The organism is Sinorhizobium fredii USDA 205 (assembly GCF_001461695.1).
GTDB lineage: Bacteria > Pseudomonadota > Alphaproteobacteria > Rhizobiales > Rhizobiaceae > Sinorhizobium > Sinorhizobium fredii.
Genome location: NZ_AUTC01000066.1, coordinates 1 through 57,671, shown reverse-complemented (window position 1 = coordinate 57,671; position 57,671 = coordinate 1). Strand labels below are relative to the sequence as shown.

The 57,671-nt window shown below is 60.4% G+C and carries 41 protein-coding genes and 4 pseudogenes (1 of these 45 running past the window's edge); 25 read left to right on the top strand and 20 right to left on the bottom strand.

The features are described 5' to 3' along the window. Positions 1-779, bottom strand: partial view of a cation-translocating P-type ATPase gene (locus N181_RS08250; protein ID WP_014857930.1) — the beginning only. It extends 1,912 nt beyond the left edge of the window; the window shows 779 of its 2,691 coding nt (coding positions 1-779); the start codon lies at positions 777-779; the stop codon falls past the left edge of the window. A gap of 14 nt (positions 780-793) precedes the next feature. Beyond that, positions 794-1,468, bottom strand: coding sequence for a BON domain-containing protein (locus N181_RS08245; RefSeq protein ID WP_015633538.1), 675 nt, complete (start codon positions 1,466-1,468; stop codon positions 794-796). A gap of 148 nt (positions 1,469-1,616) precedes the next feature. Here N181_RS08245 and N181_RS08240 point away from each other — a divergent pair, with 148 nt between their 5' ends. Then, positions 1,617-2,072 carry a pyridoxamine 5'-phosphate oxidase family protein gene (locus tag N181_RS08240; protein WP_014857928.1) on the top strand — a complete coding sequence of 152 codons (456 nt, stop codon included), beginning with the start codon at positions 1,617-1,619 and terminating at the stop codon, positions 2,070-2,072. Between the two features lie 60 nt (positions 2,073-2,132). Here the strand turns inward: N181_RS08240 and N181_RS08235 are convergent, their stop codons facing one another. The 3 genes and pseudogenes from N181_RS08235 to N181_RS08225 all read right to left on the bottom strand — a co-directional run bounded on the left by N181_RS08235 (position 2,133) and on the right by N181_RS08225 (position 6,845). After that, positions 2,133-2,966: a universal stress protein gene (locus N181_RS08235; protein WP_014857927.1), complete on the bottom strand. Its 834-nt coding sequence runs from the start codon at positions 2,964-2,966 to the stop codon at positions 2,133-2,135. Between the two features lie 283 nt (positions 2,967-3,249). Beyond that, positions 3,250-4,074, bottom strand: a complete 825-nt coding sequence (locus N181_RS08230; RefSeq protein ID WP_014857925.1) for a universal stress protein — start codon at positions 4,072-4,074, stop codon at positions 3,250-3,252. 76 nt (positions 4,075-4,150) lie between these two features. After that, positions 4,151-6,845: pseudogene (locus tag N181_RS08225) on the bottom strand (bifunctional acetate--CoA ligase family protein/GNAT family N-acetyltransferase). Positions 6,846-7,017: 172 nt separating this feature from the next. On the opposite strand from N181_RS08225, the gene mgtA reads away from it, so the two are divergent. Beyond that, entirely contained in the window at positions 7,018-9,642 is a 2,625-nt protein-coding gene (mgtA, locus tag N181_RS08220) for a magnesium-translocating P-type ATPase (protein WP_014857923.1), read from the top strand. 28 nt (positions 9,643-9,670) lie between these two features. On the opposite strand, the gene N181_RS08215 is transcribed toward mgtA, so the two are convergent. Both N181_RS08215 and N181_RS08210 read right to left on the bottom strand, forming a co-directional pair. After that, a complete protein-coding gene (locus tag N181_RS08215; protein WP_014857922.1) occupies positions 9,671-11,548 on the bottom strand; it encodes a PAS domain S-box protein in 1,878 nt (625 codons plus the stop codon). Between the two features lie 10 nt (positions 11,549-11,558). Continuing rightward, positions 11,559-12,308 carry a Crp/Fnr family transcriptional regulator gene (locus tag N181_RS08210; RefSeq protein ID WP_014857921.1) on the bottom strand — a complete coding sequence of 250 codons (750 nt, stop codon included), beginning with the start codon at positions 12,306-12,308 and terminating at the stop codon, positions 11,559-11,561. Between the two features lie 138 nt (positions 12,309-12,446). On the opposite strand from N181_RS08210, the gene N181_RS08205 reads away from it, so the two are divergent. Continuing rightward, on the top strand, positions 12,447-13,187 hold the full coding sequence (locus tag N181_RS08205) for a response regulator (protein WP_014857919.1): 741 nt from the start codon (positions 12,447-12,449) through the stop codon (positions 13,185-13,187). A 107-nt stretch (positions 13,188-13,294) separates the two neighbouring features. Here N181_RS08205 and N181_RS08200 read toward each other — a convergent pair whose 3' ends face one another. Beyond that, on the bottom strand, positions 13,295-13,738 hold the full coding sequence (locus tag N181_RS08200) for a hypothetical protein (RefSeq protein WP_014857918.1): 444 nt from the start codon (positions 13,736-13,738) through the stop codon (positions 13,295-13,297). A gap of 376 nt (positions 13,739-14,114) precedes the next feature. Here N181_RS08200 and argF point away from each other — a divergent pair, with 376 nt between their 5' ends. The 4 genes from argF (at position 14,115) to N181_RS08180 (ending at position 18,975) form a co-directional block, all read left to right on the top strand. Beyond that, a complete protein-coding gene (gene argF, locus N181_RS08195; RefSeq protein ID WP_014857917.1) occupies positions 14,115-15,140 on the top strand; it encodes an ornithine carbamoyltransferase in 1,026 nt (341 codons plus the stop codon). 207 nt (positions 15,141-15,347) lie between these two features. Then, positions 15,348-16,943 (top strand): MBL fold metallo-hydrolase, encoded by a 1,596-nt coding sequence (locus N181_RS08190; protein WP_037456734.1) that lies wholly within the window; start codon positions 15,348-15,350, stop codon positions 16,941-16,943. A gap of 49 nt (positions 16,944-16,992) precedes the next feature. Further along, the gene (locus N181_RS08185; protein WP_014857915.1) at positions 16,993-17,577 is read left to right on the top strand and encodes a hypothetical protein; all 585 of its coding nucleotides are present in this window, start codon (positions 16,993-16,995) and stop codon (positions 17,575-17,577) included. A gap of 66 nt (positions 17,578-17,643) precedes the next feature. Next, on the top strand, positions 17,644-18,975 hold the full coding sequence (locus N181_RS08180; RefSeq protein WP_014857914.1) for a trypsin-like peptidase domain-containing protein: 1,332 nt from the start codon (positions 17,644-17,646) through the stop codon (positions 18,973-18,975). 53 nt (positions 18,976-19,028) lie between these two features. Here N181_RS08180 and N181_RS08175 read toward each other — a convergent pair whose 3' ends face one another. The 7 genes and pseudogenes from N181_RS08175 to N181_RS08145 all read right to left on the bottom strand — a co-directional run bounded on the left by N181_RS08175 (position 19,029) and on the right by N181_RS08145 (position 26,462). Next, positions 19,029-20,228, bottom strand: a complete 1,200-nt coding sequence (locus N181_RS08175) for an efflux RND transporter periplasmic adaptor subunit (protein ID WP_014857913.1) — start codon at positions 20,226-20,228, stop codon at positions 19,029-19,031. A 3-nt stretch (positions 20,229-20,231) separates the two neighbouring features. Next, positions 20,232-22,595: an ABC transporter permease gene (locus N181_RS08170; protein WP_014857912.1), complete on the bottom strand. Its 2,364-nt coding sequence runs from the start codon at positions 22,593-22,595 to the stop codon at positions 20,232-20,234. Between the two features lie 5 nt (positions 22,596-22,600). Then, the gene (locus tag N181_RS08165) at positions 22,601-23,320 is read right to left on the bottom strand and encodes an ABC transporter ATP-binding protein (RefSeq protein WP_015633535.1); all 720 of its coding nucleotides are present in this window, start codon (positions 23,318-23,320) and stop codon (positions 22,601-22,603) included. 68 nt (positions 23,321-23,388) lie between these two features. Further along, entirely contained in the window at positions 23,389-23,835 is a 447-nt protein-coding gene (locus N181_RS08160; RefSeq protein ID WP_014857910.1) for a host attachment protein, read from the bottom strand. Between the two features lie 42 nt (positions 23,836-23,877). Then, on the bottom strand, positions 23,878-24,708 hold the full coding sequence (locus N181_RS08155; RefSeq protein WP_014857909.1) for a universal stress protein: 831 nt from the start codon (positions 24,706-24,708) through the stop codon (positions 23,878-23,880). Positions 24,709-24,796: 88 nt separating this feature from the next. Further along, a pseudogene (locus N181_RS08150) lies at positions 24,797-25,323 on the bottom strand (Hsp20/alpha crystallin family protein). A gap of 464 nt (positions 25,324-25,787) precedes the next feature. Further along, positions 25,788-26,462, bottom strand: coding sequence for a glucokinase (locus N181_RS08145; RefSeq protein WP_157783891.1), 675 nt, complete (start codon positions 26,460-26,462; stop codon positions 25,788-25,790). 187 nt (positions 26,463-26,649) lie between these two features. On the opposite strand from N181_RS08145, the gene ppsA reads away from it, so the two are divergent. Further along, positions 26,650-29,034: a phosphoenolpyruvate synthase gene (gene ppsA, locus N181_RS08140; RefSeq protein ID WP_015633532.1), complete on the top strand. Its 2,385-nt coding sequence runs from the start codon at positions 26,650-26,652 to the stop codon at positions 29,032-29,034. 13 nt (positions 29,035-29,047) lie between these two features. Here the strand turns inward: ppsA and N181_RS08135 are convergent, their stop codons facing one another. Next, positions 29,048-29,377: an ATPase inhibitor subunit zeta gene (locus N181_RS08135; RefSeq protein WP_014857906.1), complete on the bottom strand. Its 330-nt coding sequence runs from the start codon at positions 29,375-29,377 to the stop codon at positions 29,048-29,050. 47 nt (positions 29,378-29,424) lie between these two features. Further along, positions 29,425-31,047 (bottom strand): chaperonin GroEL, encoded by a 1,623-nt coding sequence (gene groL, locus N181_RS08130; protein WP_014857905.1) that lies wholly within the window; start codon positions 31,045-31,047, stop codon positions 29,425-29,427. Positions 31,048-31,225: 178 nt separating this feature from the next. On the opposite strand from groL, the gene N181_RS08125 reads away from it, so the two are divergent. Both N181_RS08125 and N181_RS08120 read left to right on the top strand, forming a co-directional pair. Further along, positions 31,226-32,053: a universal stress protein gene (locus N181_RS08125; protein ID WP_014857904.1), complete on the top strand. Its 828-nt coding sequence runs from the start codon at positions 31,226-31,228 to the stop codon at positions 32,051-32,053. Between the two features lie 161 nt (positions 32,054-32,214). Continuing rightward, positions 32,215-33,126, top strand: coding sequence for a hypothetical protein (locus N181_RS08120; RefSeq protein WP_100209357.1), 912 nt, complete (start codon positions 32,215-32,217; stop codon positions 33,124-33,126). Here N181_RS08120 and N181_RS08115 read toward each other — a convergent pair. Beyond that, positions 33,109-34,086: a ribose-phosphate diphosphokinase gene (locus N181_RS08115; RefSeq protein WP_014857902.1), complete on the bottom strand. Its 978-nt coding sequence runs from the start codon at positions 34,084-34,086 to the stop codon at positions 33,109-33,111. The genes N181_RS08120 and N181_RS08115 overlap by 18 nt on opposite strands. A 615-nt stretch (positions 34,087-34,701) precedes the next feature. Here N181_RS08115 and N181_RS08110 point away from each other — a divergent pair. The 8 genes and pseudogenes from N181_RS08110 (at position 34,702) to tnpC (ending at position 41,491) form a co-directional block, all read left to right on the top strand. Beyond that, positions 34,702-35,382, top strand: coding sequence for a CBS domain-containing protein (locus tag N181_RS08110; protein WP_014857900.1), 681 nt, complete (start codon positions 34,702-34,704; stop codon positions 35,380-35,382). Between the two features lie 21 nt (positions 35,383-35,403). Beyond that, on the top strand, positions 35,404-36,366 hold the full coding sequence (locus tag N181_RS08105) for a 1-phosphofructokinase family hexose kinase (protein WP_014857899.1): 963 nt from the start codon (positions 35,404-35,406) through the stop codon (positions 36,364-36,366). Beyond that, positions 36,363-37,352 carry an ABC transporter substrate-binding protein gene (locus N181_RS08100; RefSeq protein ID WP_015633530.1) on the top strand — a complete coding sequence of 330 codons (990 nt, stop codon included), beginning with the start codon at positions 36,363-36,365 and terminating at the stop codon, positions 37,350-37,352. Before N181_RS08105 ends, N181_RS08100 begins: the two co-directional genes overlap by 4 nt. After that, positions 37,352-38,173, top strand: a complete 822-nt coding sequence (locus N181_RS08095) for an ABC transporter ATP-binding protein (protein ID WP_014857897.1) — start codon at positions 37,352-37,354, stop codon at positions 38,171-38,173. The genes N181_RS08100 and N181_RS08095 overlap by 1 nt, the downstream gene beginning before the upstream one ends. Next, complete coding sequence (locus N181_RS08090; RefSeq protein WP_014857896.1) at positions 38,170-38,937, top strand: ABC transporter permease; 768 nt, start codon at positions 38,170-38,172, stop codon at positions 38,935-38,937. Before N181_RS08095 ends, N181_RS08090 begins: the two co-directional genes overlap by 4 nt. Positions 38,938-39,103: 166 nt before the next feature. Then, entirely contained in the window at positions 39,104-39,361 is a 258-nt protein-coding gene (locus N181_RS35505) for a transposase (protein WP_080579812.1), read from the top strand. Positions 39,362-39,528: 167 nt separating this feature from the next. Then, a complete protein-coding gene (tnpB, locus tag N181_RS08085) occupies positions 39,529-39,852 on the top strand; it encodes an IS66 family insertion sequence element accessory protein TnpB (protein ID WP_037456730.1) in 324 nt (107 codons plus the stop codon). Positions 39,853-39,920: 68 nt separating this feature from the next. After that, positions 39,921-41,491, top strand: a pseudogene (gene tnpC, locus N181_RS08080) (IS66 family transposase). 197 nt (positions 41,492-41,688) lie between these two features. On the opposite strand, the gene N181_RS08075 reads toward tnpC, so the two are convergent. Beyond that, the gene (locus tag N181_RS08075) at positions 41,689-42,483 is read right to left on the bottom strand and encodes a ZIP family metal transporter (protein WP_014857892.1); all 795 of its coding nucleotides are present in this window, start codon (positions 42,481-42,483) and stop codon (positions 41,689-41,691) included. Positions 42,484-42,968: 485 nt separating this feature from the next. After that, the gene (locus N181_RS08070; protein ID WP_014857891.1) at positions 42,969-43,184 is read right to left on the bottom strand and encodes a hypothetical protein; all 216 of its coding nucleotides are present in this window, start codon (positions 43,182-43,184) and stop codon (positions 42,969-42,971) included. A gap of 436 nt (positions 43,185-43,620) precedes the next feature. Between N181_RS08070 and N181_RS31370 the strand changes: the two are divergent. The 7 genes and pseudogenes from N181_RS31370 to N181_RS08030 form a co-directional block, all read left to right on the top strand. Beyond that, positions 43,621-45,944 (top strand): annotated as a pseudogene (locus tag N181_RS31370) (Orn/Lys/Arg family decarboxylase). A gap of 15 nt (positions 45,945-45,959) precedes the next feature. Next, positions 45,960-46,229 carry a hypothetical protein gene (locus tag N181_RS08055; protein ID WP_014857886.1) on the top strand — a complete coding sequence of 90 codons (270 nt, stop codon included), beginning with the start codon at positions 45,960-45,962 and terminating at the stop codon, positions 46,227-46,229. A gap of 25 nt (positions 46,230-46,254) precedes the next feature. Beyond that, entirely contained in the window at positions 46,255-46,458 is a 204-nt protein-coding gene (locus N181_RS08050; protein WP_014857885.1) for a hypothetical protein, read from the top strand. A 305-nt stretch (positions 46,459-46,763) separates the two neighbouring features. Further along, positions 46,764-47,792, top strand: a complete 1,029-nt coding sequence (locus N181_RS08045) for a universal stress protein (RefSeq protein WP_014857883.1) — start codon at positions 46,764-46,766, stop codon at positions 47,790-47,792. Positions 47,793-47,971: 179 nt separating this feature from the next. Beyond that, positions 47,972-56,245, top strand: a complete 8,274-nt coding sequence (locus N181_RS08040) for a GH36-type glycosyl hydrolase domain-containing protein (protein ID WP_234885902.1) — start codon at positions 47,972-47,974, stop codon at positions 56,243-56,245. A gap of 199 nt (positions 56,246-56,444) precedes the next feature. After that, complete coding sequence (locus N181_RS08035; protein ID WP_014857881.1) at positions 56,445-57,206, top strand: diacylglycerol kinase catalytic domain-containing protein; 762 nt, start codon at positions 56,445-56,447, stop codon at positions 57,204-57,206. Positions 57,207-57,286: 80 nt separating this feature from the next. Further along, positions 57,287-57,671, top strand: a 385-nt coding sequence (locus N181_RS08030; protein WP_060563326.1) for a pyridoxamine 5'-phosphate oxidase family protein, incomplete at its 3' end; no start/stop codon positions are given.

Here is a 57,671-nt window from a genome sequence, read left to right as displayed (position 1 = left end):
GCAATTCCAACAAGGACGAGAAGAGCGATGGCAGCCGCGACGATCCAGGCGATGAGCTGGGAGAAGCGTTCCAAACGGATCATCAAGGGAGGCTTGGCAAAGGATGCCTTGCCGATTTCGGCGGCAATCTTTCCCATCTCCGTGGTCGCACCGGTCGCGACGACGACGCCGCGTCCGCGACCACGCGTGACGAGCGTGCCCGCGAACGCCATGGGGCGCTCGCCCTCTCCGGGAGCAGCCTGGACCGGACCGGATTTGTGCACCGGTGCTGATTCGCCGGTGAGCAGGGACTCGTCACAAACGAGATCGGTCGCCCACAGGAGCCTGATGTCGGCCGGCACGCGTCCGCCCGCCTCAATGGCCACCCTGTCGCCCGGCACTAGGAGCCGAGCGTCGATTTCCCGCAAGCGTCCATCGCGGATGACGTTCGCATACGGCTGTTCAAGCCGGCGCAACGCCAAGGCGGCTTTGGTAGCGGTGTGCTCCTGCAGAGACCCGATGATGCCGTTCGCGATGAGTACGATGCCGATGAACAGCGCATCTTGCAGATCGCTTAATAGGAGAGATACCAGTGCCGCAGCCAGCAGAATGTAGATCAGAGGGCTGCGGAACTGGCGCACGAAAGTGATCGCGAGCGAGGAGGCTCGCGGTTCGGGAAGGCTGTTCGGGCCAAATTGCGCAAGCCGAAGGCGAGCCTCCTCTTCTGTAAGTCCGACACCCTCGCTACCGACAAGGGCTTCCCTGCGCGAAGTAAGATCGGGGAGGGTCGCGTAGGTCATCCGAAGCGCTCCATTCAGGAATTGAATCGGCCCTTGGGTTCTTCGATTGTCAAGTGATCCTCAACCGCCGTCACGCCTCGTGCCGACCAGGCCGCTCGCTCCGCCATGATCCTTTCGCGCCGGCTTTGAACCTTCCCCCGCAAGGTGACATGACTGCCGGATACTTCTACGTCGATGTTTTCGGCTTCGATCTCAGCATTGCGTTTGAGCGCCTCTCTGATGCCATGCCTGATGTCGAGCACATCCAGCATGGGACGGATCCTGAGGCGGTTGTCGATACCCGTGATGCCCGTCAAGCGACGCACCAAGCTCTCGGCTGCAGAGCGCTGGAAATGAAAGTCGACCGTTCCCTCCAGGGTCACATAACCGTTTTCGACCTTGACTTGGATGTCCTTGAGGTCGGCGATTGCGGCTCCCCAAGCAAGGATTTTTACCACGCGGCTGGCGATCTCGTCATCGGCAGCCTTCTTGTTCTCTGGCAAACGCACGACAATTTCCTCGGCGATCGCGCGTACGCCCTTCACTCTTTGGGCAACCCGTTCGGCAGTGTGTTTTTCCTCAAAGCTGTGAACGTGGCCGGTCAGAGTGGCGATGCCGTCTTCAACCGTCACGCCGATGTTCGCAGCGTCTATGCTGGGTTCATATTCGAGTTCATCCAAAATATCCTGGCGTAGGCGAATGTCGCTCATGATCGTCTCCTTCCTCTCAGCCAGTAGCCAAACGATGGTATAAGTATTGGCCATTCCCGACCAACGGTCTTTGAGGGACGTCAAGGCACGAACGCCCGATGGAGATTTAACCTCAACTCATCGGTCCACGTCTTAAGGAGGGGAGATCATGCTCATCAAGGAATTGTCCCGTCACGAATGCAATAGCGTGGTCGAGGCCGCTCACGTGGCTCGTCTTGCCTGCTGCAAGGAAGGAAGACCTTATATCGTGCCCGTCACTTATGCTTACACTGGCAACTGCCTCTATTGCTTTTCGATGCCTGGTCAGAAGATCGACTGGATGCGCGCCAACCCGCATGTGTGCCTTCAAGTCGATGAGTTTTCAGGTGAGCGCCGATGGAAAAGCGTCCTGGTTTTTGGTCGTTACCAGGAGTTGTCGCACGAAGGGCGCTGGCAGAGAGAGTACATGCATGCTTGGTCGCTGCTAGAGTCGCGGCCAAATTGGTGGGAGCCGGGTGGATTGAAGCCCGCACCACAAGGCGTCGTAGCAGCTTCGCCGCATATTTTCTTCAGTGTCGACATTGAAGACATGACTGGCCGAGCCGCATTCGAAGGTGAAGCATGACCGCAAGCAGGAAAGCGCAGCGTAATGCGGGGCCTTCCTTTCGATTTGGCAGGCAAGTGTTCAGTGCACCATCAACACCGGTACAATGGGTGCCTCGATCATCGCCTTGGTAACGCCTCCGAATATCCTTTCGCGAAGACGTGTGTGCCCGTACGCCCCCATGACGATCAGATCGGCAGAGGTATCAATTGCATGCTGGTTGAGAACCTCGTCGACTCGGCGCCCTCCGCTCGCAAGCCGATCGACGGTCACTTTGATGCCGTGGCGAGCGAGGTAGGTGGCGACATCGGCACCCGGTTCGTCGCCGCTTTTGGTTGAAGCCGCGCTTGGGTCGACCAGAACGACATTCACTTCCTCGGCGCTCTCCATGATTTCCAAAGCTTCGCGGGCCGCTCTCGCGGCTTCCATGGTCGAGTTCCATGCGAGAACAATTTTCTTCGGACGCAAGGTGACGGATTGGCGATTGGTTGCGAGAAGAACCGGTCGCGCCGAATAGAAGAGCGCTCCGTCGATGGCACGCGCTCGCAACGGAGAATCCGTCTTCAGACTGGCGCCGATCAACGTAACGTCCGCATAGCGCGCGCGGTTGCCGACATCGTCGTCGGCCCATGCGGTCTCGCAGTAGATGCCATTTGCATCGAATGAGATCCCGAGGCCCTTCAGCGTTGCTCGGACTCTCTCCACCGCCTTATCTAGTTGCTGCATATCCTCGGCCCGTTCGTCGAGCCAAGCGACCGACATGGCCGCATACTCTCCGAGCGGAGGCGGAACGGCGAGCTTGACCAGGAGAACCGAAAGATGGGCATTTGCGGGAGCGCAGAGATCTGCTGCCGCTGTTAAATCATTCTCGTTTTGGTTCGCATCAATCACCAAAAGAACTGTCTTGTAGGTCATTTCCTTGCTCCTCCGAAGCCGATTAACACTCTCATAAGCAATGTACCCCACGTGACGACGGCCACATTGATCTCTCTCAAGAAGCTCCCGCCTGAGACTGCGGCACCAATGTTGCGAGTCCGTGCGGTTGAATGGGTCGGGTGCCGCGAAATCGCATCCAGACGACCTCTACCTTTCCCAACCCAGACGGGGCCAAAACACCGCTGCTGAAAACCGACGGGGCTGTCAGCAGTCTGAGCATCGCATAGAACGGGCACCTTTTTTCAATCTGACTCGAGGAACGTCAGCGGACCATCAACACCGGTACAATGGGTGCCTCGATCATCGCCTTGGTTACACCACCGAACACCTTTTCGCGAAGGCGCGAACGCCCATAGGCACCCATGACGATCAGATCGGCGGCGGTGTCCAGCGCATGCTGATTGAGAATTTCCTCGACCCGGCGTCCGGCGCTGGGAAGCCGATCGACGGTCACATGTATGCCGTGTCGCGAGAGATAAGTTGCGACATCCGCGCCAGGTTCTCCGCCGTTCCTGCGAGAAGCTGCCGTCGGGTCAACCAGTACGACGTTTACGCTTTCGGCGTTTCTCATCATATCGAGCGCTTCGCGAGCGGCCCTTGTGGATTCGAAGCTTGAGTTCCAGGCCAGGAGAATCCTCTTGGGAAGCAAAGTTACCGATTGTCGGTTTGTTGCAAGCAGGACTGGGCGCGCCGAATAGAAAAGCGCACCCTCGATGGCGCGCGTCCGCAACGAGGGATCCATGCTGGTCCCGATCAATGTAACGTCAGCGTAGCGTGCCCGCTCTCCAACCAGGTCGTCGTCCCATGCAGTTTCGATGTACTCGCCGGCTACGTCGGACGATATTCCAAGGTCCTTGAGCGTCGTTCGTGACGCCTCGATGGCCTTGTCGAGCTGTTCAATTTCGGCCGCCCGAATGTCGAGCCATGCGACCGAGAGAGCCGTATAGTCTCCGAACTGAGGCGGAGCGACCTTCACCAGAAAGACCGAGAGATGTGCGTTTGCCGCGGCGCAGAGATCCGCCGCCGCTGTCAGATCAGCTTCATGTTGGTTGGCATCGAGCACGAGAAGAACTGTCTTGTAGGTCATTGCTCTGGTCTCCCCAGGCGGCGTGGAATTCTGAAAGCCAATTTACGCCAGATGGGGGCCGCTACATTGATCCCGGTCAAGAAGCTCCCGCCTGAGGCTGCAGCGCCATTGTCGCAATCCTTAGGGTTGAATCGGCCGGGTGCGGTAAAATCGCAAATCCAAACTCGCGGCACATTCTGAGCATTTTCGAATTCTCACTCAGAATGAGTCCTTCGATTCGTTGCAGACCGTCGGCTGCAGCATAATCCCTCAGATGAGCCAGAAGAGCCCAGCCAAGTCCTTGCCCCTGCAGGTCGGTCCTGACCAGCAAGCCATATTCCGCGGCCTCGTGATCGGGGTCCGCGTAAAGTCTGGCAATCCCGGCAAGCGTGCCGCTTTGCTTGTCGAGGCAAGGCCATCTCGCGTTCATAGTCCACCTGCGTGAGCCTCACCAGCATCTTGTCCTGGAAGTGCTTGCGCGATGACAGAAAGCGAAGCCGGATGTCAGCCGCGGATGTCTTGGCAAGAAAATCCGGGTAGAGTGCGGCGTCTGCCGGTCTGATCGGTCGCAATTGGTAAAGCCGGTCAGCGAGCGTGACCTGCTTTTCCCAATCGCTCGGATAAGGGCGGATCGCGAGATCGCGATTGGGGCCGGGGCGCGCGACAGCCTGCGGGTCGATTTCGATGCGCGCGTCGAGCGCGATGACTCCCTCGGCGCTGGCGACCATCGGATTCAAATCCATTGAGAGCACGCAGGGAAAATCGACGATCATCTGCGATAGCGCAGTGAGCGCCTTGCAGATCGCTGCCCTGTCTGCGGCCGGCTCGTTGCGAAAACCGGCGAGGAGCCTCCCGATCCGTGTCCGATCGATCAGGTCGCCGGCGAGCATGGTGTCAAGCGGGGGAAGCGCCACTGCGGTGTCTTCGACCACCTCGACGGAAACGCCTCCCGATCCAAACAGAATGACCGGACCGAAGATTGGATCTCGGCTGATGCCCAGGATTAGTTCCCGCGAGTGTCCGCGTTCAATCATCGGCTGGACGGCAAAGCCATCGACAACGGCATCTGGGTCGTGGGCCTTCAGCCGCGCGACAATCGCCTCGGCGGCTTCTCGGGCGGCCATAGGGGTTAAGATATCGAGGACGACGCCGCCCACATCGGATTTGTGCGTGATCGACATCGAGATCAATTTGACGACGACCCTCGTCGCGTCCTCGAGAAGCGATGCGGCAACCCTTTCCGTCTCCTCCGGCGAGCTTGCGATGACGGTTCGAGGGACTGGAATGCCATAAGCCGCAATGACCATCTTGGCTTCGGGTTCGTTCAGCATATGGCGCCCTTCACCAGCCACCCGCTGCAAAATGGATTGGACGACTGCACGGTCCGCAGGCGCTTCGGCCGCCTGGCTAGAGGGCACCCGCAGAAGCGCCTCCTGTGCCTTCGACCATCTGGCGAGATAGGAAACCGCCAAGGCTGCATCGGACGGTGTGTCGTAGCTTGCCAGCCCGGCCTGCTGCAGCACATGACGACCCTCACGAGCGGTCAGGCCGCCCAACCAGCATGTCAGAACGGGCTTGCCCGAGATTGTCCCGGACCGCGCAAGGGAGGCGACGGCACGAGCGGCATCAACGGGCGAGGCAAGGGCTGTCGGGCAATTCATGACGATCAGGATGTCCACTCCCGGACCGGGAGCGACGATCTCGACCGCCGCCCTGTATCGTTCGGGCGACGCATCGCCGATTATATCGACCGGATTGGCGCGCGACCAATCGGCGGGCAGGATTCGCTCCAGGCAGCGTATGGTGTCCGGAGAAAGATCCGCGAGCTCGCACCCCAAGTCCACCAGCCGATCCACGGCGAGGACGCCGGCTCCGCCGCCATTGGTGACTATTGCGACACGGCTTCGCTCAAGAGAGGGAAAGCGCGCGATGGTTTCCGTCGCGTCGAACAATTCGCCAAGGCCTTCGATTCTCAAGATACCGGCGCGGTGCAGAGCCGCGTCCACGACCTTATCGGCACCTGAAAGCGCGCCGGTATGCGTGGCCGCCGCTTTGGCTGCCTCCACGTGCCGGCCCGACTTGATCGCGACAACCGGCTTGACCCGAGCGGCGGCACGAGCCGCCGACAGAAACTTCCGGGGATTTGGGATGGTCTCGAGATACATGACGATCGCCCGCGTCTTGGGATCGCCAGCCAGCAGGTCGAGGAAATCGCCGGCGTCAGCATCGGCCATGTCGCCGAGAGAAATGATTTTGGAAAAGCCGACGTTGTTGTCGGCCGCCCAGTCGATCAATGAAGTCGCGATTGCTCCGGATTGTGAAAGCAACGCGATGTCGCCTGGCTGAGCCTGCAAGTGCGCGAAGCTCGCATTGAGCTTCGCTGATGGGACGATGAGGCCTACGGTGTTCGGCCCGATGATGCGAAAGAGAAATGGTTTCGCAGCATCGAGCATCGCTCGTCTCAGACCTTGGTCAGCGTTGAGGCCCGCCGTGATGACCACCGCAGCGCGCGTTCCCTTCACGCCCAGCTCATGGATGAGCGCCGGCACGGTTTTCGGAGGCGTGACAACAATCGCGAGGTCGGGAACACTTGGAATGTCCGCTACACGGCGATAGCAGCGAAGACCTGCCACCTCGTCGTATTTGGGGTTCACGGGCCAGATTTCGCCCTCGAATGCTGCCGCCATCACGTTTTCGATGATAACCCGGCCAAGCGATCCGCTGCGCGTTGAGGCGCCGATAATCGCAAGCGACTTCGGATCGATGGCGTGATGAAGGTTGCGAATGGTCATGGCTTCACCTCAAACTACGTGACCCACCAGGATATTGTAGTGTTTCGATGGTGCGTTGATCGCGCTCAAAGCACGCAACCCTTTCTGGAAATTGACCTTCCGCAATGCATTCGCCATCGCAACGGTTCATCCTTGTCGAATTGCTCCAGACGAATGCCGACAGGAAGGCTCCATGGGATCCTTAGCATCCGAATATGGAGGAGGGACCGCCTATTGGGCCGCCCCGGCCTCTGATCTGATGGCTGAGTATGGCACCCGTGCAACGGGTTTGAGCAGCGCAGACGCGCGCGAACGTCTGCAGCGTTATGGGCGCAATTCCGTGACGCGGGGAGAGAGGTTTCTGGCCCTTTCCGTTCTGGTCCGGCAATTCCGAAGTCCGCTCATTCTTATCCTTGTATTCGCAGCCGGCATGTCCGCCCTGGTGGGTGAGCGAACCGATGCGCTCATTATCATTCTCATCGTTCTTGTAAGCTGCGCCCTGAGTTTCGTGCAGGAATACCGAGCGTCGCGCGCCGTAGAGGCGCTTCGCAGGCGCATCGCTCAAAAGGCGACAGTGCTCAGAGACGGAGGGCCGAGTGTGATTTCGGCGTTGGATGTCGTGCCTGGAGACATTGTTCGACTTTCCGCGGGCAACCTTGTGCCCGCCGACGGCATCATTCTCGAAGCACGCGACTTCAACGTGAGCGAAGCAGTCCTCACTGGGGAAGCTTTTCCAGTCTCCAAGTCTCCCGGAACGGTGGACCCTGGAACCTCGTTGTCGGGAAGGTCGAACTCGGTCTTTACCGGGAGCTCGGTCCGCAGCGGCACTGCAAGCGTCGTCGTGATCAGGACAGGTGACGCTACAGAATTCGCAGCGATTGCCTCGGCGGTTGCACGGCGCAGTCCAGAGACCGAATTCGCGCGCGGAATTCGCCGTTTCGGTTATCTTATGACCGAGATTATGCTGGTAATCGTTATTCTCGTCTTCTTCGCTAATCTGCTTCTTCAACGCGAACCGATCGATTCGTTGCTGTTCTCCATCGCACTGGCCGTCGGGCTCAGTCCCGAACTCCTGCCGGCTATCATCAGCATTACGCTCGCGCGAGGAGCGCGCACAATGGCCCAAAGCGGCGTCCTCGTCCGGCGTCTCGAGTCAATCGAGAATCTCGGCAGCATGAACATGCTGTGTACCGATAAGACGGGGACGCTCACCGAAGGTGTTGTGCACCTGGACGCCTCCCTCGACGTCGGCGGAGAATCTTCCCCGAGAATTTATTTGTGGGCGCGGTTGAATGCTTCCATGCAAACGGGGCTACAGAACCCACTCGATGAAGCGATCGTCTTGGCAGAAAATGCACCGCCTTCCTCGTCTCTTTACTCGAAGGTGGACGAGATTCCGTATGATTTCGTCAGAAAACGGCTTTCTGTCGTCGTCCGGAAGGATGGTGATCCTGATGGCGATCTGTTGATTTGCAAGGGCGCTGTCGAGAACGTGCTGGCCGTTTGCAGTTCGATTTTGGACGGAGACGCGCCCACAGCTTTCACGGACGCGGCGAGGCAGGCGATCGACGAGAAATTTCGCTCGTGGAGTGGTGGGGGCTACCGAGTGCTTGGTTTGGCCGTTCGCAAAATAGCACGTTCGCAAGCATGTGGTCGGCAAGATGAAAAGGGACTGTGCTTCGCCGGCTTCCTGCTTTTTCTCGATCCACCGAAGGCGGGCATCAGCGAGAGCCTCAAAGTTCTTGCGAAGCGCGGCATTGGCTTAAAGATGATTACGGGGGACAACCGCCATGTCGCCGTGCACCTGGCGAACACCATCGGACTGAGCTCGTCGAGAATACTGACGGGCGGCGAGCTGTCGAAAATGACAAGAGACTCGCTGTTCGCACGAGCGCCCGATATCGACCTCTTCGTCGAGATCGACCCAAATCAGAAGGAACGGGTGATTGAGGCGCTGCGCCGTGCCGGTCATGTGGTCGGATATCTCGGGGACGGAATCAACGATGCGCCCGCTTTGCATGAAGCCGATGTCGGCATCTCGGTCGATGGGGCCGTCGACGTCGCGAGAGAAGCCGCGGATATCGTGCTCTTGAAACGCGATTTGAATGTTCTTCTTCGTGGCATTGACGACGGGCGCAGGTCCTTTGCCAACACAATGAAATACATCTCCATCACGACCAGCGCAAACTTCGGCAACATGATCAGCATGGCCTTCGCCTCCATGTTTCTGCCGTTTCTGCCCCTGCTCGCCAAACAGATCCTTCTCAACAATCTCTTGTCTGATGTGCCGGCGCTCGCCATTGCAGGCGACAGGGTAGATCGCGAGGAAATGCGCAGCCCCCGCCGTTGGGATATTCGCTACGTGCGTCGATTCATGGTGAGCTTCGGACTGGTGAGCTCGCTATTCGACTTCGTCACCTTTGCCGCTCTTGTTCTGCTGGTAAAAGCGGAACCAGCGACCTTTCAAACTGCCTGGTTCATCGAGTCCCTGCTCACTGAGCTGGCAATCGTGCTGATCGTGCGCACGCGGTCCTTCTTCTGGCGGAGCAGGCCGGGCCGAATGTTGCCCTTCCTGACACTGACGACCGCCATCGCGGCCGTAGCACTTCCCTATTCACCTTTCGCGGGCTATTTCGGGTTCGTGCCGTTGCCTTGGCCGCTAATGACAGGTCTGCTGCTGATCACGGTGACGTACCTACTGGCTTCCGAGCTCACCAAACACTGGTTCACTCGGTGGGACAGTCGGCTGCACAGGAGGTCGTATGATCCTGCAGCTCGTGCTTCACGAAGAGCTCTGAGGAGGCCAGACTCGGCTTGACGAGCCTTGTCAGTTGCCACCTCGCACGTCAATCGAGCAGCTCTCGTAGCCGCAACGCCAGCTCTCTGGCGGTGTAGGGCTTTTGCAGCCAACTTCCTGCCGCCCTGCCGGCAGCGCTCGGCCCGGCGTAGCCCGACGTGAACAGCATTTTCACACTGGGTCTGAGTTCGCGCACATGCTGGGCTAACTCGTCGCCACTCATGCCGCCCGGCATTATCATGTCGGCAAAAACGAGAGAGACTTCCGGATGCTCCGACAGGAATTGAAGCGCCTGCGCACCGGCTTCCGCCTCAATAACGGAATACCCGGCATCGCGCAGTCGCGAGACTACGACTCGGCGCACCCGTGCATCGTCCTCGACGACAAGTATCGTCTCATGGCCCCTTGGAATCGGCTCTGTGGCCGCATCTTCTCCTGCGCCAACCTGGGCGGACTGGCTTGCTCCTCGAGTTGCGGGTAGGAAGAGGCGGACGCTCGCTCCCTGACCGGGCTCACTATAGAGCTGAATATGCCCTCCGGATTGCTTGACGAAGCCGTAGACCATGCTGAGGCCAAGGCCTGTTCCCGCACCGGTGCCTTTCGTGGTGAAGAAGGGCTCGAAAGCGCGACGCTTGATCTCTTCGGTCATGCCGACGCCCGTGTCCGTTACGGCAACCAGGACATAGTGTCCCATTCGCACCTCTGGGTACATCTGGGCGTAGTCACGGTCGAGGGCCGTGGTCGAAATCTCGATGGTCAGGCGGCCACCGTTTGGCATTGCGTCGCGCGCGTTCAGCCCCAGGTTCAGGAGGGCGTTTTGAAGTTGGGAGACGTCGATCAGGGCGAGATTACTGCTGCCCTTTACGATCGTTGATAATTCTATGGTCTCGCCCAGGGTTCTGGACAGAAGCTTCGAAAAGTTAGCGACAAGTTCTCCAACGTCGACGAGCTTCGGATTAAGAGGCTGACGCCGACCGAATGCCAGCAATTGTGCTGTCAACTTTGCTCCATCGTCGGCCGCCGCCTGAGCTTCTCGCAAGAGTCCTCTGAGCTTCTCGTCTTGCAGCCGGGCCTCTATCATCTCCAGATTGCCGGTGATCACAGTCAGCAGATTGTTGAAATCATGCGCCAAGCCGCCGGTCAGTTGACCAACGGCTTCCATTTTCTGGGCTTGCCTAAGCTCCTCCTCGACGCGCTGGCGACTGGTCAGATCTCGGATGAAGCCGGTGAATATGCGGCGGCCATTAGCCATCGCTTCCCCCACTGAGAGCTCCATTGGGAACGTTGTGCCGTCCTTTCGTAGGCCGGTGACGACCCGCCCAATTCCGATGATGCGCCGCTCGCCTGTGCGTAGGTAGTTGTCCAGATAGTGGTCATGCGCCTCTCGGTGGGGAGAGGGCATCAGCATATTGACGTTCAATCCAACCACTTCGCTCTCGGCATGTCCGAATAGCCGTTCCGCCGCCACGCTGAAGGAGGTGATCGTGCCTGTTTCATCGATCACCACCATTGCCTCGGGGACGGTATCGAGGATGGAGCGGAGATGTGCCTCTCGCGCCGCCAGATCGGCCTGAGCGCGTCTAAGGTTCGTGATGTCGCTATCAGTTTGCACGACGACCTGGTCGCTTGCAGAGGCCGTCTGCACCCATCGGCTAGTGACGAACACAGGTGTTCCATTGCTGTGTCTGTGTACCAACTCGCCCGACCATGCACCATGACAACTCAAGTGATTGCGGATTTCCTCGAGCGGCACGGGAAATCTGGTGGACAGAAGATCATGAACAATTTTGCCCTGCGCTTCCTCGCCCGACCAGCCGTAAAGCTGCTCACAGCCTTTGCTCCATTGCCGGATCGTTCCGTCGGGCGCGTGGACAATCACGTTGGCGCCGTCGAGAGCATTGATGATCTTGGATTCCCGTTTCTCCATCTGGCGTCTTTCAAGCGTTTGCGGATGCGTACCGACCAGGACGAGCGAGAGGGGGCATCCAGTGCTCGCCTTCGTCGCCCTCGGCCAGCAGTCGAAGCGGTTCCATCTTCAAGACCTTGATCGAGCGGCGTCCTGCTGCCGCGATGATACCGCCGTTTGCAAGCTTTGTTATAGTGCGAGATACGGTCTCGATCGTCATGCCAAGATAATTGGCGATATCGAGGCGGGTCATGGGGAGGTCAACAATGGCACGATGCTCCGAGTTCCCTCTCTCCTTCATCAGCAGCAGGAAGTTGGCAAGCTTCTCCTCGGCACTCCTGCGTGAAAGAAGGACGGCTTGATCCTGCGCAGCAGTCATCTCATCGCGAAGCTTGGAGAATAGCTGCTCCTGCAAGCGTGGATCGCGGGCCACTTCGTCTTCAAAGCGGCGACGAGGGAAGCGGCGAAGTTGCACCGGGGAAATTGCCTCGACCGTGTAAAGATATCGCTCCTTGAGCGACACACCCAGGAGATCTCCGGTGCGTAAGAAGCCCACGATAATCCGACGGCCGTCGCCAAGCAGACGCAGCGCTCGCAGCATTCCATCTTCGACTTCGAAGATATGCGTGGCTTCGTCACCCTCCCAAAAGATGGCTTCACCGGGCTCGAATCTTTCGAGCGCTTGTCGGCTGAAAAGGCAAGAAAGATCCGCCGAAGGCAAGCCCACGGAACCCGCGGTCGCCGCGTGACCATCCTTGATGCTTAGGACCTGAACGCTCATGACTCCCTCCATCATTCATGATGGAAGAGTTGAACGCCGGGCCGTAACCTTACGACGACGCGCATGTGAAGTTTGGTGCTATATTGCAACAGATCGTAACAGCGCGCCGAAGAAAGCAGCGTGTGTGGGGGGCGTTTCATGACGAGTTCCCGGACATTGCCCGAGCACATCCTTGTAGTCGATGACGACTTGAGGATTCGACAAATGCTGTCGCGGTATTTTGAGGAGGAAGGATACCACGTAACCCTCGCCGGCGACGGACAGGAGATGCGCGATTGCCTCGATAAACAATCGATCGACATCATCCTGCTCGACCTGGTGCTGCCTGGCGAGGACGGGCTGACGCTTGCGCGCGACCTCCGCGCGCGCTCGGATGTACCGCTCATCATGCTGACCGGTCGCGATGACGTGGTCGACCGGGTCGTCGGGCTGGAGGTCGGCGCGGACGACTACATCGCCAAACCCTTCCACCTTCGGGAAGTACTGGCGCGAGTCAGGGGCGTTCTTCGTCGCCGCCAACCTCAGCCATCGTCGAGCTTCGGCGACCAGTCGTCAGAAATCTACTGCTTCGAGGGGCTGCGTCTTGATATCGGGCGTCGCCAACTGCTGTCGGAAACTGGGAGCGAGATCCTGCTGACGACCGGTGAGTTCGATATGCTCTGTGTGCTCGTGAAGCACGCGGGTCGCGTCCTTCAACGTGAATTGCTTATGGATCTGACACGGCGCCGTAACCTCGAAGCTTTCGACCGCACCATTGACGCACAGATTGCACGGCTGCGGCGCAAAATCGAGCGTAACCCCAGCCTCCCCGGCCTTATCAAGTCGGTCAGAGGGGTTGGCTATGTCTTCAGCGCAAGGGTGACACGGCATGAAGCGTAGTTTCACCACTTTGAATCGTTTTATGCTTTTGTCCTTACATCGGCGCCGATTTAGGGAGACACGCAGTAGCAACGGCGACTGAGATTGCTCCCAGCCGGCATTGGGACTTATTGCACAGGTATGAGGATTCCGCGATCATTTCGCCGCCCCATATCCGTCGACCCAGGCCAGTTGGCCGGTTCAAGTGCGGCGACGCGAATGAAGCCGCAATGCTTGTTGCGAGCGACCGCCATCAAATAGCCGAGAAGGGCGTTGGACGCACCGCGCGTGTCCCCTGCGCTTATGACGACGAACACCGGCACGTCGAGCATTCTGCCGTACGTTTTGTTGTGCACCAGGCGCATGATGCAGACGCCGGTGATATAACCCAGCGGATTCTCTGCGGTTACTACTTCTTCTGCATATGGCGTCGGCCATTTTCGCGCGAATGCCGTCGCGCAAAGGTCGCGCCAGGCCTGCAAATCGACGTCGTATCCGACCGCCTCGATCAGCCGGTACGTTTTGTCGACCTGAGGGTGCTTGACCGGACCGACGGAGTAGCCGACAGCCATGTTTCTCTCCATAAGACACGCTTCTCAACCGCGCCCGCTGAGCCTTGTCCTCAACACGGCGGACCCTCAGCAGGACGCGACCCTCAGCGAGCCCAGCCCCTGCAAATTACCTCTGACCCCGGCATCACTTCGCGCCGCGAGCAATGCATTGGAGGAGATTTTCGGGAAAATTGCGGGTCTCGTCTTTGACGTTCATCAAAGAGGTGAAAGCGGCAGGAGTTTGATGAGAGTCAAAGCTTCCGGCTCGTATTTGCTGTTTAGATTACGTGAGAGGCGTGGTTCTAGCGCAAGAAAGGGCAACTGCACCAGCCGCGGTTCAGACAGTTGCGATTTCGCGCGCGTTCCAATCCACTGACTTAAGGCGACGGGGCGTGTCATGTCCATCGATCTTCGCGGCCGTAGCGTACTGACGCTCGAGCAGTTCGCACCAGAGGAAATCCGATTTCTGTTGCAGCTCGCCGCCGAGCTGAAGGCGGCGAGGCGAAACGGCAACGAAACTCCCCGGCTCAGTGGCAGGAATATTGTGCTCGTGAGCGAGGGGGACTCGACCGGCGCTTTCTTCGGGTCCGAAGTCGCAGCCTACGACCAAGGCGCACGCGTCGTCAGCCTGACGCTTTCCGCAAGCCATGTGGGGCAATGCGGATCGATCAAGGACACGGCCCGGGTGCTCGGCAGGATCTACGACGCCATCGAATATTGTGGTCATGCCCAAAGCGTTGTGGAGGAGCTGGCGGCCTACGCTCATGTGCCCGTCCATAACGGCTTCACCGACGAATCCCATCCAATTCACGCGTTGGCGGATTTTCTGACGATGCGGGAAATTGCCGGCAAGGAGCTGCGCGACGTCACGATCGCTTTTGTGGGGGACGGTCGCAGCTCCATCGCCAGATCGCTCGCCATGGGCGCGGCCAAGCTCGGCATGGATTTCCGCATGGTCTCGCCGCCGATATTCAGGCCCGCTCCGTCCTTCCTTGACGGCGTGGTGTCGGAGGCGCGCAAGCATGGTGGGAAGTTTACAGCCCTGGAACATGTGGGCGCCGGGGTGCTGGCGGCTGATTTCATTTACACGGCTTCTTGGCTGGGAGAGCAGGAGGAGGGCTGGGCGGAGCGCATCAGACTACTAGCGCCGTTCGGCGTCAGGGCGAATGTCATGGAGGCCACCGAAAATCCGCATTGCAAGTTCATGCATTGCTTGCCCGCTTTCCATGATAACAGCACAAAGGCAGGAGCCCGCGTTGCAAAGCAGTTCGGTCTTGGCTGCATGGAGGTCTCCGACGCGATCTTTGAATCGAAAGCTTCTCTCGTCTTCGATCAGGCGGAAAACCGAATGCACGCGATCAAGGCGATCCTTGTCGCGACCATTGGAGACCCGCACCACGTCAGCGCGCAAGGCACGCTGTAGCGCTTTGAAACGCTGCATGTTTTATCCTGAAATCGGCTACGACTTAAGGAAACATGCAGCAGGCCCCCGGATTGAGTGGACTTCGTTCCACTTGCCGCCGCCCAGGCCTGATGCCGACGCATGGCGGTCTGCATCTTTGATCCGCATCAAGTCGCCCGCCGATGCAAGCGTGCATGCTTCGACATTGTCTTCGATGAGGTCCGTGCTGTGGCGATTGAACCGATCATCCGTTTTCATGGTGCCGCGGGAACCGTTACCGGTTCCTGCCAACTCGTCGAATTCGGTACGACGAAGATCCTCATCGACTGCGGTCTGTTCCAAGGGTCGAAGACAGAAAAGGAACTGAATTACCGCCCCTTTCCCTTCGACCCCAGGAAGATCGACGCCGTCATACTCACGCATGCGCATATCGACCATTCGGGCCTGCTGCCGAAGCTTGTCAGGCTTGGCTATGATGGCCCGATCTTCGCGACGCCCGCGACTACGGATCTCTGCTCCGTCATGCTGCCGGACTCTGCGCATATCCAGGAGAGCGAAGTCGACCAGCTCAATCGCCGCAACCTGCGCCGGGGCCGGCAGACCGTGACGCCGATTTACACCGCACGCGACGCCGCTTCCGCGATCACACTGTTTCGGCAAGTGCGCCTCGGCTCCTGGGAGAAGGCGGGCGAGGGAATTCGCTTCCGTTTCTGGAATGCCGGACATCTGCTCGGATCGGCCTCCGTCGAGATGGAGATCGATGCCGCACCGTCGCCGTTGCGTTTGTTGTTTTCCGGCGACATCGGTCCGCGCCACAAGCTCCTGCAGTTCGATGCGAGAGCGCCGAGTGGCTGGGATTATGTCATCTGCGAGAGCACCTACGGCAACGTCGAGCGCGACGAAACGAACGATGCCGCTCGACGTCACATCCTGCGCTCCGAGGTGTTGACGGCAGCGCATCCGAACGGCGCACTGATCATTCCTTCCTTTGCCGTGGAACGCACGCAGGAGCTGCTTACCGACCTCGTATTTCTGATGGAAACTGGTGGCGTCCCCAAGTGCCCGATCATCATCGACTCTCCACTTGCTACACGCGCGAGCGAGATCTTCCGCCGGCATGCGCGCGAGCTTGAAAACGGCGATGTTCTTGTCAGGGCAATCGAGGCGAAGAACGTGCGCTTCACCGAGACGGCGGAGCAGTCCAAGGCGATTGATTTCATCAGGGGCTTCCACATCGTCATCGCTGCGAGCGGCATGTGCGAGGCCGGGCGCATTCGCCACCGGTTGAAGAATTGGCTCTGGCGAGACGAGGCGACAGTGTTGTTGGTCGGGTATCAGGCGGCCGGCACGCTCGGGCGCTTTCTCGAAGACGGCGCCTCGACGGTGCGCATACAGGGCGACGATATCCGCGTCCGTGCCCGGATCAGGAAGCTGGACATCTATAGCGGCCATGCCGATGGCGGAGAGCTTGCCGACTGGGTGCAGGCCCGGCAGCCGATCAGCGCTGGTGTCTTTCTCGTCCATGGAGAGGCTGACGCACTTGAGGGGCTGAGGGAACGCCTCGTGACCTTCCTACCCCAGGATCACCTGATCCGACCGGGGCTGGACAGCGCTTTTCGTCTGAGCCGGCAAAGAGCGGTCGAGATCTCCGAAGTGATGCCTCCGCCGCGCATCGATCCGATTTTGGCCGGACGGACGGATTGGCACAATGATTTCCAGTCGCTCGTCCTCGATCTGCAGGACGAACTGGCCAAGGCTGCGGACGACAAGGCGCGTCGAGTCGTAATCCGCCGGTTGCGTCGCGCCTTGCAGGAAGAAGCATGAGACGCGCGTCTGGAACGGACTGTGACGCAAGATCAGAGGGGAAGCACACGTGAGCGTGCCCGCGCTTGATAGATGCTACACGATCCTGATCCGTGTTGACCAAGTTGTGCGCCTTTTCAATTCTCTCGATCCGACGCCATTTCGGGAGCGCGATTTGGATGACGATGCCGAGCGGTTTATCGTCGAATGGGCTCAAGAAGCTCCCGGCAACGCGTCCATCGAGATTGTCGTCCAGTTGCCGACGACGGAAGCAAAGCCGGAATACACCCACGCTCTGCAGGAGGCGGTGCGGTACAATTTCGAGAGTCGCGCCAATCAGGCACACCGGGAATTGCGCGAACTCCTGAGAGAAGGGCGACGCGTCCTGCTCATCGGCATCCCGATCCTCGCGTTCAGCCTAATCGCCAGCCAAATGATCAGCGATGCCGCGGGAACGGCAACATATTCGCGGGTGATCGGGGAAAGCCTGCTGATCTTCGGCTGGGTGGCTAACTGGCGCGCGCTGGAAATCTTCCTCTACGGCTGGTGGCCGATTGTACGCCGGCACCGACTCTATCGCCGTCTCGCTGCAGCAACGGTCAAGGTCTTGTCGGTCGGATCTTTCTCGTCCTCCCCCGACGAGAGCGCGAATTGATGCGCATCAATGCATCGCCGGGCAAATCCGGCTGAAATTTCGGGCATTGCTGCATGGAGCGTAAAAATGCTCAAGATCTCAACGGTTCTAGCCTTGGCCGCTCTACTCAACAGTTTGGGAGGGGCTGCCGGAGCGATCGAAATCGAAGCGGGCGTGTCCGCGGTGTTGCAGCGGGTACAGCCGGCGGTCGTCAGTATCCGCACGATCAGCAGCGGAATTTTCAGAAGCGAAGCGCTTGATGATCCGAACGTGCGGAGAGTGCTGGGTCTTCCCGATGATGTGGTTATCTTGCAAACCGGTGTGACTGCGACGGGGTCAGGAGTGATCATCGATCGGGAGAACGGGTACATCATCACGAGTCGTCACCTTGTTGCCGACGCCGACGATGTGTCCGTGAAGCTTGCGGACGGACGGGTATTCCAGGCCGACAGGGTAGGGGAGGATGCGCCGACCGACCTCGCGGTTGTCAAAATCGAGGCACCAAGCCTTTCCTCGGTCAAGTGGGGACATTCATCCGAACTGAAGGTCGGTGATTTCGTCATCGCGGTGGGCAGTCCTTTTGGTCTGACACAAACGGCGACCTTCGGCATCGTCAGCGGTTTGGGCCGCTCGGGTTTGGGTGCCGATGAGTACGAGGACTACATCCAGACCGATGCGGCCATTAATCCAGGCAATTCAGGCGGTGCGCTGGTCAATGCCTCCGGCGAGTTGATCGGTATTGCACGCGGGATTGCTGCGCCAGACGAAGCGACTACCGGCATAGGCTTTGCGATTCCGTCCGACATCGCAGTGCAAATCGTGCGGGAGCTGATCGCCCACGGCGAATACAAGCGCGGGTGGCTTGGCCTCTCGGTCACGGGCGCCGCGGATATGGGGGTAGGTGGTGCCACTGAGACGCAAGGGTTTGTTGTGAACGAGCTCGTCTGCAATTCGCCGGCGGAACGACAAGGCGTGCGCCTCGGCGACATTGTCGTCGCACTGGATGGCCGGACGTTCCCGACGGACACCGCTTTCAGGAACGCGATTAGCCTGCTCCCGGCGAACGCCCGCATCACGCTTGATGTTCGTCGAGGAGAAAAGTTGCAGAAGCTGAGTGTCACGCTTTCTGACGCGGCCGCTCGGCGCAACTTGGACTTGGGCCAGGAATCGGTGGTCGTCGAATTTCCATCCGCCAATGGTTCACCGGCTTGTGCGCCGGCGGGAGCGGTCTTCGTCGACGTTGCATCGGGCAGCGTCGCCTATTCGATGGGGTTGAGAACAGGCGATTATCTGACGGCCATCAATGGCGAGCCGCCCGTCTCCGTCGATCAGATCCGAGGCGTTCTGGAAAGTGCTCAAGGGAGTGCTTCCGTCGACATCCTGCGCGCAGGGACCGCGTACCGGCTGGAACTCGAATAAGCGCGGATTGCGTCCCTTCCGCGTCTGCTGAGACGCGCGGCGCTGTAGGCGGGCTAACGCTCCACGATAGCGACCCCGTCCTTGACCCGGTCGCTCGGGTACAGAATAACTCTGTCTCCAGGACCGAGCCCTTCTCGGATTTCCACGGAGAGCGTGTTTCGCTGGCCGACGGCAACGCGGCGCAATTGCGCCCGTCCCTCTGCTGAGACAAACACGGCCCATTGGTCGCCCTGCCGGAACAGAGCGCCAAGCGGCAGGTTTAGAACTTCGCCTTCGAACAGGATGACGCGCACGTCTACGCGATAACCATGCCCCAGCGAACGCCAACCTTCCGGCGGATCGGCAAAATCCAGCACGACGTCTACGCGCTGTTCCTCGATCCCGAGCGCCGACACCTCGGTTTGTCCGAAGGGCTCGACGCGCCGCACGACCGCGTTGAGATCCTCTCCGCCCCAGCCGGTGATGATCGCCTTCTGGTTGGGCCTGATCTGGACCGCATCCTCCGAAAGAAAATTGGCGACGATCTCCAGATCCGCAGGATCGCCGATATCGAGCAGCGGCGTTCCGGCTTCCACGACGCCTTCACTGCGGCGCATGATCTGCAGCACCACACCGCTCACCGGCGCGGTTACCGACATGCATTCGCAGTCGTCGCGGAGGCTCCGGATCTCCTGCCGCGACAGGAGGCGTGATTGCGCCTGATGAAGCTCGTGCTCTCGCACTTTCAGCGCCGCTTCGGCGGTAGCGAGATTGGCTTGTGCGACGTTGTGGGCACGCTCGGCATCTTCAAGGGCGCGCTGAGAGATCGTCCTGCGTTCGATTAGCAGTCGGGCTCGGGCGCGCTCTCCCTCGGCAAACGTCAAGTCGGCTTTGGCCTTGTTGAGTTCGGCGGCGGCGAGGTTATGAGCCGCCCGCGCCGCCTCGACGGCCGCCTGCAGCTCCGCCTCTATCCGCACGTCCAGGAAGGCTGGCGGAGCGGGCTCGATTTGTGCGAGCTGGGTCTTTCCAGCCTCGACGAGATCGCCGGCTTCGGCGGTGATCCGCTGCAACTGGCCACGCAACGGCGCATGAAGCGTGTAGACGTCGCGCACGCGCGTTTCGCCCTCCTCGTCGATGGTGACGCGGAGTAAGCCCTTTTCCGCCGTGGCGAGGTCAACCGGGATCGGCTGCGGCCGCAATGCGTAGGCGATGCCGGCTACGAGCAAGGCCAACAGGCCGCCCCAGATCACCAACCTGCGTTTCACGACGTTCACGGACTACTCCCTTGTCTTCAGCACTGCGATCAGGTCCAGACGATCGAGCCGCCGACGCACGACCGCGGCGCAGACCAGCGTGGCCGCGAGCGCGATCAGCGCCGCCTTGCCGTAGGTTGCATCCCTCAAGACGAGCGGCACGCGGTAGAGTTCCGTCTCGAAGGCGCTCGTCATGTACCATGCAAGGCCATAGCCGATGGTTGCGCCGAGCGGGATCGCGAGCCATGTCAGAATGCCGACTTCGCCAAGCAGAATGTAGGAGATTTCCCAGCGGCTGAAGCCGAGTACGCGGAGCGTCGCCAATTCGCGCGCCCGTTCGGAAAGCGCGATGCGGATCGAATTGTAGGTGACGCCGACTGAAAGCGTCATCGAGAAGGCGACGAAGAAGCCGATGAAGATAAAGATCGTTTCTCCCATCGTCTTGTAGAACGTGTCGATCGCGGCCTGCCGGAAAAGCACAGCGGCGATGTTGGGGATGTCCTTGAGGCTCTCCAGCAACGTCGCGCGGCTCGGAGCATCGACGCGCATGTGCAGGCCACTCACGACGCGGCCGTCGCCGGCCATCCGGTTGAGCGCGGTCATGTCCATATAGGCGGGCGTGCCGAGATACGTTTCGAAGATCTGCACCACCGGCAGGCTCAGTCGCGTCTGGCGCCCTTCCAGGAGCTCGATGTCGACGGTTTCGCCGGCGCTCACATCGAGAAGCTCAGCGAGCTTGCGTGAGACCATGAGCCCGCCGGGAGGAACCTCGATACGCCCGCGCTCGACGTCGAAGACGGGACTGAGGATGGCGCCGGCCGGGGCGCCAATGATGCCTTGTCGCTCGGAGAGATGCGCGTGACGGATGCGTGCCGAGACAAAACGATAGGGTTCCGCCGCCAGGACGCCCGGCAGATTCTCGAAGTCCGCGACCGTGTCGATCGGCTGCTTGTCGTTGAACGCAACCGTCGCGTCCTGGTGCTGTCCACGCTCGAAGGCGGTCTCGGCAAGAGAATCTATGGCATCGACCCATTGCAGGGCCATGATCAGCACAGCGATCGACAGGGCGAGGCCGAGGCTCGCGAGAAAGGCCCTGACGGGCCATCGGATGATGCGCCGGAAGATCATGCGCGACGGCTCGTCCAAGGCGCCGGCGAGCGCCGTCCGCGATGCCCACATGCGCCGATAGACCGGCGGGGAAGGGGGCAGCATGGCTTCCGCAGGCGGCAGTCGTACGGCCCGCCGTACCGCGGCGAGGCTGCCGGCGAGCGCCGCACCGAGGCTGATGGCGCCGGCGATCACGAAGCCGGCGGGGCCGGGGCGGTAGAGCAGGAACGGAAAGCGGTAGAACTTGGTGTAGAGCTCGGTGTTCCAATGGCCGAGCCATGCACCGATCAGCGAGCCGATCAGGATGCCGATCGTGCCGATGACGAGGACCATCTTGGCGTAGTGCCAGCCGATCGCCCAATTGCCGTAGCCGAACGCCTTCAGGAGCCCGATCTCGCGGCGCTCGGTCTCGATCAGCCGTGCCATCACCATGTTGGTCAGAAAGGCGGCGACGGCGAGGAAGATGGTCGGCATGATCCGCGACATGTTCTTTTGCTGGGCGATCTCGCTTTCCAGGAACCAGTTCGAGGTCTGGTCGGCGCGGCCATAGGCACCGATGCCGCCGAAGGGAGCCAAGAGGCCGTCAAGCCGGCGGATGACGTCTTTTTCGTCAGCGCCCGGCAGCAGGCTGAGGGTGACGTTGTTGAAGGAAGCCTTGAGGTCGAAGGCGGCCGTCAGCGCGTCATGTCCCATCCATAGGATGCCGAAACGCTCGTCGTCCGGCATCAGGCCGCCGGGGGCGATCGCGTAGACGAATTCGGGGCTAAGCGCGGTGCCGACGACCTGCAACGTGCGTTTACGCCCCCTCAAGACTGCATCGAAATTGTCGCCGGGCTTCAAATCGTGAGCCTCGGCGAAAGGCTCACTGACGACCACCTCGTCGGGACGGGTCGGGTCGGCCAGGCGTCCGGACCTGACAACCAACGCGTTCAGAAGCTGGGGCCCCCGTTCGGGCAGCGAGAGCAACTGGGCAACGACCGGCTCTGCAAAACCCGGCATGTCGAGAATCGCGCCTTCGACGATACGCGTCTCCACGAGGCGGACGCCTGGAATATCCGCGATTTCACGCTGGAGATTTTCGGGCGCCCGTTTTGCCTGGGCAAACACATCGGCAAAACGGGTCCGTTCGTAATAGGCGGCGGTCGTTTCCTCGAGGGCTTCGATCGTCGTCAGTGCCATGATGAGAAGGGCGGTGCCGGACGCGATCACCAGTGCGATGGCAAGAACCTGCGCCTTCAGTCTCCAGAGTTCACGGATGAGCTTGCGATCGAGACTGCTCATCATTTTCACCAGGCGAGTTCGCCAGGGGCGCGCTGCGCGGCGTTGGTCCGCGTTTCGACGATGCGCCCGTCGGCAAAGTAGAGCACGCGATTGGCAATCTCGGCAATCACTGCGTTGTGCGTAATCAGCGCCGTCGTTGTGCCGAGTTCCCGATTGATCCTGAGGATCGCGTCGAGCACGAGGATTCCGGTCTTGCTGTCGAGTGCGCCTGTCGGCTCATCGCAGAGAAGCAAGTCGGGGCGCTTGGCGATTGCGCGGGCAATGGCAACGCGCTGCTGCTCGCCGCCGGAAAGTTGCGCGGGGAAGTGATCAAGCCTGTCGCCGAGCCCGACAATCGAAAGCGCTTCAACAGGCGACATTGGGTTTCTGGCGATCTCCGTCACGAGGGAGACGTTTTCGCGCGCCGTCAGGCTGGGGATGAGATTGTAGAATTGGAAAACGAAACCGACGTGATTGCGACGGTAAAGGTTGAGTGCGCGTTCGCTATCTAGAGTGAGGGGCTCTCCGCGAAACCTAACCGTTCCACCAGTCGGCGTATCGAGGCCGCCAAGTATATTGAGCAGGGTCGACTTGCCGCTGCCGGATGGCCCCAATAACACCACCAGTTCGCCCTCGCGAAGGGCCACGTCCACTCCGCGCAGGGCGTGAACTTCTACCGCACCCATCCGATAGATCTTGGTGAGTTCGCGCGCCTCCAGGGCGATGGCCGATGCCTCGTTCTCCACCACTCACTCCTCGGGTCGTCGGCGTGTGGCCGCGACCGCCGCGAAACTCGCCCCGTCTCAGGTGGGTATCATTGCGAAAGATAATGCTCGATCTCCGGGATTGGAAACTTCACGAGATCCTTGGCCACTTCGGCGATGATCAAGGCACGCACCGGGGAATCCAATTGCTTGCGCAGATTGCCAAGAATGCGCGGCGGTGCAACGAGAACCAGTTTACTGGTGCCGTCGTCGCGTGCGAGCGCGCCAAGTTTCTCGCAAATGTGGGAGACGAAGGCTTCCTCCGCCCGGTCGTGCCAGTCCGTTTGCTGGACTGCGCTTCGAGCGTCGCCTTGCGACTGATAAACTCGCCCCTCACGGTCCGTTCCGAGTTCCCGCGTCGGAGGTTGGTATTCCGTTTCGACCTCGACCGGAATGAGATTGATGAGCTCTGCATCCCCTTGGTTACGCAGGATGAGCGCCTTGGCTCCGTCACACACCAGCACGACGCTGCCGTGCGGAATTCTTATCGTCGACATAATGCTGGCCTCAATCGCACACGTTCGTAATCTTCTGTCTCATCATCGCGCCATCAACACGGGGAGCCGGGCTTCGTTGAGCATCGATCGCGTGACGCCACCGAATACGAGCTCGCGCAGCCGGGAGTGACCATAGGCGCCCATGACGATCATGTCGGCGGCCACATCATTCGCATGTCGCTGCAGGACCTGCGCCACGGTCCGGCCCGCGCTCGGCAGCGCATCGACCGTCACATCGATGCCGTGGCGCGCCAGATAGGCGGCGACATCTGCTCCGGGTTCATCTCCGCTCTGCCTGGGCGTTGCCGTGGGATCGACCATAGCCACGTGAACGAACTTGGCGTTGGACATCAGCTGGAGTGCTTCTCGAGCCGCATGTGCGGACTGAGCACGCGAGTCCCATGCTAACAGGACGGTTTTCGGCTTGAGCGTCGGGATGGATCCGGGCGGGATCAGCAACACCGGGCGCCCGGACTGAAAGAGGCCGCCGGTGATGATCTGCTGCTTGAGGTCGGCGTTCTCAAAGGCACCGGGACCCATCAGGATGAGATCAGAATAGAGGGCGCGTTCGCCTATGTCGTAGGTGGCACCTGCCACCTCCGCGTAGATGCTGTCGACATCAAATGAAATCCCCCGCTTCGAGAGTTTGTCGCGAACCGTCTTCGCGGTTTCGCCAAGCGCTTGCAGATTTCGCTCGCGCTGTTCGAGCCACGCTGGCGCAAGCGTTGCATACCGCCCGGTCGGTTGTGGCGCAAAGCCGACGATAAGAGCGCTCAAGTGCGCGGAGACTTGATCGGAGATATCTGTAGCCACCTGCAGGTCGCGGTCGGTCTGCGAAACGCCAATTACGGCAAGCATCGTCTTGAATGACATGTTCTCCTCCGTTGGAACGTCGAAGCGTGACGCGAGAATGAACCCAGCAAGACGCGCCGCGGCGCGTCTTGCTCACCCAGGCGAAATGCTAGGCTGGTTTGATCTGGATCTTGCGCTCGCTCTGCTGCGCTTCGGGAGTCTTTGGCAGGGTCACGGAGAGAACGCCCTTCGAAAAATTGGCGGCGATGTTGTCGGCATCAACGCGTCAGGCAATCGGAAGGCCCTCTGGAATGAGCCGTAGCGACGCTCCGAAAGGACGTAGTCCTTGTTCTTCTCTTCTTTCTGCTCCTGCTTCTCACCCCGGATCGTCAAGGTTCCGTTGGAGACCGCTATCTCTATGTCCTTTTCCTCCATCCCTGGCAGTTCGCAGGTAATTTCGTAACTCTTCTCTGTCTCCGCGACGTCGACGGCGGGCGCGATCTTGAACTCCGACTGCCGCGGCATCCGACGCGTGAATGCGGACGCAAAGGGGCGATGCCACAGGGACGGAGCGAAGTCGTCGAACAGGCGGTCGATTTCGGATCGCAGGCTTTCGAACGGGAGCCACGACTCGCCGCGATGCTCGACGGCTTTCTCTTCCGACTTGATGGGCAGTTTGGTCTCAGGTTCAGCCATGGCTGGTTCTCCTTCAAAGCAGGGTTGCAGGCTCATCGGGCCGCTCGTTGCAAGCACGACCGCAAAGCCACCCTGGCTGGGCCTGCCGCGTTTCTCGCCCGGTGTCCAGCCAGATGTATTTATTAGAGCCCTATGTGGCACCAGCCTCATTGATGCGCGTCAAAGACGGACCCGCCCCCCATTCCTTTTTGACGGAGAACAAGGCGCGCTCCTTGGATGTGTGATGTGCTTGTACGCGGTAGCCGTTCTTCGTGGGTGACGGTGAAGGTCAGCGGAATTCGACAATGACCAGGCACAACCTATTTCACGCTATCCAGACAGCCATTACGAGCAGGCTGCTTCTGATCATCATCGTACTCATGATTGCCTCGCTGTTCAGCGTCCTGCCAATCAAAGGCTGCCCGAATGCAGGCAGGCAGAGAGTAGACACGACAGAGATTTCGGCACTTCCCCACGCTGACCAGTCAGGCCGCGTTTCCGGCGGGCCCCGAGAACGGAGGGGTTAGTCCATCGGTTGATTGAGGGCCTTTGCTGCTCCGCGCAGTATGGCGTCTTCGCTTCTGATCAGCAAAACGGGTATTTGCGACAACCAGTCCGATCGTCTCCCCTTCGCCGCGAACGCGCTCCAAGATGTCAAGTTCCCCGTGCGTTCGGGGTGCAAAGGACATGCTTCCGGCGTGAGTATGGAACTGGGTGCAAGAGCCATTGATTTGAGCGAGTATCCCTACGCCGAGTGCGTCGCCAACGCTTGCGACAGCCTTCGTCGCGTCGCGACGGGCCTCTGCCCATCCGAGGCGGACGACGTCATGCGGAGCGAGATCGGGCAAGATGAGCGAAAGCGCGTCGATGGACTCGATGATTTTAACGTGGTGCCATTCGCCGGCATATCCTTCGGCGAGCCTGCGTTCCAAATCACTGACGAGCAACGACTCGCTGTTTGCGATTGCGATCCCCAAGGCAGGTGGACAAATTGGTAGAGAGCGCCGGTAAGCGGCCAGCGCCTCGACCACGGACGCAAATACGTTTCTTCCGAACTGCACATAATCTTCGATCGTCAGCCTGTCAGTATGGACGACGGCGAAGCGCATGTGCGTCTCGCCAATGTCGGCCACAACAGCGTCATGTGTGAACTCGTTCACCCTCGGCCTCCAACATATTCGCGGCATGCCGAGAGTATGCGGCCGACTAGCCTCTCGCACTTTGATGGACGTCAAGGTCACCGATGTCGTGAAAGCATAGGGTATCGCTGTGTCGATGCGGAGGCCTCGAGCGGACAGGGAGAGCATGTATCTCGTCACGTGCCGCTCTCAGCGATAGGAGGAAGAAATGGCCGCTTCAATCATCTGGTTCGAGGATGTGACGCGGCGCGATATCGCCAATGTGGGAGGCAAGAATGCGTCACTCGGCGAGATGATCACCGGCCTTTCCTCCCATGGCATCAAGGTGCCGGGCGGTTTTGCGACGACAGCGGAGGCCTATTGGAACTTTATCGATGCCAATCACTTGCGGGCACCGATTACTGCACTGCTTGAGAAATGGGAGGCCGGCGGAGCCACCCTCGCCGAGACGGGTGCCGCAATACGCGAGAACATTCTCCGGGGTAGCTGGCCCGCCGAGATCGAAGCGGAAATAGTGGCCGCCTATCGTGCGCTGTCGCGCAGGCTCGACATCGAGGCGGCTTCTGTTGCCGTTCGCTCCAGCGCAACCGCCGAGGACCTCCCGACGGCGAGCTTTGCCGGGCAGCAGGAAAGCTTTCTCAATGTCGTCGGTGAGCGGGCACTGATGAGCGCCTGTAGCCGCTGTTATGCCTCGCTCTTTACCGATAGAGCCATAAGCTACCGCAAGGTAAACGGCTTCGATCACATGAAGGTAGCCTTGTCCGTCGGCGTCCAGGAAATGGTTCGTTCCGACCTCGGCAGCGCAGGCGTCATGTTCTCGATCGAGACCGAGACCGGCTTTGATAAGGTCGTGCTGATCAATGCGGCCTGGGGTCTCGGAGAGTATGTTGTCAAAGGAACCGTCGATCCCGACGAATACCGCGTCTTCAAACCGCTGCTTGGCGACACTGCCCTTGTGCCCATTCTTCAAAAGAGATGCGGCACGAAGAGCAGGAAGCTCACCTATGGCAACAGTTTCGAGCCCACCCTGGGTATCTCCACCTCACGAGAAGAAAAGAGCACCCTCGTACTCACCGATGAGGAAGTCCTCAAGCTCGCCCGCTGGGCGATAGCGATCGAGGAGCATTATGGCTGTCCCATGGACATTGAATGGGCCAAAGACGGCCGCGATGGCCAGCTCCACATCGTGCAGGCCCGGCCCGAAACCGTGCAGGCGAAAGCAGCCTCCGATCAACTTCCAACCTATCAGATCGGCAAGAAGGGGCGCGTCCTGGCAAAGGGCCTCGCGATAGGCAGTGCCATCGCGGCGGGTCCCGTCTGCCTCATCGAGCATCCCGACGACATCGGCAAATTCACCGATGGCTCCATTCTGGTTACCAAAACCACAGACCCGGACTGGGTGCCGCTCATGAAGCGCGCCTCCGCCATCGTCACCGATCATGGGGGACGCACCTCACATGCAGCTATTGTCAGTCGCGAGCTTGGCCTTCCTGCAATCGTCGGCGCAGAGAACGCGACAAGGCTCTTGCACACGGGCGCGATCGTCACCGTGTCCTGCGCCGAGGGCGACGAGGGCCGCATCTATGAAGGGCAGGCCGAATTCAAGGCGGAGACGATCAGCCTCGCCGATATTCCGGAAACGCGGACGAAGGTCATGTTGAACCTTGCCGATCCGCAATCCGCTTCCCGCTGGTGGAGACTCCCGACCGATGGCATTGGGCTTGCGCGCATGGAGTTCGTGATCAGCAATGCGATACAGATCCATCCCATGGCCCTCGCGCACTTCGATCGCCTGCGCGATCAATCGGCAAAGCAGAAGATCGCTGCAATGACATCGGGCTACACGGAGCGGACCCACTATTTCGTCGACGAGCTTTCGCGCGGCCTGGCCCGTCTCGCCGCAGTTGCCTATCCCGAGCCGATCATCGTGCGCATGAGCGATTTCAAGACGAATGAATATGCGGGCCTTTGCGGTGGCGCCGAATTCGAGCCGCAAGAAGAGAACCCGATGATCGGCTTTCGTGGCGCATCTCGCTACTACTCGCCGAAATATCGCGACGGCTTTGCACTTGAGTGTCGGGCTATCAAGCGGTTGCGCGAGGCGATGGGCTTCAAGAACGTTATCGTAATGATTCCGTTCTGCCGGTCGGTTCATGAGGCTGAGAAAGTCCTTCAGGTCATGGCTGAAAACGGCCTTCAGCGCGGCGTCAACGGGCTGCAGGTCTATGTCATGTGCGAAATACCGTCGAACGTTATCCTTGCGGCGGATTTCGCGAGGCTATTCGATGGCTTCTCGATCGGTTCGAATGATCTCACCCAGTTGACGCTCGGTGTCGACAGGGATTCGGAGGATCTCGCTTCCTTGTTCGACGAGCAGGACGAAGCCGTGAAATGGATGATCTCCAAGGTCATCACGGAAGCTCGGCGGGCCGGCGCCAAGATTGGTCTTTGCGGTCAGGCACCAAGCGATCATCCCGATTTCGCGGCATTTCTTGTCGAATGCGGCATCGACTCGATCTCGGTCACACCCGACAGTTTTGTGGCGGTGAAGCAGGCCGTGGCGGCGGCGGAAAAGGGGGGAAAAACGAAATAGGGAAGGCGCGGATTTACCGCCTCGCCTCTGTGCTTTCGGCGTCCAGTTGTTCGGCGGCGACAAACAACAGCGCCCGCATCTTTTCTTGTAGCTGCTCCCTGGTCGCAGGGATTCCGGCGCTCTCGAAATCCCGCAGGACCTTGCGCAGGACGTCGTCGTCGCCAGCTTCGGCCCGTCCGGCGTCAGCGATCTCGTCCGCGTAGGCGGTCGCGTCGGCTCTATCGAGCGCGCGTGCCGCCCATCCGGCAAACAGGCTGTCTCGGCGTTCGCGAACTCTCAAGGAACGCTCGAAATCGAGGATGTACCTTTCTTCGAGCGCTTTCTCTCGCTCCGTCAGTTCCATAATTTCTTGCTCCGATCGTAAGTGAGCTCGAGCGGGGTAGGTTGCAACTATGGTTGCATCGCGGCTTCGGCCATTGACTCCTTCGGCGTCTCGGGAAGTTCCGTCATCGTGGCTTCGGTCAACAACAGCACGCTTGCGACCGAAACCGCGTTTTCGAGCGCGACGCGGATCACTTTGGTGGGGTCGATGATGCCGGCCGAAACCAGGTCGGCATAGACCTTTCGGCCGGCGTCGTATCCGAAACTGCCCTCTCCCTCGAGCATCTTCGCGACTACGACGCCGCCGTCGGTTGCGGAGTTTTCCGCGATCTGCCGTGCCGGGATTTCCAGTGCCCGCTTGAGGATCTGAACGCCGGTGCGCTCGTCGCCTTCGCAGGCTTCCTCCTCCTCTGCGACGGCAGCGATGCACCGCAGGAGAGCCAATCCGCCACCCGGCAGGATGCCTTCGGCCACGGCCGCCTTGGTCGCACTGATGGCGTCATCAAGCGCTTCCTTCTTGGATTTGAGTTCCGCCTCCGTGGCCGCACCCACCTTGATCACCGCCACGCCGCCGGAAAGCTTCGCCAATCGCTCCTGGAGTTTTTCACGGTCATAGTCGCTGCTGGTGGTCGAGATTTCCTTGCGGATCTGTTCCGCCCGGCCACTGATGGCCTTCTTGTCTCCCGCGCCACCGATGATGGTGGTCGTATCTTTTGTAATGACGACCCGCTCGGCGCGGCCAAGTTGTTCGGGTGTAACCGTTTCGAGCTTGATGCCCAGCTCCTCGGAAATGAGCTGTCCACCCGTGAGGATGGCGATGTCCTGCAACAGGGCTTTGCGTCGGTCTCCGAACCCCGGCGCCTTGACGGCGCAGTTGTGCAGTGTTCCGCGCATCTGGTTGACGATCAAGGTCGCGAGGGCCTCGGTTTCCACATCTTCAGCGATGATGAGCAGCGGTGTCCCGGCTTTCGCGACGGCCTCCAGGAGTTCCACGCAATCCTTGAGCGAATTGATCTTGCGGTCGAACAGGAGGATCGCGGCGCTTTCGAGAACGACCTCCATTCGCTCGGCATCGGTGACGAAATAGGGAGAAAGATAGCCGCGATCGAATTGCATGCCCTCCACGACTTCGAGGACCGTCTCGGTCGTTTTCGATTCCTCGACGCTGATGACTCCCTCGTCGCCGACCTTTTCCATTGCGTCTCCGACCAGTGTGCCGATCTGTGCGTCGTTGTGGGCCGAAATCGTCGCCACCTGTTCTTTCTCACGCTTCTCGGAGACGGGCCGTGAGTTCTTCTTGAGTTCGGCGACCGCTCGTTTGACGCCGCGGTCAAGCCCGTGCTTGATGTCGATCGCGCTTGCCCCCGCAACGACATTGCGCAGGCCATCGGCGAAAATCGCATGGGCAAGAATGGTCGATGTGGTCGTCCCGTCGCCGACGATTTCCCCTGTCTTCTCCGCCGCCTGGCGCAGCATGCGCGCGCCGAGATTTTCTTCGGGATCTTTGAGGTCGAATTCCTTGGCGATTGTGACCCCGTCATTGCAGACGATCGGGGGCCCCCATTTCCTTTCGATCAGAACGGCTTTCGACCGCGGCCCGAGCGTGACCCGAACGGCATCGGCCAATTGCGAAGCGCCCCTCAAGATCTTCTCTCGGGCAGCCGAATGGAAAAGGACCTGCTTGTGAGCCATGGCTTCATCCTCCGTTCCTTGCCTTTGTAGCACGGACCGGACGGGACGCTTTGACGCGCATCAAACGGCATCTGCACAAGCCCCCAAGCGTCACGCAATCATCTTTGATGCCGGTCAAGGCGAGGGCGGTCGATCGATGGTTAAGTTCTCGAAAGAGAGGTAATAGAGGGTCGCGGCTATGATTTACAACACGATACTGGTGCACTTGGACATAGGAGATGGCGCAGGATCGCAGTTAAGTTTTGCGCGCAACCTCGCCGCGCGTTTTGAGGCAAATCTGATCGGCTTTGCCGCCGGCGACATACACCCGATTGCGGCGCCTCCGCCCGGAGTGGTCGTGGACGCCGAGTTCATGCGGCTTGAGGCGAGGGAGATCGAACGCCGCCTGGAAGCGCTTAGAAGCGATCTTGATGCCAGCGGCGAGATGGGAGGGGCCGATTCGTTGCGCACTACCGTCGGCGATCCGACAAAAGGGTTGGCGATAGCCGCGAGAGCGGCGGACCTTGTAATCGCGGGATCAGGTGGCGAGGAGGGCGGACGCGACGCCCACACCGCCATAGACCTGGGCGCGCTGATACATGCGGCGGGCCGTCCGGTCCTCATACCGCGAGATGATCTCGCACCTCTCAAGGCGAGTAGCGTGGTCGTTGCCTGGAAGGATGCCCGTGAAGCAAGACGGGCGGTCGCAGACGCGATGCCCTTCCTTGCCCATGCGCGCGAAGTCCTGGTAGCGACCGTCGCGGAGCACGAACCGGATCGGGCGATGGCCAGTGCCACCGACGTTGTCCGCTATCTTATCAATCATGGTGCAAAAGCCCGCGCAGAGATCGTGGACCATCGCGAAGGCGAGGCTGGGGAGGCGCTAGTTGGCATCGCCAGGCAGATCGGAGCGGATCTGATCGTCTCTGGCGGCTATGGCCATGGCCGCCTTCGCGAATGGCTGCTTGGCGGCGTCACCCGATCGCTGCTGCGCGAAGGGGCGCTCCACCGCCTAATGTCGGCCTGATGATGCCCCACAATCGCCGCTCCCCGGGATTGCTCACTGGAAAACAGCATGACGAGACTTGTCCCGATCTCAGTGCGGCACTGGCGCAGAAGGTGCGATTCCTCTCCAACCCCGCCTCCTACCCGCAACCGCCGGACAACATCGAGACTAAGGAGACCCATATGTCCTGGGTTTTCATAGCCGACGATTGGGTGCTCAAGCTCAAGAAGCCGGTCTCGCGATCCCACCTCGATTTCAGTACCGTCGAGGCGCGGAAGTTCTTCTGCGAGGAGGAGCTTCGCCTAAACCGCCGGCTGGCACGCGAGACCTATCGCGCCGTCAAGCCGCTCTATTGTGACGATGCGGGCGCGCTGACGTTTGAGCAATCCGCGCACGTCATCGACTGGCTCGTTGAGATGCGGCGGCTGCCGGCGGACGACATGCTGGACGCCCGCATCGCTGCGAACCGGGTAAGCCCGGCCGAGATTTCCGCGATAGTCGATCGGCTTGCCCGGTTCTATATCGGCTGTTCGCCGGAGATTGCCGGTGGCGGGGCCTATATACGACACCTTCTCGAGGAACACGAAATAAACCGCGCCCTGCTGACGCGCCCCGAATTCGAGCTCTCGGGTGTGGCCGCCTTGCTCGACGGTGTCGGCGTCCGTCTGGACGAAATGCGCGGTGTCATCGAATCCCGCATCGCACGCGGAAGGATCGTCGAGGGCCACGGCGACCTGCGGCCGGAGCATGTCTGCCTGGTCACCCCACCGCAGATTATCGATTGTCTCGAATTCAACCGCTCGATGCGGATCATCGATCCCTACGACGAAATCAGCTACCTGGCGCTCGAATGCGAGGTGCTGGGGGCCGATTGGATAAGGCCTCTGCTCTTGTCTGCACTGGAAAGGGAGCTTGGCGATCGTCCCGACGACCGCTTGCTTGCGCTTTATGGCCGCTTTCGCGCCTTGCTGCGGGCAAGGCTGTGCCTGGTTCATCTCCTGGAGCATCCGGTCCGGGAACCGAAGAAATGGCGTCCTTTGGCGCTTGCCTATCTGACACAAGCCCGGCGGCATCCGTCAGTCATCGTCGCCTAGAAGCTCCGTAATCGAGCCGCCGAAGGCGAGCCGACGAATGGCTTCAGCAACAAGCGGCGCACTCGGGACCACCTCGACGCACGATCGCAAGCGTTGTTCAGGCAACCGGAATGGCGCAATGGAGTCCGTTACGATCGTCCCGTCGACCGCGGGATGGGCGAGCATTGCTTCGGCGCCCTTGCTGAAAAGGCCGTGCGTCGCCATCGCATAGACCGCCTTGGCGCCGCGCTGCCGGCAGGCTTCCGCTGCTCTCAGCATGGTGCCGCCGGTGCTGATCATGTCGTCGAGGATGAAGACCGTCGCGTCTTCCACCTCTCCCGCAAAGAGCTCGCCCGAAACGACGCCACGGCTGCGGCGCTTCTCCATGAAGCCGAATCCTGCAGGGGCGCCAGAGAGGCGCTCATAGGCCTCCTTCAGAAGCTGGGCCCGCTTGATGCCGCCGCCATCCGGGGACAAGATCGCGACCGGCCCGCCTGCAGCTTTTCGGGCAATCACGTCGGCGAATAGCTCCTTTGCACTCAGATGAATCGTGCGGCAGCGGAAGGCGTTCTGGAAAGCGGCAATGTTATGCACGTCAAGCGTCATCACCTGATCGGTGCCTGCTGCTTCGAAAAGCTGCGCCACGTAGCGCGTGGTCACCGGATCCCGCGCCTTGGTTTGCCGGTCCTTGCGTGCATAGGCGAGATAAGGAACGACGGCCGTCACGCGTGAAGCGCCTCCTTCGCGACAGCAAGCGATGAAAAACAGCAATTTGCAAAGCTTATCGTTGACAGACTCCCGGGCACTTCCATTCAGTTGCTGCAGGACGTAGACATCCTCGCCACGCACGCTGACAAGCGGTCTGGCCTTGTGCTCACCATCCTCGAAATCGCGTTCCTCGTGTTCGTCGATCGGCACACCGAGAGCGAAAGCAAGCTTTCCGCCAAAAACCCGTGATGCATTCAGTGCAAAGATGCGCATTGGGGCATCCTAAAGGGCAACTGCACTCGTTCCTTGATGCTGATCGAAGGGCCGCACATGCCCCCTCGCGGCACTTTGTAGCGAAGTGAGTTGTTCAGCCTTGGAGGTGGCGATCGACGATTGCTCGTGCCTTTGTAAGCGCTTCCTCCTGAGTATCTGCCAAGACGTGGTCAGGGTCAGTTGGGAGGGAGCGCGGGCCGGGTATTATGTGCACTCGCCATCCCGAAGCATAGTGACTGGCCTCCAAACCGTAGCCGCGATAGTCGCTATGGTGACTTGCAATCAACTGTGACATGTGAAACCCCATCTGTCTCCATTCGTCAAATGTCGTATTACCTGGAATAGCCTGCATTGACGCAAATCAAGGATGTGGGTGAGGTCCAGGTGTGCGTTGCGGCCTTCACGATCGCGCCAGCAGAGTGCTGCGGGTCTCCCACGGAGCACACAAGACGCGGACCAGACTGAGGTGAGCACGGCCTGACGCACCAAGCTGCACGGTTGTAGCGGCGCGGGGCAGTATGGCGGCCCTGCCGCTCCCCTTATTGACCGAAGTCAATCTACGCAGTCGACAAGTGAGCTATGTTTCAGGCACCATATTTTCATGGGGAGCCTCAGATGAAAGCCGCGGACATCATGACCCGGAGGGTCATCGCCATAAGTCCCGAGCATAGCGTAAAGCATGCCGCGTGCGTAATGCTGGAAAACCACATCAGCGGCCTGCCGGTCCTTGACGACAATGAAAGTCTTGTCGGTATTCTGACTGAGGGAGATCTGTTGCGGCGCGCAGAATTGGGACCCGCCGCGTGGCGGGGTACGGGCAGCACGCACGAAGAGGCGCCGGAGATTTTCATCAAGGGAAACAGCTGGCGTGTTGGTGATGTCATGACGCCAGGTGTCGTGACGGTGGATGAAGACACTCCGGTTGACCGTATTGCTGCAGCTATGAAGACGCACGACATCAAACGTGTCCCTGTTGTACGCGCCGGCCAGATGGTGGGCATCGTCAGCCGCGGCGATATTCTGCGGGTGATCGCTGCGGCAGTGCCTGACATAACGGCTGCGGGCGACGAGGCCACGCGACGCGCTGTCCTGGCGAGGCCTTGTTCCGACGTCGGGCTCGACAAGGCGGCTATCGACGTGACCATCGAGGATGGCACAGTTTGCCTATGGGGGGAGGTCGCCAGTGAGGTCCAGCGCGAGGCGGCTCGCGTTGCCGCAGAAGCCGTGAGCGGCGTTGGGCGCGTCAGGAACAAGCTGCGTGTCGGAGCGGGCGCGAGCTTATCAGAACGATCTTGAAGCACCTCGGTGGAGTGAACCATGCCTATCCTTGCAGTGGCTCTCAACCCCACCATCGACGTATGGAGTCAGGCTGAGCGGGTGCGTCCGACCGTTAAGATCCGTACGCACAGCGAGCGGCAACGACCGGGCGGCGGCGGCGTCAATGTCGCACGCGTCATCGCCGAGCTCGGCGGCGAGCCGGAGCTCCTCGTCCTCGCGGGCGGAGCGACTGGAGCCATGCTTAGAGAGGCCCTTGCGACATCAGCCATTCGAACTCACGCCGTGCAGATAGCAGGGCTGACGCGAATTTCCTTTATGGTTCGGGAAGAGGAAACGGGGCTCGAATATCGCTTCGTTCCCGAAGGGCCGGAAGTCGCGCCGGGCGACATCGCGAAGGCGCTTGCGATCGTTGAGAGGTTCAGGGGCGACTTCGTGGTGGCCAGCGGGAGTCTGCCGCGCAACGCTCCCGAAGACATCTATGCTGACATTGGCCGCATAGCCGCGAAAACCGGCGCCAGGTTCATTCTCGACTGCCCGGGGGCGACATTGCGCAGCACCTTGGGCAAGGCACCGGTTTTCCTCGTCAAACCGAGCATTGAAGAGTTGGAAACACTGGCCGGCCGGCGTCTGGACGAGAATGGGGTCGCGCAAGCCGCATCGGCTTTGGTGAAGGAAACTGCAGCAGAGTTCGTTGCAGTCACTATGGGCCGCGAGGGTGCCCTCTTGGCTGGAGCCTTCGGCGTTTTACGCGTCCCGTCTAAGCACGTCGTCGCCAAGTCCACCGTGGGTGCCGGCGACAGCTTCATTGGCGCGCTCACTTGGTTGCTGGCGGAAGGCAGGTCAATTGAGGAGGCGTTCCGGTTTGGTGTCGCCGCGGGAGCAGCCGCCGTCATCGCATCCGGAACCGAGCTGTGCCGGCGCAACGACGTCTTTAAGATTTACAACGGGACCGAACCGCCTCCAGGCGTGCCGTCGACGTCCATCGAAAGCTCCGGTCCATGAACGAGTTTCTGTCCAGAGTGCGGCGGCTGTTTGTGACGATGATTGCGGTCGGACTCTGTGCGTTTGGAACGACTGCCGTTCGGGCGCAAGATCTTAGGATTCGGATTGGCCATTTCCCGAACGTGACACATGCGCAGGCGCTGGTTGCCAGAAACTTCGAACGGCAGGGCCGGAATTGGTACGCCGATCGGCTCGGTCCGAAGATCAAGGTCGAATGGTATGCCTATAATGCCGGTCCGAGTGCCATGGAAGCGATCTTTGCCGAGAGCATTGACCTCACCTACGTCGGACCGAATCCGGCCATTAATGCCTATGCCCGTTCGGGAGGACGAGAGATCCGCATCGTCGCCGGCTCGGTCAACGGTGGTTCTGCGCTTGTCGTGCAGCCGGATGAAAGCCTTGCGAGTGCGGCGGATTTCCGCGGTAAGCGGATCGCAACTCCCCAATTCGGAAATACTCAGGACGTCGCAGCACGCGCCTGGCTCTTGGCGGGAGGCTTGCGGATAACACAGGCAGGCGGGGACGCCCAGGTTGTTCCGACTGCCAATCCGGAGCAACTGTCACTTTTCAAAACCGGACAGCTCGATGCCGTCTGGACTGTCGAACCCTGGGTTTCGCGGCTCGAAATGGAGGCGGGTGGAAGAATCCTCGTTGAAGAAAAGAATGCAATCACGACGGTGCTCGTTGCGCGCGCAGCGTTTCTTGCGAAGCATCGCGACCTCGTTCGACGCTTCGTTGAGGCACATCGCGACCTCAGCGATTGGATCAAGCATCACCCGTTGGACGCGCAGCGGATGATCCGCGACGAACTAAAGGCGTCGTTTCGCGTCAGCATGTCGCCGGAGCTCATTGCGCGCGCATGGGCGCGCATGTCGGTTACCAGCGAGATTTCACGCTCCGCATTGCAGACCTTCGTCACCAAGGCTCAGCAGGTCGGCTTCCTGCGGGAAATGCCGGAGCTTTCGAGACTGATCGAGGTGCCCTGATGCTCGATCAAGTCACCAACCCTTCGACATCGGCTCCGGTTGCCACGGCAACGAGCAAGCTCGTCGTCGAGGGGGTGTCAAAGTGGTTCCGCACGCCGCGAGCAACCATACATGCACTCGACAATGTCTCGATGCAGGTTGCGGCCGGCGAAGTCGTCTGTGTCGTTGGCCCGAGCGGCTGCGGAAAGTCGAGCCTCCTCGACATCATAGCCGGGTTGAGCAAGCCCGATGCCGGTCATGTGCTTGCCGACGGTCTGCCGGTGACCGGCCCGGGTCGGCAGCGTCTGGTCGTGTTCCAGGAGCCGTCGCTGTTTCCCTGGCTCAACGTTTTCGGCAACGTCATGTTCGGCCTGAGGCTTTGCCCCGAGCTCAGCAACGGCGAACGGCGCGAGATCGCGCACCAATATCTCGCCTTGGTCGGCCTCGAAAAATTTGAAGGCGCGCACGTGCATGAACTATCGGGTGGAATGAAGCAGCGGGTAGCCCTGGCGCGGGCGCTGGCCCCCGATCCGCAGGTGCTGCTGATGGACGAACCCTTTGGCGCACTCGATGCGATGACCCGCGAGCACCTTTACGACGATATCCAGCGCATCTGGAGCGACAGCCGCAAGACCGTTGTGTTCGTCACGCACAATATGCGCGAGGCGGCCTGCCTGGGAGATCGCGTGCTATTGATGTCGAAGGCGCCGGGGAGGATCGTCCAGCACTTCGAGATTCCGCTGCCGCGCCCGCGAAGCATCTACGATGTGGAACTCATTGGACACGCCGGACGCGTTGCTGATGCGCTTCGCGGCACAATCGGCGGCGGGGTGACGGAATGAGGCGTTTCGCGATCGTGTCGGGCTTCGTGGTCATGCTACTGGTCGCCTGGGAGTTGGCGTCTGAGAGCGGGCGTTGGTCACCGGTGCTCTTTCCCTCTGTCTTGAGCGTCGCCCGGTATCTCTGGGGTGCCATGCTGGATGGCACGCTTTCTGAAGCGATCAGGGTTACCATGCAGCGGCTTCTGGTTGGCTATGCAATCGGCGTTGCGATCGGCCTGCCTCTCGGCGTACTCACGAGTTCCTCGCAGATCCTGGAAGACACAATCGGCTCTCTCGCACTTGGTCTGCAGACACTACCGAGCGTCTGTTGGGTGCCCTTCGCCGTACTTTGGTTCGGGCAAACAGAGGGTGCGATGCTCTTCGTCGTCGTGATGGGGACCGTATGGTCGGTGATCATCGCGACCAACCATGGCGCGCGCACGATCCCGCCGATCTATGCCCGTGCGGCACGCACCATGGGGTCGCGAGGAATCCATCTCTGGACCATGGTGATGTTGCCGGCTTCCTTGCCGTTCCTGGTTAGCGGCATGAAGCAGGGTTGGGCATTCGCCTGGCGATCGCTGATGGCGGCGGAGATTTTCGTCACGATCCTTACAGGTTTTGGCCTCGGCCAATTGCTCCATTACGGCCGCGAATTGAACGCGATGGACCAGGTGATCGGCGCCATGGTGGTCATCGTGCTGATCGGCCTCCTGGCGGATCGAATTCTCTTTGCGCCCTGGGAGCGCTTCCTCCATCGCCGCTGGGGCACGAACGTCAGGTGAAGGGCTTATCGGAACGTGCTCTCATATCTTATCGCTGTTGACGAAGTGCGCCGCCCTGCGGCTTTGGCTGGGCCAAATTGAAGCTCGCCCACGAAGGTTGTTTTGTAACCGGTGTTTAGCCCCCACGTTGCACTGTCTGGCGTGATCTGTGATCGGCTTTCCATGGATGATCGAAGGGAGTTTCTCCATGGAGACTTGGAGGTTCTCACGAGCGGCAAGGCCGGGCGTGAGGGGCATCGCCACTGGCCGGATGAGGTCAAGGCGCGGGATCGTGTCGGAGAGTCTGCGGCCGGACGTGACGGTGAACGAGGTGGCGGAGCGGTATGGGCTGAAGCCGAACCATCTATCGTCTTGGCGACGATGGCGCGGCAGGGCAAGCTGGTTTTGCCCGCGCCGGAGGATGCGGTTGAATTCGCGGCGATGATTGTCGAGACGACTGTGGCCGCGCCGGCGGTTAAGGAAGTTCCGTGCCCCGAGATCATCGTCGGTCCTGTCACGATCCGCCTGGAGGAAGGCGCATCTGTGGCCCGGATCGTGGCCATTGCGCGTGCATTGGCGGCCTCGGCAAGACCTTTCCGTCAAACCCGGATCATGGTGGCGACAAAGCCAGTGGACTTTCGCAAGGGCCATGACGGGTTGGCGGCGCTGGTGAAGAACGAGCTGCGCAAAGACCCGTTCACCGGAACGGTCTTCGTGTTCCGGTCACGCAAGGCGGACCGGTTGAAGCTGATCTATTGGGATGGCAGCGGTGTGGTGATGGCCTACAAGCGGCTCGAAGAACACACCTTCACCTGGCCTGGTATCAAGGATGGCTTGATGACATTGAGCCATGCGCAGTTCGAAGCCTTGTTTGCGGGCCTGGATTGGCGTCGCGTTCGCGCCGTCGAGGCCAGAGCGCCGGAAGCGATCGAATAGCTGCGGCACGATGACTCGGGTGGCGGATTCCAAAGGCAAAGTGGGGTGAGATTTGATAGACCCTGCGCATGCTTGGTGCCGCCGATCTTCCTGACGATATTGCCGCCCTGAAGGCGATGCTAATCGCGGCGGAGGCGCGTGAAGTTCGCAAGGACGAGCGGATCGAACGGCTGGAAAAACTTGTTGCAGCATTCAAGCAGGCGGCCTTCGGGCGCAAATCCGAGAAGAGCGATCCCGACCAATTTGATCTGGCGCTGGAGGATTTGGAAACCGCCATCGCGGCGATCCACGCCGAGGACGAAGCCGATGCTCCTTCTGGCAAACGTTCCTCCAAACCACGAGCGACCAATCGGGGTTCGCTTCCCGTTCATCTTCCCTGTGTCGAAGAAATCATCGAGCCGGAAAGCCTGATCTGCGTCTGCGGCGGCTGCCTGCATTGCATCGGTGAGGATGTGTCGGAGAGGCTGGACGTGATCCCGGCGCAGTTCCGCGTCATCGTCACCCGCCGCCCAAAATATGCGTGCCGCGCCTGCACGGACGGCGTCGTTCAGGCCCCCGCTTCGGCTCGGCTGATCCAGGGCGGGTTTGCCGACGGAGGCCATGGTCGCGCATGTACTGGTCGCCAAATACGCCGATCATCTTCCTCTGTATCGGCAGGCGCAGATCATGAGCCGCCAGGGTATAGACCTCGACCGCTCCACCCCTCGACCGCTCCACCCTTGCCGACTGGGTCGGCCGGGCAGCCTATGAGTTGCGTCCCGTCTTCGATGCCCTGATCACCGACCTGAAGCGCTCGACCAAGCTCTTCATGGACGAGACCCATGCTCCAGTGCTTGATCCCGGCTCCCGTAAAACCAAAACTGGATACTTCTGGGCCTTGGCACGTGATGATCGCCCATGGAATGGGAATGCTCCACCCGGTGTCGCCTTCACCTATGCGCCAGGTCGCGGGGGACTGCATGCCGAACGGATATTGCAGGGCTTCTCAGGCGTTCTGCAGGTCGACGGCTATGCCGGATACAATCGCCTTGTCGCACCGGACCGTATCGGTCCCGACATCAGGCTAGCCTATTGCTGGGCACACGCGCGTCGCAAGTTGGTGGAGATCACCCGCACTGGACCCACGCCGATTGCCGAGGAAGGCGTAAAGCGGATTGGTGAACTTTACCGGATCGAGGCCGATCTGCGCGGGCTTGATGCGGATACTCGCCTGGTTGCGAGACAGGAGCGTTCAAAACCGCTGATCGCGGACATGAAAACATGGCTCGCACATCACCGTGCCCGCGTTGCTGCCAAATCACCGCTGGGCGAGACTCTGAAATACATCGCCAAATACTGGGACGGCTTGCGCCTCTTCCTGACCGACGGCCGCATCGAACTCGACAACAACAGCGTCGAAAGAACCATCCGGCCGATAGCCCTCAATCGCAAGAACGCACTCTTTGCGGGGCACGATGCCGGAGCCGAAAACTGGGCGACCATCGCCTCGCTCGTCGAAACCTGCAAGCTCAATGACGTCGATCCGCTGGCCTACTTGACCAGCACGCTCACCGCCGTCGTCAACGGCCATAAGCAGAGCCGGATCGATGACCGTGGGATCATCGGGTCTTATGTCGCAAGAGTCACCAATGACTGCTGACGGCCCGAAGGGGCGGCAGGCGTCGTCGCAAGTCAGTTCGTGCAGTCAGTCGATCACTGGATTGCGCTTGGTCGTCTCGGAGCGGCAGGCATTCATATGCTCTAGGTGGCGACACAATAGTGTGCGGCATCCGACCCCGCGCAAGAGGTAAGCCGTGACCGTCCGCAAAGAGTAAACCTCCAATATTTTCCCCGCAATCATCGGTTTGTTAGCGCGAATATCAACAAGAACCCCGCGGCCACGGCCAGTGCGGCAGACTGCTGGTATTGTGTCTTTGCTGACCTGGGCAAAAGATCTGCGATTGTGAGATAAAACATACCCCCTGCGCCGAATGCCAAGAGAACCCCCAGCATTCTCGGAGCGATGTCGCTCAGAAAGGTCCATCCAACGGTAGCAGACGAGAACAGGGCTAAGCCGATCAGCCAAGTCCAGATATATATCGATCGAGACGCATTCTCCCCCTCGTCTGCCCGGATGATTTCAGCGATGCTCATCCCCTCGACGACGTTGTCCAGCATGATAGCTACCCCGATCATGACACCTAGATTTGGATCAGCGGCCAGACCGACCCCGATGCTTAACCCCTCGATCAGTTCCTCAATTGCGGTGCTGCCAGCAAGGAGGGTAACTTTGGATCCCCGCGCTCGTTGGATACGATGCAGGCGAGAAAGCTTGTGCCATTCGTCGGATTCGTGCCCCGCGATGAATCCGTGATTGATGTACAGGTCGAAGATATAAACTGTCAGAAAGCCGACAACGAAACCGGCGATGGTTGGGATCTTACCAGCGGCAGCTCCAGCCGTGGGTATCATTTCGAAGGTAAAAGTGCCCAATAGCACGCCAGCAGCCATGCCTACCGAGATCGACAAAAATAGCGTCCCGATCTTGCCATGTGATCCCAGCCAACCACCTACCGGCGACGCAATGGCAGCCCCACTGGCCAACAATAAAAAGGCAAAGTTGCCTTCGACCATGTGCCGCGCCCCGAACATAAGTACTCTTCCCCCATGGGATGGAGTATCTCTGCGTCTGTGAAGCAAAATGGTCGCTGTTGAAGGGAGTTACGCAGCTTTAATGAGCACGCGTAGTGCCTGTTTCGTTAAATCAACTCGTGACCATAGGTGATCCGCTTGATGATAATATATATCTGAGGCGTCCGCTTTCGGCTACTGACACGGAAGGCGATCAACGGCCAGCACCGGGAGTTCGACGCCTGAACGGACGACTTCCGCTGCTGGCGCAAAGTTGCCATAGCGCTCCATGGCCCGTGGCATTTGATACCGAATCCCGGAATTATCTCGCCCAGGTGTGAGTGGCACACCGCTTACGTTGTTTTCCCGGCATGGCGGAGGTTAGCCACTCAGGCGGCGCTCAAGGAGTTTGTGCGACGATTGGACCAAACCCCAACCACAGCGAACTTGATTTGCCGCAAAGGCCGACGCGGCAGAATCCTTCTCTGATTTGACCTGCGATCTGTCTACTTCCAGCATCCCGCGTCGGTAAGCTCGTTGCTGCAACCATCTTTGCCAGTCAACTTGCGAATGCGCTGCACTGCTGCGCGTTGCCGATCTTCCGTCTCGGCAATCTGAAAGGTCTGGCCGTGTGCGACCGGTCGAAGATCAGGTTGTCCGAACCGCCGATATAGCAGCAGGCTCGATTCTTCGTACTTAGACTCTCTGTCATCAAACAACATAGATAGCCTCCCGGACAACGCAGTTTGGAACAGCACGTCGTTGCGACGGCCGGCCTGCTAACGCGCCTCGACTAATCGCGACCATCGACAACATTAGGCAATCGCGGCTCAAAAAAGTCTTTGACGGCGGTCAAATATTTGGGTCTTGCGCCCAAATCCTGGCATGGCGAATTCGCCCAGCGCACAACCGTGGCCCCGATCCTTGAACTCAAGGACGAGCCGCCGCACGATGGCGCCTCGTGTGAGCGGCAGCAGGGTGTCAGGTTCGGGCTGAATGGGAGATGTTTTGCAAGCATCGCCCCCGACAGTCCAAAAAGCCCTCCCGTCCAAAGCGATCAGTTTTGATCGGGATCAACAAAACAACGGAGAGGTGTGTCTATAGTTTTGATGGTGCAGCCCGCGCAAACAGACGCCGATAGTTCGGGAGCGTGGCACTATGGAATTTTACAAGGCATTCCCTATCGTCGTCATCGACGAAGATTATGAAGGCAAGAACGCGGCGGGGCGGGGAATGCGGAGCCTCGCGCAGGCGATCGAAGGGGAAGGCTTTCGTGTCGTCGGCGGGGTCACCTACGAGGACGCTCGCCGCCTCGTCAATGTCTTCAATACTGAGTGTTGCTGGGTGATCTCAGTAGACGGCGTGGAAGACAGCACAACCCGATGGCAGATTCTCGCCGAGGTGCTCGCCGCAAAAAGATCGAGGAACGACCGGTTGCCGATCTTCCTTTTCGGTGACGGGACGACAGCTGAGATGGTGCCAGCGAACGTATTGCACCACGCCGATGCCTTCATGCGTCTCTTCGAAGATTCTGCCGAGTTTATGGCGCGCGCTATCGTGAGCCACGCACGGAATTACCTCGAGCGTCTGCCGCCTCCGATGTTCAAGGCATTGATGGAATACACGCTTCACGCCGCCTATTCATGGCATACACCCGGGCACGGCGGAGGCGTTGCCTTTCGCAAGAGTCCGGTCGGTCAGCTGTTCTATACGTTCTTCGGCGAGAATACGCTGAGGTCGGATATTTCCGTTTCCGTTGGCAGTCTTGGCTCCTTGCTCGATCATACTGGCCCCATTGCCGAGGGGGAGAGAAACGCCACCCGGATATTCGGCGCGGATCAAACTTTCTTCGTGGTCGGCGGTACATCGGCTGCCAACAAGATCGTCTGGCACGGCACTGTAAGCCGGGGCGACCTGGTTCTCTGTGACCGCAACTGCCATAAATCCATCCTGCACGCGCTCATCATGACGGGTGCGGTACCGATCTACCTGACGCCGTCGCGTAACGGTCTTGGCATCATCGGGCCGATCGCCCAGGATCAGTTCACGCCTGAAGCCATTGCTCAGAAGATTGCAGCCAGCCCGTTCGCCGGGAAGGCGAATGGCAAGGTGCGCCTAATGGTGGTGACCAACTCCACCTACGATGGTCTCTGCTACAACGTCGACGGAATAAAAGAATCTCTTGGCGATACAGTGGATGTCCTGCATTTCGATGAGGCCTGGTATGCCTATGCCAATTTTCACGAGTTCTATGATGGCTACCACGCGATCTCCTCGTCACGTCCCTCACGGTCGCCGCATGCGATAACCGTCGCCACACAATCGACGCACAAGTTCCTGGCGGCCTTCTCGCAGGCGTCGATGATTCATGTGCAGCACGCCGAGACGAAGCAGCTCGATATCGGCGCTTCAACGAGGCGTTCATGATGCACACTTCGACCTCTCCGCAGTACGGCATCATCGCTTCCTGTGACGTCGCCGCAGCGATGATGGAGCAGCCCGCTGGGCGCGCCCTGGTGCAGGAGACCATCGACGAGGCGATGAGTTTCCGCAGAGCCATGAACAACGTCAGGAAACAGATGGAGGATTCCTGGTGGTTCCGGGTCTGGGAGCCGTCCATTGCGGATGAGACGCCAAGCGACACGAGGGCGGAGTGGCTGCTGAAGCCAGGCGACAGCTGGCACGGCTTCGAAGGGGTTGCCGAGAACCACGTGATGGTCGATCCGATCAAGGTCACGATCCTTTCGCCTGGACTGACAGCTGGCGGCACAATGGACGAGCACGGCATTCCCGCTGCTGTCGTGACAAAATTTCTCTCCTCCCGCCGGATCGAAATCGAGAAGACGGGCCTCTACTCATTTCTGGTCCTCTTCTCCATGGGAGTAACCCGGGGCAAGTGGAGCACGCTCATCACCGAGCTTCTGAACTTCAAGGATCTATACGATGCCAATGCGCCTCTGACACGCGTGCTTCCCGACCTTGTGACGGGACATACGGAGGCATACGGGACGCTCGGCCTCAAAGATCTCTGCCGGCAGATTCACGAGGTGTACCGCAAAGACGACGTGCCCCGGGCCGAGCGCGAAATGTACGCGGTTTTGCCCGACGTGATCTTGCGGCCGGCGGATGCCTATAACGAGCTGGTCAAGGGACGTGTGGAAAGCGTCGACATCGATGAGTTGATGGGGCGGACGCTGGCGGTGATGATCGCGCCGTACCCGCCGGGCATTCCGCTCATCATGCCGGGCGAACGGATCACGAGGGCAACGAAGTCGATCCAGGATTATCTCGTATACGCCCGTGAATTCGACCAAAAATTCCCAGGCTTTGAGACTGACATCCATGGGATCCGTTTCGTAAGAGAACCAGGCGAAAGGCGGTACCTTGTGGATTGTCTTAAGGAGAACACAGCAGATGTCACCGCCTGCCCATCGCAGTCGCCTTCGCAGCAGCTAAAGGTGGTTTCACGAGTCGACCAATAAACCGCGGATGTAACCATGTACGATGTTTCATCAACCGCAGCTGTTATTGAGCTTCGTGCGCTCCTGGCAGTTGATGCGCAGATTGATCTCTACAGCGGTAAGCAACTCGTGCTGCGGGCGACGAGCCGCATCGCCAATAGGCAAAGGGCCGTGTTGTATGTCGACTATCTCGAAGCGGTTCTCTTGCGCTTCGCGATCGCTGCCAATCGCACCGATTTCGAGGTCTCGCGAAAGATCGGAAATACGCTGCTCGACGCGATTGAGGCGTCACCCAGGCTGAGTTGAGCAGAATGTTGGCCGGAGACGGACCATGGCACACGAAATTTGGATTGAACAGATCGGTGGCGGCACGAAGACCCTGATCAAGCTGCCGGAGAGCTTCTCTTCCGACCCCTATGTCCTCGCTGATGAGATGCGGCGGATTTGCCAGCAGGCCTACGAAATGGGCCGTATGGACGAGATCGAAGCCGTACAGGAGCTCATCCGCAGCAGGAAGAAGGCCATGACCCCCTGAGGGCCGTAACTAGCGCGGTTGCTCATAAGCTCCCGCGCCGGAACAAAAGGGTGCATCCGCAGTGTTTCGCAAATGGGCATTGCAGCCGCGTGATGGAGGAAGAGGTCAGTCGTGGCGATTCAACCGAACTTTCGGACGCTGTACGAGCGGCATGGGTGATCATGAGGAATTGATAATAGGCGCAATGCGACAGGCTATCCTGGCCCTAATGACTGACAAGTATCCGTTGCCGATCCTCGCAGTCGGGACTCGCGGCTCGCAGTGGCCGCGAACCTAGCGCCTCGCACGGGAGAAGGGAGGTGACCATGCCGGCATCTATCACTGAAACAGGCGGTGACGCAAACCATCGTCGCAGCGCGTCGGAACATCCGGCCAGTCCTGTCGACGGCGGAGTCGTAGCCTGCTTGGATACGTCATGGCTTTCGCACAAGGTCATTCCGCATGCGGCAGCCATTGCACACGCCCTTCATGCCTCACTCACGCTGCTTCATGTCCTGGAAGTGGCGCCCAAGACCGATGTTCCCCTGGATCCATTTGAATGGGACGTTCGGCGCCGCTCGGCCCATGACTACATCAGGCGGTTGGCAAGCGAACGAGGCGACGAAACCTTCCACATCGATACGATCGTCGTCGAGGGACAGCCGGCTGAACAGATCTGTCTTTGGGCACGCAACCAAAAGGTAGGTCTGATAGCGGTGGGCACACATGGAGATAGCGGAGCGGCCGACTGGGCATTGGGCGAGACGGCCCGCAAACTGGTCGAGACGTGTTCAGGCGCACTTCTGCTTGTCCCATCTTCGGTTTCCGATGCGGATGTCGTGCATTACCGGCGCCTGCTTGTGCCACTCGACGGCTCATCTCGAGCGGAAAGCGTTCTTGCCCTCGCAACGCGTCTTGCCAGGGAACAAGACGCCGAGCTGCTACTGACCCACATCATTCCCGTTCCCGAACTGACGGAGATTGGTCCCCTCGAGGTCGAGGACATCAAGCTGAAGGATGCGGTGATCCGCCGAAACGAGCGGGTTGCACGTCAATATCTCGAGCGCATCCGCGCCCGCATTGCGGAACAAGGCCTTGCCGTCAATGTGATTCTCCGCGATGGGGACGTTCGCGGCAGCCTTTCTCGCCTTGCCGTCGAGGAGGCGGCGGATCTTGTCATCATGTCCGCGCACGGTCGCGGCGATCGTGCTGATGTCTCGTGCGGCAGCATTGCATCCTTTCTGGTGACGCATACGGCGACGCCGCTGCTGATTGTGCTGCGCGGTTCGGGGGCCGGTAGCAGTGCTTCTACAGAAAAATCAGATGGGCGGCCTCCTGGTCGTGCGGTGCTATGAGCGCACAAGTTGAGTTCTCCGAATCGGACACTCTCACGTTAGCCGCGCGGCAATTGCAAAAGCGGCACGCAACATCCAGACTGAAACCTCGGCCGATTGCACCTTGGTCGGAGCTGTATCGAATAGAGGGATGGCTCCAGCGGGCGCGGACTGCCGCGTCTGACCCCCCGTCGGGGGCTGTGAGGGCCGCCGAGTGGCTGCTCGACAACGACTACCAGGTTCAGCGCGCGGTGCTGCAGATCGAACCGGACTTGCCGGTAGGGTTTTACGAGCGGCTGCCGAGCCTGGAGGATTCTGGGAGTGAAGGCGTGCCGCGTATCTTTGCGATCGGCTATGGCCTCCTCCAGGCATCGCACCTCCAGCTTTCGCTGACGACGGTGGTCAGGTTCATTCGGTCTTACCAGGAAGGTACCCCGCTGACGATCGCGGAATTGTGGGCGCTTCCGACGATGTTGCGGCTTGCCTGCCTGGAAATCCTCGCCTGTCGCTGCGCGAGGCTCTTTCCGGATCTGAAGCCTCCATTCGCACCGACGCAGCTTGTGGCGCTACTTGACCGTTTCGACGATACCGAATGCATATCGCGAGCGCTGGCCAATCTCGGCGTGATCTCGTCCATACAGTGGAAGGACTTTTTTGACCGGGCCAGTTCTGTCGAGGCGATTCTGCGCGATGAACCGGCTAGAGCTTACCAATTGATGGATTTCGATTCCCGCGACCGCTACCGCAAAGCGGTTGAGGAAATCGCCGCATGCGCCGGCCGGCCAGAGATGGAAATCGCGGAGTGCGCCGTCTTTCGGGCGCGCCAGGCGAAAGGTTCTCCGCATGATCACGTCGGCTACTGGCTGGTTGGCGAAGGGCGCGGTGAATTCGAGACCCTGATTGGCCTGCGTCGTCCGCGGTTAACCGTCTGCAGCCATTGGCTCCGTCGCCACGCCGGGGTACTTTACGCCGCTGCACTGATTGCGGCCACAGCCACCGCGCTGCTCGTTCCAGCGACGTATCTCTCGGTTGTTGGGGCGGGGTCAGGCGGATGGATCCTCGGCATCGCCCTCACGCTGTTGCCGGCTTCAGTCCTTGGGGTCGCCGCCGTGCACGGGATCCTTGCACTGGTCGTCCGTCCCCAGGGACTGCCGAAGCTGGATTTTGAAAAGGCGATCCCGGCCGATTGCGCCACGGCAGTGGTTGTTCCCGTCATCCTTCATGGCGCCGACGAAGTTCCGCATGTGATGGAGCGGCTGGAACGGCATTGGCTGTCCAACCGTGATCGATCGTTGCGCTTCGTGGTTCTCAGCGACCTTTCCGATGCCCCGGCCGGGTATATGCCGGGTGACCAGGAGACGGAACAGGTGCTGTTGGCGGGCATTCAAAGGCTCAACAGCCGGTACGGACAGACACGTGACGGTCCCTTCCATCTTTTGCATCGCCCGCGGCGCTTCAACCCCTCGGAAGGTCGCTGGATGGGGTGGGAGCGCAAGCGCGGCAAGCTTGAAGCGCTCAACCGCCTCATTCTCGACGGTGACACAGGCGGATTTTCCCTGCGCGAAGGTAATGCAGCCGAGCTTGGCCGGACTCGTTTCGTCGTGACCGTCGATGCCGATACGGTCCTTCCGCCCGGTTCCGTATCCCGTCTCGTCGGGGCGCTTGCCCATCCGCTGAACAGCGCCCGCTTCGATGAACGGACTGGCCGAGTTCGAGCCGGCTACACGGTCCTGCAGCCGCGTGTCGAGATCTCGCCTGAAAACGGCAACCGGTCTCTCTTCGCACGCCTCTATGCCGGCAACACCGCAATCGATATTTACACGCGGGCGGTGTCCGACGTGTATCAGGATCTCTTCGGTTCCGGCATGTATACAGGCAAGGGGATCTACGAGGTCGCTCCCTTCCATCGCAGCCTCGATGGACGGGTGCCCGAGAACGCCCTTCTCAGCCATGATCTCTTCGAGGGCATTCAAGGGCGCGCAGCACTCGCAAGCGACATCGTGCTCTATGAGGATTTTCCCATCAGCTATGTCGAATATGCCCGCCGTTGGCATCGCTGGGTCCGCGGTGACTGGCAGCTGCTGCCCTGGCTTGCAAGACGGGTACCCGGCGCCGGCGGCAAGTGGCGCAAGAATCCCTTGACCCTCCTTGACCGTTGGAAGGTATTCGACAATCTGCAGCGCAGCCTCGTTCCGCCCTCCCTCTTGCTGCTCTCAGCAGCCGGCTGGTTGGGCCTGCCAGGCGAACCGTGGGTGTGGATGGCATTCGCTGTGGCCACCCCGGGATGCCACTTTCTTACCGATTTGCTGACGGCCGTTGGCCGTAGCCGGTATCGCGAGGCCGTGCGGGGGGCGTTCCATCAATTGAGCGATCCCGCGGGACGTTGGCTGCTTGCCGTCGTCTTTTTGGCGAACGATGCGATCGTGGCGCTAGATGCCGTCGCAAGGACGTTCTGGCGATTGATCGTATCGCGCAGGCATCTTCTCGAATGGACATCGGCTGCGCAACTGGCAAACGCCGTCAACAGCCGCAGTCCTCGTGCCGCAGCATGGCGATATATGTGGCCCGCTTCGGCTTTATCCGCGGCTGCAGCTTCCGCCGTCGCCTTGCTCAATCCATCGGTCCTCCTGCCTGCGGCCCCCCTGCTGCTGCTGTGGTTCGCCGCGCCGGAGATCGCCGCCTGGCTCAGCCGTCCTCGTGATTGGCGCACGGAGGAGCTTGGTCGGGACGACCTCGCGTTTCTGCGCCAGTTGGCTCGGCGCACCTGGCTCTTTTTCGAAACCTTTGTCGGTCCCGCCGACAACTGGCTGCCGCCGGACAATGTCCAGATGGAGCCTTATGCCATCGCTCACCGCACGTCACCCACCAATATCGGCATGATGTTCCTTTCCTCCCTCGCCGCCTGGGACCTCGGCTATGTGGGATCGACGGATCTCGCGGTGCGTATCCGAAATGGCCTCGACACGCTCGACCGGCTCGAACGCTATCGTGGCCACCTCCTCAACTGGTACGACACGCAGCGCCTGAAGCCGCTTGAGCCGCGCTATGTCTCGACGGTCGACAGCGGCAACCTCGCCGTATCCCTGCTGGCGCTCAAGGAGGGGTGTCGAGAGGCGGCCTGTGCTCCGGCAGTAGGGCCCGGGCGATGGGACGGTCTTGCCGACACGCTCGGCGCGCTGGCAGAAGCGACGGAACGTTTTCCGGAAAAGCCGAGCAACGAGCTTCGAGCCTGTCTGGCTGCGATGATGGAACGCATCGACCATGCCCGCAGCCACGTCTCGGTGACATCTTCCGTGTTGACAGAGATTTGCGAACGGACTTTCCCCGAACTCGAAGCCGCAATCGCGGGCATCGTTGCGCAGCCAGCGGAGCCGCAACCGGAGACATTGCATGATATCCAGAGCTGGCTCGGGCGCACCCGTCACCACCTTTCAAGCATGAAGCGGGATATCGAGACGCTGGCTCCGTGGATTCCCCTCATCGAAACACCTGCTCCGGGCTGCGAAGGCCTGGCACATGAAATTGCGGAACTGATAGCGGTCCCTGTTTCGATATCGGATGTCGAGACCCGCTGCGCCAGCGCACATGCGGTGCTGGAGGCAGCGATGCCGTCGGCGGCGGCAGCAGCACAATGGCTCGCCAAGGTCGATGCGGCCCTGAAAGCGGGTGCCCAGGCGCAGGCAGCGCTCCGCAGGGAATTGCTGGATGTCTCGCAGAGGTCCGGCGCAATGGCATTCGCGATGGACTTCAGGTCGCTGTACGACGTGGAGGCCCGGCTGTTCCGCATCGGTTACAACGTCAGTACCGATCGGATCGATCCCTCCCACTACGATCTGCTCGCCAGCGAGGCCCGCCTGGCGAGCTTCTTTGCGATTGCCAAGGGCGATGTCGCCTTCGAGCACTGGTTCCATCTCGGACGGCTAACGGTTCGGGCGAAATCAGGGCTCTCCCTGGTCTCCTGGGGCGGGTCGATGTTCGAGTATCTTATGCCGGGCCTTCTTCTTCGGAGCGGTATCAAGACGCTGATTGGCCAGAGCGAACGCGCAGCGGTCGATGCGCAGCGCCGTTATGCCGACCAAAGGGGAATTCCCTGGGGGACGTCGGAATCGGCCTTTGCCTCGCGGGACGCAAATCACAATTACCGCTATAGCGGTTTCGGGATAGCCGAGCTTGGCTTGCGGCGCGGACTTTCGCGCGATCTCGTCGTCGCCCCCTATGCAACAGCGCTCGCACTGCCGATCGCGGCCAAAGCGGCCGTCAGGAACCTGCGCGCGTTGGCGCGCCTCGGGCTCGCCGGAAGCTACGGCCTCTTCGAAGCGGCCGACTTCACGCCCGAGCGCGTTGCGAGAGGCGTCTGCTTATCGCCAGTCCGCGCCTATATGGCGCACCACCAGGGCATGACGCTGGCGGCGCTCGACAATGCGCTATGCGATGAGGCTCTCATCCGTCGGTTCCATGCCGACCCGCGCGTCCGGGCGGTCGAGCTCCTCGTTCACGAGCGGGTACCTTGGGAGACGCCCCCTTCGGTCCGCACGCTCGAAAAGCGCCGGGTATCACCGAAGCGGCGGACGAGCATACCGGCCCCGCAACCCTGGAAACCGCGTTCGGCAGAAGCCTTTCCGCAAATGCATGCGCTCGGAAATGGGCGATTGGCGAGCTGGATCACCGAGGCTGGGGGCGGACGTTTGAGCTGGCACGATCATGCACTGACGCGCTGGCTACCCGATGCCACCCGCGACAACCACGGACTCTGGATGTACGTCCGCGATGAGGAGGACGGGTCTGTCTGGTCCGTCGGACGGCAACCGACCGGCGTGGCGCCAGATGATGCACGCGTCATGTTCCATCCCCATATGGCAGAGTTCCATCGCCATGACCATGGCGTCGGCATCAGTATGGAGGTCGGCGTCGTTCCCGGCGATGACCTGGAAATCCGGCGCATGCGCGTGGTCAATGAGGGCGAGCGGCCAAGGCGCCTTCGCTTTACCAGCTACGGTGAGGTGGTGCTTGCCCCGCCCCTTGAGGACGAGCGCCATCCCTGTTTCAGCAAATTATTCGTCGGGAGCGAGCACCTGCCCGCCTTGAACGGGCTGCTTTTCTCGCGCCGTCGCCGTCATCCGCAAGAAAATCCGCCGGTGCTTCTCCACTGGGTCGTTCTTGACGAAGCCGGCGTCGAAATCGCCGGTTTCGAGACCGACCGCCGGCATTTCCTGGGGCGCCAGGGCGATGCCAGGCGTCCTTATGCCGTAAAAGTGGGGCTTTCAAGGACGGCAGGCTGGACGCTTGACCCGGTGATGGCCCTTCAGGTGCAGGTCGCACTGGAGCCGCACGAGCGGCGTCAGTTCGCCTTCCTGACTATGGCCGACGGATCGCGGGAAACGCTCCTCACCACGGCCCAGCGATATGCGACGCTTGCCTCTGTCGACTGGGCGCTCAACGATGCGGCGGCGGAAGCCGCGCGCGAGGCGCAGCAGCTCGGGCTCGATGGGGCTTGGCTGCCCGACCTGCAGGTGCTCGCTTCGTTGCTCGTCTATCGGCATCACGCGCTACGTGCTGCTCCGGAAGTGCTTGCCACAAACAAGCTCGGCCAGCCGCGGCTGTGGGCTCTCGGCATCTCTGGCGATCATCCGGTCCTGCTTGTTCATGCGGGCGATCCCAAAGAGATGGATCTCCTGCACACGCTTGTCGCAGGACATCAGCTCTGGCGCAGGCGCGGAATTCACGTCGATCTTGTAGTCTTACGCGGCGGTGCGACCGGCTATCTGGAGCCGTTCAGGGAACGACTTACCACTCTCCTGCAGGACATGAGCGCGCTTGAACTTCTTGGCCGCAACGGCGGAATCCATTTGATCCTCGCCGATGAGGTGAACGACGAGGAAAGGCGCCTTGTCGAAGCCAGTGCGCAGGCCATTCTCGATGCTTCGAAGGGCCCACTCGCTCGGCAGATCGCTTCCGCGACGGAGTCGCGCCCGCGGCCGCCGCGCCTTGAACCGACTGGACGTCGCGAACCGGTCGAGACAGCGGCAATCCTGCCCCATCCCGCCGATCTTGTTTTTGACAACGGTCTCGGTGGCATTACTGGTGACGGCCGTGAATACGTTATTCACCTCCAGCCGGGTGAGAAGACACCGGCGCCATGGTGCAATGTGCTTGCAAACGAGCGCTTCGGCACAATCGTCAGCGAGACCGGTCTCGGATTCACCTGGGCAATCAACAGCGGCGAAAATCGGCTGACCCCCTGGACCAATGATCCAGTTGCGGATCCACCAAGTGAGGCGCTCTATCTCAGGGATGAGGAGACCGCCGAGATTTGGACGCCGACGCCAAGCCCGGCGGGAGAAGGGGCGGCCTGTGAGATTCGCCATGGCGCGGGCTATACGGTCTGGCGGCGCGTGGATTGCGGAGTGGAGCAGGAGCTTCTTGTCTTCGTGCCTCCGGATGATCCAGCCAAGATCGTGCGGCTCAAGCTTCGCAATCCCGGCATTCGAACGCGGCGGATCACCGCCACCTATTATGCCGAGTGGCTGCTCGGTTCGCTCAGCGGCAAGGCACGATCCTTCGTCGTGTGCGAGTACAATCCCGCCTGCCACGCGCTGCTTGCGCGCAATCCTTGGAATCCCGATTTTTGCGAGCGCGTGGCGTTCCTGACCTCGACCCGTCCCCCTCATAGCCTGACCACGGATCGCCGGGACTTTCTGGGCCGCGAGGGCAATCTCAGGGCCCCGACGGGGCTCAAGCGCTGGGATCTCGGCGGGCGGGTCGAGGCGGGCGCGGACCCTTGCGCCGCGTTTCAGGTCCATCTCGATATCGGCGCCGGCGACGGGACCGAGGTCGTTTTCGTGCTCGGACAGGGAGACGATCAGGCCCATGCAGTCGAACTTGCGCGTCGTTGGCAGGAGCCGGGGCGCGCGGATCACGCTTTCGAGGAACTTGCTCAACACTGGGACAGGCGGCTCAGCGCCGTTCAGGTCAAGACGCCTGACCCCGCCTTCGACCTGATGGTAAACCGCTGGCTTCTCTACCAGACCCTGGCTTCTCGCATCCTTGCGCGCGCCGGCTTCTACCAGGCGGGCGGCGGCATCGGCTTCCGTGATCAGCTACAGGATGTGCTCGCGTTGTTCCACGCTGAGCCGGAGCGGGTGCGGGCTCACATCCTCACTGCTGCTGCGCGTCAATTCGAGGAAGGCGACGTGCTTCACTGGTGGCACCCGCCTAATGGCCGCGGGGTTCGCACGCGCTGCTCCGACGACCTGCTGTGGCTGCCCTATGTTGCGGGCTGCTATGTCGAGGCGACCGGTGACGCTTCGATCCTGCACGAAAAGGTCCCATTCTTGCGTGCGGTGCCGCTCACGCCCGAGGAAGAGGATCGCTACGCACGCTTCGACATGGTTTCGGAGCCGCGCTCGCTTTTCGAGCATTGCGAACGGGCCCTGGCCCGCGGCGTGACGCAGGGCGCCCATGGCCTCCCGCTGATCGGAACTGGCGATTGGAATGACGGGATGAACCGCGTCGGGCGCAAGGGTCGGGGAGAAAGCGTCTGGCTTGCGTGGTTCGCCGTCGCCACGATCAAGCGATTTGTAGCGCTATCTCTGCGTATGGGACGCGACGACTTGGCCGGGCTCTGGCGTGATCGCGTCGGACAGCTCGAGCAGGCCATCGAGGCGATCGCATGGGACGGGAAGTGGTATGTACGCGCCTTCGACGATGATGGGCTTCCGATTGGCTCGGCGCGCGCCAAGGAGTGCCGCATCGACTCGATTGCCCAGTCCTGGGCCGTTCTCGCGAGCGACGGCATTTCCGAGCGAGGCAAAACAGCCGTCGAGAACGCTGTTCGGGAGCTCATTCGTGAGGACCAGCGACTTATCCGACTCCTTTGGCCACCCTTCGATGCCACGCCTCAGGATCTTGGCTATATCAAGGCTTATCCGCCGGGCGTCAGGGAAAATGGAGGGCAATACACGCACGCTGCCGCATGGCTCGGACACGCCTTTGCCCGCCTCGGCGACGGTGACCAGGCGGCGCATATTTTTGATCTGCTCAATCCGATCCGCAATGCATCCACTCGGACCGACATGGAACACTATCGTGTGGAGCCATACGTGGTGGCGGCCGATATCGCGAGTGTCGCTCCTCACACAGGTTGCGGCGGCTGGACCTGGTACACGGGGTCTGCCGCCTGGATCTTGCGGCTCGGCGTCGAGGCGATCCTCGGCCTCAGGCTGCACGAAGGGAACCTTCTCATCGACCCTTGTCTGCCGAAGCACTGGGGTTCGTTTGAGGCTGAAATCAAGGGCCCGAAGGGCAGTCTTGCAATCCGCGTCGAGGATCCGGAGCGGATCGGCAAGGGCCAGATTGAGGTGGAAGTTGATGGGATCCGACACATGGACATTATCGTGGCGCTTCCAACCGATGGCTCGACGCATCGGGTCCGGGTGCGCCTTCGGAAAAAAGCCTCTACGGCGGCGAAGTCCTAAGGCATACTAAAGTGCGGTGTCGGGCTATCGAATTGTGGTGCGATGGAAACGTCTCCAAGAGTTGCCGGAGCAAGCAGCGGCGACCGGATGGTCGCGTCTCAGCGTGGCTTGGCGCGACAATGTTCGGCCCCCTCGGCTGCCTTTGCTCAATCGCTCTTTTGAAAGCGGTAGCCAGCGGTTTTGACTTGAAGGTTCGACCATGAAGATCGCATTCCTGGCATCACCGAGGCCAGCCGCTCAAGGCGCGCTCGAGGAACTTACGGGCCGCTACGGCCAAACCGCTGCGGTAGATGCCGACTGCATCGTGACCATCGGTGGAGACGGTACCGTCCTGAAGGCGCTCCATGCGGTGCTGCCAATGCCGGCAAAGCCCGTATTCGCCATGCGCACGGAAAGTTCCGTCGGATTTCTCTGCAATCCGTTGCGGACGAATGGCCTGGCCGAACGGCTGCACTCGGCTGTCAGCCTGGAATTGCCTGTGCTCCAAGCGGAGATCGAGGAGACGGGAGGGGGCCGCCGGGTCCTCTTCGGCATCAACGAAATCGTCCTTATCCGACAACGACTCCAAGAGGCCAAATTGCACGTTGCCCTCGGCGGACAAGCAAACCCGATGATCATCTCGGGGGATGGTTTGATGCTGGCGACGCCACTCGGCAGCACGGCCTATAGTCGCTCGCTCGGCGGTCCGCGTCTGCCGCTCAGGTCTTCGCTTTTAACGCTGACAGGCATTGCCATCCGGCGTCCCGCCGACTGGTCTCACATTGTCTTGAGTGATCGCGCGATCCTGGATGTAGAGGTCGTTGAGGCCTCTCACCATCCTGTTCGCATAGAGACCGCCATTGACGCCGTCCCGGACATTCGTCGTGCGCAGCTGTTTTGCAATCGCGAACGCGAGGCGACGCTGCTCTTCGATCGCGTGGCTCAGAACGATTCTTGGACGGCCTTTGGCCGCTCGTGCTGACGCCCCATTTGCGTTGCGTCAAGGCGGGCGCGCCGATCCAGCATTAAACTCAAACTCTTCTTCGATGAAGGAATTGAACCATGTTCATCAGGGAAATGACCGAAGAGGAGTGCATCGCGCTTCTTTCGGCAGAGCGGCTGGCGAGGCTCGCGTGTGCGAAAGACAACCAGCCCTATGTCGTCCCAGTCTACTACGCATATGCCGGCAAATGCCTCTACGCTTTTTCCATGCCCGGGCAGAAGATCGAATGGATGCGCGCCAATCCTCACGTTTGTGTGCAGGTCGACGGGCTTGTCACCGGAAAGCAGTGGAGGAGCGTGGTGGCGTATGGGCGTTATCAGGAACTTCCGGATACGGCACGATGGCATCGTGAATGCCTTCATGCATGGTCCCTTCTCGAGAAGCACGTTAACTGGTGGGAGCCGGGGGATAGCGTCCGTCAAGCTGGTGTAATTTCGGGTGTGG

Coding starts and splice junctions, on each gene's coding strand:
- argF (WP_014857917.1), top strand. CDS start 14,115: ATGTCCATCGATCTTCGCGGCCGTAGCGTACTGACGCTCGAGCAGTTC.
- N181_RS08235 (WP_014857927.1), bottom strand. CDS start 2,966: ATGACCTACAAGACAGTTCTTTTGGTGATTGATGCGAACCAAAACGAG.
- N181_RS08210 (WP_014857921.1), bottom strand. CDS start 12,308: ATGAGCGTTCAGGTCCTAAGCATCAAGGATGGTCACGCGGCGACCGCG.
- N181_RS08230 (WP_014857925.1), bottom strand. CDS start 4,074: ATGACCTACAAGACAGTTCTTCTCGTGCTCGATGCCAACCAACATGAA.
- N181_RS08215 (WP_014857922.1), bottom strand. CDS start 11,548: ATGGAGAAACGGGAATCCAAGATCATCAATGCTCTCGACGGCGCCAAC.
- N181_RS08200 (WP_014857918.1), bottom strand. CDS start 13,738: ATGGCTGTCGGCTACTCCGTCGGTCCGGTCAAGCACCCTCAGGTCGAC.
- N181_RS08135 (WP_014857906.1), bottom strand. CDS start 29,377: ATGGAACTGACGGAGCGAGAGAAAGCGCTCGAAGAAAGGTACATCCTC.
- N181_RS08070 (WP_014857891.1), bottom strand. CDS start 43,184: ATGTTGTTTGATGACAGAGAGTCTAAGTACGAAGAATCGAGCCTGCTG.
- N181_RS08240 (WP_014857928.1), top strand. CDS start 1,617: ATGCTCATCAAGGAATTGTCCCGTCACGAATGCAATAGCGTGGTCGAG.
- N181_RS08115 (WP_014857902.1), bottom strand. CDS start 34,086: ATGCGCATCTTTGCACTGAATGCATCACGGGTTTTTGGCGGAAAGCTT.
- N181_RS08170 (WP_014857912.1), bottom strand. CDS start 22,595: ATGAGCAGTCTCGATCGCAAGCTCATCCGTGAACTCTGGAGACTGAAG.
- N181_RS08120 (WP_100209357.1), top strand. CDS start 32,215: ATGTCCTGGGTTTTCATAGCCGACGATTGGGTGCTCAAGCTCAAGAAG.
- N181_RS08055 (WP_014857886.1), top strand. CDS start 45,960: ATGTACGATGTTTCATCAACCGCAGCTGTTATTGAGCTTCGTGCGCTC.
- N181_RS08075 (WP_014857892.1), bottom strand. CDS start 42,483: ATGTTCGGGGCGCGGCACATGGTCGAAGGCAACTTTGCCTTTTTATTG.
- ppsA (WP_015633532.1), top strand. CDS start 26,650: ATGGCCGCTTCAATCATCTGGTTCGAGGATGTGACGCGGCGCGATATC.
- N181_RS08100 (WP_015633530.1), top strand. CDS start 36,363: ATGAACGAGTTTCTGTCCAGAGTGCGGCGGCTGTTTGTGACGATGATT.
- mgtA (WP_014857923.1), top strand. CDS start 7,018: ATGGGATCCTTAGCATCCGAATATGGAGGAGGGACCGCCTATTGGGCC.
- N181_RS08090 (WP_014857896.1), top strand. CDS start 38,170: ATGAGGCGTTTCGCGATCGTGTCGGGCTTCGTGGTCATGCTACTGGTC.
- tnpB (WP_037456730.1), top strand. CDS start 39,529: ATGGTGGCGACAAAGCCAGTGGACTTTCGCAAGGGCCATGACGGGTTG.
- N181_RS08095 (WP_014857897.1), top strand. CDS start 37,352: ATGCTCGATCAAGTCACCAACCCTTCGACATCGGCTCCGGTTGCCACG.
- groL (WP_014857905.1), bottom strand. CDS start 31,047: ATGGCTCACAAGCAGGTCCTTTTCCATTCGGCTGCCCGAGAGAAGATC.
- N181_RS08035 (WP_014857881.1), top strand. CDS start 56,445: ATGAAGATCGCATTCCTGGCATCACCGAGGCCAGCCGCTCAAGGCGCG.
- N181_RS08050 (WP_014857885.1), top strand. CDS start 46,255: ATGGCACACGAAATTTGGATTGAACAGATCGGTGGCGGCACGAAGACC.
- N181_RS08110 (WP_014857900.1), top strand. CDS start 34,702: ATGAAAGCCGCGGACATCATGACCCGGAGGGTCATCGCCATAAGTCCC.
- N181_RS08155 (WP_014857909.1), bottom strand. CDS start 24,708: ATGTCATTCAAGACGATGCTTGCCGTAATTGGCGTTTCGCAGACCGAC.
- N181_RS08105 (WP_014857899.1), top strand. CDS start 35,404: ATGCCTATCCTTGCAGTGGCTCTCAACCCCACCATCGACGTATGGAGT.
- N181_RS08045 (WP_014857883.1), top strand. CDS start 46,764: ATGCCGGCATCTATCACTGAAACAGGCGGTGACGCAAACCATCGTCGC.
- N181_RS08160 (WP_014857910.1), bottom strand. CDS start 23,835: ATGTCGACGATAAGAATTCCGCACGGCAGCGTCGTGCTGGTGTGTGAC.
- N181_RS08180 (WP_014857914.1), top strand. CDS start 17,644: ATGCTCAAGATCTCAACGGTTCTAGCCTTGGCCGCTCTACTCAACAGT.
- N181_RS08245 (WP_015633538.1), bottom strand. CDS start 1,468: ATGAGCGACATTCGCCTACGCCAGGATATTTTGGATGAACTCGAATAT.
- N181_RS08205 (WP_014857919.1), top strand. CDS start 12,447: ATGACGAGTTCCCGGACATTGCCCGAGCACATCCTTGTAGTCGATGAC.
- N181_RS08125 (WP_014857904.1), top strand. CDS start 31,226: ATGATTTACAACACGATACTGGTGCACTTGGACATAGGAGATGGCGCA.
- N181_RS35505 (WP_080579812.1), top strand. CDS start 39,104: ATGATCGAAGGGAGTTTCTCCATGGAGACTTGGAGGTTCTCACGAGCG.